This window comes from Bartonella jaculi, from assembly GCF_039543045.1.
GTDB lineage: Bacteria > Pseudomonadota > Alphaproteobacteria > Rhizobiales > Rhizobiaceae > Bartonella > Bartonella jaculi.
In genome coordinates this window covers 1-45712 of the sequence record NZ_BAABIZ010000008.1, presented here as the reverse complement: position 1 = coordinate 45712, position 45712 = coordinate 1, and the positions used below count along the sequence as shown (strand labels likewise).

The window sequence follows — 45712 nt, the reverse complement described above, 5'->3', positions numbered from 1 at the left end:
TGGGGGTATGGTCTTGTGCGGTTGTGTTGCTTTGCTGTCTGTCTTTAGCGCGCGGTGGTCTTTGTGGAGCAGGTGTTGCGTGGGTGGGGGTATGGTCTTGTGCGGTTGTGTTGCTTTGCTGTCTGTCTTCCATATGAGGCGGTTTTGGTGGGGGAACTCTTGTCTCTGCGACTTTTTCTGGGGGGGTGGGGGGAGATGATTTTTGCTCCTTTTGGGTAACTTTTGAGTTAGATGGTATTGTGGTAGGCTGTTCCTGTCCTTGAAATTTTTCCATTATGCTGGCTATAAGAGGGGAGGGGTGTCTTTTTTTCATACATCTTTCCTTTTAAGCTTTTAAAAGATTTGTTTTTGAAAACCTCTCCGGTGCTCTCTCCACCTTTGTGGTTTTGATAGCTTTTATACAAAGGAATATCAATTTGAATGATCTCCAAAGACTTTGCGCTATTTACCGCCCTCGTAATTGACATTTGTGTCTTTTATAAAGTTTTTTTGTGAAATTTTATCAATAAGTTAGGTGAAAATAAGGGGGGGTGATGGATATTCTCCATAACATTGTACAAAAAATCTCGCACAATTTCTCTAAAATGACTTGCGCTAGGATATCCGATAAAAGACAAAAGCTTATATATATATTTACAGTGCAAATTTACTGTGCAATATATTTACAGTGCAAAAGCCATTTTTTTGCCTTCTTCTTTGCGTTGTTGTGCTTCACGCTCTGGAGAATGCTGGCGTTTCTCATCTTGTGTGATGATAACGTTTTTGTGTACTTTCTCCCCTTTCATGGGCTTGTTGTCTTGCCTGTTTACGGGTAAAATCCTTGTGTAGTCTTTTTGCAGTTGTCATATACGCGTCAAGAGCTGCACAAAGGGAAGCAAAAGCGTTTTCAGCTTGTAGGTGTTTTTGGGTTTTTATGCTCATGCTGTTTTACCAGCAAGTTTACAAGGAGCCTCAATATTGGCTGTAATGCCCCATGAGACACCACTTCCTTTCCGAGGACTTTCAAAAAATCCTGGCAAAAAATCCTGGCAAAAAATCCTGGCAAAAAATCCTGGCAAGTCGTTGATCCAAAGCATGCGGGTTATTATAAACAGTGACATACAAGTTTTGGACTTTTCTTACACCCTTTTGGAAGTCTTCCTGTTTTAAAAGCTTTGCAGTAACTTCATCTTTTGGAAATGAAGGAGGAGATGCTGTCCTTCCTAAGCCAACTCCTGTGTAGAGGGATTTGCTTTTTGGGGAAGCCTTTCATTGGGGCCACGTCCATCGGTTCGTCGAGGGGGGGTGCTTTTTGGGGAAGCCTTTCCCCTTATTGGGGTCCACGTCCATTGGCTCGTCGAGGGGTTTTGCTTTTTGGGGGAAGGTTTGCTTCCCATTCGCGTCCACCTCCATTGGCTCGTCGAGGGAATTTGCTTTTTGGGGGAAGGTTTGCTTCCCATTCGCGTCCACCTCCATTGGTTCGTCGAGGGGATTTGCTTTTTGGGGGACGGTTTGCCTCCCATTTGCGTCCACCTCCATTGGTTCGTGTTCTGGTTTAGGGGCTCCTACGTTAGCTGGTTGAAAGAGTTGTTGAAATTTATCCATAAAGCGTTGAGAAGGGGATGATTGATGTTTTTTCATGTCTGTTTCCTTTCAATATTTTTTAGAAGACCTCTTTGGTGCACTTTCCACCTTTATGCTTTGATAGCTTTATAGAAAGGAAGATTCCCATTTGAATTGCCTCCAAATATTGCGCGCTATTCGTGGCTATCGTAGTCGACATTTGTGACTTTTATACAGCTTTTTTTATGAAGTTTTATCAATAAGTTATAGAATATTACGGGGTCTATTTTGATAAAACTTTGCGCAAAAAACTTAGCGCAATTCATATAAAATGATTTGCGCTAGGATATCCGATGAAAGGTAAAAGCTTATTTATGCACGCTTATAACGCAAAAGCCATTCTTTTTTCTTCCCTATGTCTTTGCATATCTTGCTTTGGAGAGTGTTGGTGTTCATGTCTTTCGTGATGATGATGGTGTGCATCTCTTTCATGACCTTGCTGTTTTGTAAGACCACGGGTAAGATCCTTGTGTAGTTTTCGTGTAGCTTCCACATGATCTTCAAGAACTGCACAAAGGACACTAAAACCTTCTTCAGCCGTTTTGCGATCTGGACTTTTCACGCCGAGTATTTTTTGGCCCGCAAGTTTACCAGGACTATTAGGATTTTCCATAAGGTTCTGTAAGATCTCTTCTCCTCTCCTAGGATTGTCAAGAATCTCGGAAAGTTGGGTATTCAAAGCATGCTGATCACCATAAACAATGGTGCACAATCCCTGGAGTCTTTCTACACGCCCTTGAAAGCCTGGATCTTTTAAAATACCTGAAGTAACTTTATCTTTCAGCGTCATGTGAGTAGGTGACGTTGGTCCTCCCTGTTTTACAGTTGCATAGACAGTGTCTGGGGTATGCTGGTGCTGCCCTCTGCCTCTTGGGGTAACATTCTCGTAGTCAGAGTCGCTTGGGTTACGTTGGTGCTGCCCTCTACCTCCTCCTCCTATATTAAGCTCAGCGTAGACAGGGTCGCTTGGGTTATGTTGGTGCTGTCCTTTGCTTCTTGGGTTAACATTCTCGTAGTCAGAGTCGCTTGGGTTACGTTGGTGCTGCCCTCTACCTCCTCCTCCTATATTAAGCTCAGCGTAGACAGGGTCGCTTGGGTTATGTTGGTGCTGCCCTCTGCCTCTTCCTCCTGTGTTAATCTCAGCGTAGACAGTTTCTGGAGCATGTGGGTGCTGTCCTCTGCTGCCTGTGTTAACATTCTCGTAGACAGGGTCGCTTGGGTTATGTTGGTGCTGCCCTCTGCCTCTTCCTCCTGTGTTAATCTCAGCGTAAAGCACTTCCTCTGGTTGTGGTTTGGGAGAAGTCCTGTTCGATTTATTAACTTTTGCATAGACCGGTTCTGGAATAGGGTTTTCCTCGGGAGTTTGTTCAAAGCGTTTTTTTAATCCACTCACATTGCTTAGAGAAGGGGAAGATTGATTTTTTTTCATGGATGTTTCCTTTCAAGAATTGTTTTAGAAAACCTCTTTAGTGTACTCTCCACCTTTATGCTTTGATAGCTTCTCTATAAAGGAGGATGTTCAATTTGAATGGTCTCCAAAGATCCTCCGCTATTCACAGCTACTGTAACCGATGTTTATGTCTTTTATACAGCTTTTTTATGAAATTTTATCAATAAGTTATATAAAATTACGGAAGGCGATTTTTAAGGGTATTTTTCGTAATATTGCGCAAAAAAACCTAGCGCAATTCCTCCAAAATGATTTGCGCTAGGATATCCGATAAAAGACAAAAGTTTATGTATATTTACAGTTGTCTAGTTACAGTGCAAAAGCCATTCTTTTGCCTTCTTCCTTGCGTTGTTGTGCTTCGCGCTCTGGAGAATGCTGGCGTTCCTCTCTTGCGTGATGATGATGATGATGACGTCTTTGTTCACTTCTTTCTGGATGTTCTCCCCTTTCATAGGCTTGTTGTCTTGCCTGTTCACGGGTCAAATCATTCTGTAGTCTTTTTGCAGACTCTGTATATGTTTCAAGAGCTGCACAAAGGGGACCCACAGCCTCTTCAGCTTTTCTGCGATCTGGGCTTTTTATGCCCAATAATTTTTGACCCGCAAGTTTATGAGGACCCTCAGGATTTTCTGCAACCTCCGATGAGATTCTCTCTCCTTTCCCAGGATCGTCAAGAATCTCGGCAAGTTGATTACCCAAAGCATGCTTGTTACCATAAACAACAGTGCACAATTGTTGGACTCTTTTCACACTCTCTTGGAAGGATTGGTTGCTCGAAAGCTGTGTAGTAATTACACTTCCTGGTGGAGTTCTTGGAGGGAGGGGGGGCCTTCCTAAACCAACTGGTTCGTAGAGGGGGGGTGTTTGTTCTTGATAGTTTGCCATCCAATTGTGCGTCTGCAGATCAGTGACTGCATAGGGGGATGTTTGTTCTTCGGGAGATTGTTGAGCACGCGCACCTCCACCATCCAGTGGGTTTGGGGGGGGAGAAAGAGGGTTTGACGTGGGGCGTTGATAGATAGGCTCTGAAGTAGGGTATTGATAGATAGGGGCTGAAGTAGGGTATTGATAGATAGGGGCTGAAGTAGGGTGTTGATAGATAGGGGCTGAAGTAGGGTGTTGATAGATAGGGGCTGAAGTAGGGTGTTGATAGATAGGGGCTGAAGTAGGGTGTTGATAGTTAGGCTCTGTGGGGCGTTGATAGTAGCCTTCTCCCCAATTTTTCTCCTGCAGATCAGTTATGTGATAGGGGTCTACAGAGTCACGTGCAGCCCTACCACCTAGTGGTTGTTGGGGGGCATAGATAGTGTCTGGAGTGGGGCCTTGAGGGGAGTGCATTCCCGTTCCCATGCCCATTTCTTCATAGATAGGATCTTCTGGTTGTTGGGGGGAGTACCCACTTGCGCTCTCACCAATTTCTGCATAGATAGTTTCTGGAGTGGGAGGGGGAGGCGAGTACCCACTTGCGCTCTCACCAATTTCTTCATAGATAGTTTCTGGAGTGGAGGGGTGAGGGGAGTGCCCTCCCTGTACACCCTCACCAATTTCTTCATAGATAGGATCTTCTGGTTGTTGGAGAGAGTGCCCACTTGCGCTCTCACCAATTTCTGCATAGATAGTTTCTGGAGTGGAGGGGTGAGGGGAGTGCCCTCCCTGTGCACCCTCATCAATTTCTTCATAGATATGTGGTTCTGGTTGTTGGGGGGCCTCGCCCTCTGCGCCCGCGTCATTTCCTCTGTAGGAGGGATTATCGAGGTGCCGATGTTGTGTCCTCCCATTTGGGGTCAGCAGATCAGTTACTGCATAGGGGGGGACTTGTTCTTGGGGAGGTTGCCAACCACCCACACCACCAAATGGTTGTTGGGGTGCATAGACAGTTTCTGCTGGGTCTTGGGGGGGCGTCTCTCTGGGTTTATTAACCGTTGCATAGAGCTGTTCTGGATTAGGGGTGGTTACCTTAGCTTGTTCACGGTGTTCTTCTGATTCTTCCGTAGGGTTTGGAGAAGGGGGGGATTGATTTTTTTTCATGCATGTTTCCTTTCAAGAACTGTTGTAGAAAACCTCTTCCTGCACTCTCCACCTTTATGCTTTGATAGCTGTTATATAAAGGAGGATGTTCATTTGAATGGTCTCCAAAGATCCTCCGCTATTCACAGCTACCGTAATCGATATTTATGACTTTTATACAGTTTTTTTATGAAATTTTATCAATCAGTTATATAAAATTACGAAGGGGATTTTGAGCGCTCTTTTTTGTAGTGTTTTGTAACATCTTGTTACACAATCCATACAAAATGATTGACTTCCAAAAAGCAGATGAAAAGCCAAAGCCGCTTTCGTGTTTAGCCCGTAAGAGCCATTGATGAGGAGCGATTGACTGTGAGGGTACGCATCTGACAATATGCTTCTTTGGTGTGTTTCATGACATCAGCAATCTCTTTTGCTTTGCTTTCCGATATACCAAGCATGCAAGAAAGTCTGGTATAATCTTTTTCCTGTATGGCTTTTCGCTCCTCTGTTGATAAACGATCGTGTAATTTACGTAGGTAAACATGCAGTTCTTGTCGCAGAGTAGGAGAATGGCACAAGGCTTCCCTTTGTTGTGCCGGTGATAGGGAAAAAAGATTTTGCAAATTTCTCTCTGGTCTTTCGACAGAATGGCTCAAGCGATTTTGTTCTTTTTCGTGTTGCTCTATGATGTCAGTCATTATCTGATGTGTCATATCGGCATAACTTTGAAGTGCTTCAACCAGCCGTGGAACAGCTTCTTTCGCATGTCGGCGCGCGGGGCTTTTCATACCAAGCATTTTCCTTCCCGCGAGCTTACAAATGGATTGAGGATTTTGAATAATTTGTTCAGAAAACTGTGCGCACAAGCTTGGATCTATAGCGATCGCCTCCATTGTTTCGTTTAGTGCCCGTGCATTGCCATAAATGGTTTTTGATAAACGCTCGACTGCATGGCGATAGGATTCAACACCAGAATTATTTGCCAGCTTTTCAGCAAGCGCCGCATTGGTGAGAGGTGCTAATCTCTCTTTTGGAATCAACATTTCTTTCAGGTTGTGGACTTTACTTTTCTGGAAGGAGAGGGGATCACCATTTTGTAATGTTTTCACTTGTTCTGGGGAGAGGTCATCTTTGTGACCGACGACGAAACCACCTTCCACCTCCATGACAAAACCTTCTGCGCTCATCCCTCTCAAGATGCCCTCGTAGGACGCACCTTCTTTTGCTGCTACGACAACACAATTATTGATCTCATCAAGCCCAGCGCTTTTCATTTGTAAGATAAATTCTTTTAAAATAAGTGATTTTTGGGGATGAGTGATATCCTCAAAAAGATCTTTTATCGGTTGCGGATTACCATGTTGCATTGCTTCAATACTGGCTAGTGTCAGGCGTTCTTTTGTAGTACAAGAAAAGTCAATTGTATGGCCGGCAGCTTGCCCAAGTTTTTCCATAAACATCCGTTGCACGCGCCCATTGCCTTTTCTGAAAGGGTGTGCATGATCGAGAATTATAAACACTTCAGCAGCATTTTCAGCAAACTCTTGGCATGACAAGCCTTGGAGATTATTCTTGGAACTAAGCATTTGCTCTAATGCTTTTAGTTCTTTTTGAATTTGTGGACCGATGGCAAAAGGAACATCATAACCTTTAGGGCGCATAGCAGGCATACGCGCTATGGTGCCATCTGCAAAGGTAAAGGCTTGATCACGCATATGACCCGCCCATTCAAAAGTGTTATAGAAAAGGCTCCAGTGAATTAATTTTAGATAGGCGGTATCAAATTTTTGTGGTAGTGGTTCATGGCGAAAATTCACAGCCGCTCTGGCTGTGTCATGGGCACAACGCTTGTACAGTCGGTGTGGGTCTTTTATGCCGTATTTATTTTTCAATGTTTTGCTCTTTTTATAGAGATAATTTTGCTCTAACATAGGATATCTCCTTGGAGGATAGGGTGGTTCATGAGAGTGTTTAACTCTTTGTGTGAAAAATTCCCCCTTTTGCATATTCTTTTGAGATTTAGAGCATCTTGGGAGGAACTATCCATTCCCTCCAGTGTCATCCCCTTAAGGGCATAAGGTACTAATGGCTGTATCAAATGCCTCGAAGCACTTTTGTAACTCTTCTGCCGAGAGAGATGCAAAACGGTCTGTTTGTATGGTTGTGCTGCAAATTTCTTTTGGAAATGTGTTGTGAGTTCTTTTTGAGTCTGTTTTTGCAAAGCCTCTCTGCTGTACCCTCTCCATTTTTTATTATTTTCATAAATAACAGTGTCTTCTAGGCTTTCTGGCGCTTTGCTTCCCACATAGCTGTCTTCAATAGTCTCTTGCTGGGGGGGTAAAATGTGAATAAGGTAGACAGGCGCCTTATTGATTGTTTGATTGTTTTTGAACTCTTTACAAAGAGCGTTAGAGCGGGTAAGCACACGCATAAAAGCACCCGTCAAGGATTTTTCTCCAGCATGTGTTTGGGAATTGCTCATGCGAAAACTCCTTTCGAACGGGATTTTGTGAAAAAAAATCTATGCTTTTTACCTTTTATGCTGTTGTTAATGTTTTGGTGTGCAATCCCCATAGGAGGATATTTTTTCAGTTCTTCTTTGCTTGTGGAGCAAAACGGTTCTTTTGAGCAGTGGCTAACATCTCTTTTCGTCTAAAATAGATCGCCCGACCACATCGTAAAGGGGGATACCCTTGCATAAGAATAATTTGTTCATCTTGGCGCATCTCTTGAATAATTTCATGAGGTAAAATCAGGGCTCTTTGTTGATAATTAATGTTGTAAGAGCTCTTTCCTAAAGCTAAGCCTCTCGATTTGCTTATTCCAGCTACTTCAACGGTCATTTGACCACAGCGCTCTGAAATATCTTTGGCTGTTTGAAAGTCTTTAATGGCGGCGTAACTTACAAAAGAGCAGCTTTCAAACCATGAACGCGCTCCTGTTTCTCCAAAGTGGTTGACTAACTGTCCAAAGGATTGATAAAAAAGCATCAAGGATGTGCCATATTTACGACCTCGATCACGCGCTTCTTCTAAAATATTCATATAGCCAAGAAGATCAACTTCATCCAAAACAAACAAAACACGCTTTTTGTAGTTCCCGTCAGCTGTAATCATGGCATTTAAAAAGGCGCCAATAATCACGCGTCCAATCGCGGGATAGCTATTCAGAATGCTTGCGGGGAGATTGAGAAAAACATCTGTATTCCCGTTTGTGATATCTGATGATGCAAAATCATTCCCACAGACAAGATCAGCATAATTGGATAAAGAAAGCCACTGGGTATCTTTTGATGCAGTCGTATACACCCCTGAAAAAGTTTGCTCTGCCATTTCCGTGAAAATACCGACCATTTCACGAATAAAAGGAGAAGGTGTTGTTTCTTGAATCATGCGCAATTGATTCACAACAGCCGTTTCTGACTGAGATAAAATTCCGCGCAATGTTTTTAAATTACGCTCATGCTCTTCATATTCATCAGAAAATATGACATGTGCAAGAAGAGCCGTTAAAAGATTATGCGCTTGTGTCGAAAAGTATTCTGCCGAAGAATTATCTGATTTTTTATCCGTAAGGAGTAATTTAGAAAAACCCACAATATTGGCTTCACGTTGTGTACGTGGGACGCTATCATCTAAAAGCCAATCGAGTACATTAAAATTTTTTGTCAATACTGAATTGGGATCAAGAACGATAACATTCCTATTGCCCATTTTTTTACGCGCAAATTTGACCATTGGCGCAACTTCTGTTGAAGGATCAAGACAAATAACAGAGCCTGGATATGTTAAACATGTTGGAACAACTGTACTTGTTGTTTTATATCCACCAGAACCGGCAAAAAAGATCATGTGGGTTGAACCAAAATCAAGATTAAAGGTAAGCAAAGGGGCTTTTCCTCCCTTTCCCCATGTTGTTTTATTGCCAGGTGCAAAGGGAATATTGCGCACACTGTCTTGATCAACACGGTACCTTTCTCCCACAACAATTTGACCATTCGCCGGAAAGATTTTGGCTGCATCTCTTAATTTCATCCATGCGGCATCACCAAAAATTCCTTTTTTGGCACGTTTGACTTTGTTTGTGCGTGGAGAGGTTATGATGACTTGAATGGCTAAAAGAAAAATGCCGGTGATGATGCCAAAGATAACCATGGGATCCATAAACTTTAAAGCGTAGCTCCAAGTTATCCCTTGTTGACCAACATAGGGACTTAAGCGTTTTATTTCACTGCTAATATGGTAAAGAGCAGTGATCCCAAAAAAAATAGCTGAGGTAAGCGTGATCGCTTTGCGCAGATACAGTTTTTGCGATAAGGTGTAAAACAATGATACAGCAGCAACCAAGACCAGCTCCAAGAAAGGTTTTGAGCGAAGATACCAATAAATTTGATTGCCTTGTAGGCCATTGGTGGCAAACCACAACAAATGAGGAACGAGAAATATCGTTAAAGCGCCTAAAGCGATAGGTACTAAAATAATCACCAGTTGCGTTTTGGTATATTTCATTTTTGTCTTACTTTCGATTTTATCAAGGAACCTTGTAAAATGATATCTCTAAAATAGGTGATATGGTGTTAAACATTCCTTTTTCCATGAGCGGTGGAGTATCAAATATCTCTGCCCATGAACGTTTAAATGAAGGCAAAATGCCCCATACTTTTAGCTGGCCATAGCGAGCGCATTTGAGCGATTTAGGGCGTGTGCGTAGGCTTGATTATGTGCTTCTTTGGCCTTTTGAACAGTGTTGCTAATTTCTTTTGCTTTATGTTCTGAGACACCAAGACTTTTCGCGAGTGTTTCATGATCATTGTGTTTGATCGCTCTATATTCGTCTGCTGAGAGGCGATGCTCTAACTTGACTACAAAAGAGCGGAGTTCTCCGTACAAATGAGGATTTTGAGACAAGACTTCTCTTTGTTGTGCCGGTGATAAGCAAAAAAGATTTTGCAAGTCTTTACTCGGCGTCTCTACTGCGCGACGTTCTTGTGTCATTTGATGTTCTTGAATGATTGCATGATGCATATATTTTACAGTATGCGCATAATTCATAATTGCAGCGTGAAGTAACTGAACATGCTCTTCAGCATTTGCACGCGCTTTACTTTTAAAGAAAAAGAGGTTGAAACCTGCAAGATGAGAAACAGAGTAAGGAGCCTTTTTAATCTGTTCGGCGTGCTGTCGGCCTAAGTCTGGATTTTCAAGAATCTCTTCCATTTGTTTGTTTAATGCTTCTGAGCTGTCATAAATAATTTTTGATAAATATTGAATTCGCTCTCGAGCTGTGGAGATATGGTTACTTACCACAAGCTTTCCGTAAAATTCACTTTTTGTTAGAGGTGCTAATGTTTCTTTGGGGATGAGAATTTTTTCAAGGTCTTCGGTTTTTTTTGAGGTAAAAGTAAGTGGATCACCGAGTTTTAATGTTTTTATTTGTTCTGGTGTGAGATCATCTTTTTTGCCGATGATGTAAGTACCTTGTGCACCGAGCACAAAGCCTTCATGACTAGCACCTTCATAGATCCCTGTGTAAGTTTTACCTTCCTTTGCAGCCATAACAAGGTGACTATTAACATCAAGCCCGCTTCCTTTTGCGTTGTTCATGAATTCCTTTAAAACACGAATTTTTTCTGGATTGGAGATATCTTCAAAAAGATCTCTCATCGGTTGTTTGTTGCCATATTCTAATGCTTCGCTATAGGCAGTCATCATGCGTTCTTGTGTTATAAGGGAGAAGTCCAGCTGATGTCCTGCTGCTTTGGCAAGAGTTTCCAAAAAGAAGTGTGCTGTGTATTCATTGCCATCTATGAAGGGGTGTATCTTTTTGAGAGAGATCAATATTTCTACTGCTTCAGAGATAAATTCTTCGCGTGTTAAGCCTTGCAAATTGTCTTTTTCGGCAAGCGTTTTCTCTAATTTTTGTAAGTTTTCAAGGATGTCCTTACCGCTTACAAAATCATGATCCCATTCCGTTCTTTTCATTTCTGGCATGGCGGCAAGACTATCGTCTGCAAATGTGAAGGGAACAGTGCGGAGGCACCCAGCCCATTCAAATGTATTTATAAACAATTGTCGATGGATATGGCATAGATAGGTAGCATCAAAATATTCTGGCAGCTCTTCTTCACGCAGAGCTTCTGTTGCCTGCTCTCTATCATAAGAACATTTTTCCAGAAAAAGTTTTAAATCTTTTTCTCCATATTTATTTTTGAGTATTTGGGTACCAGAATAGAGATAATTGTGGGGTAAGGGGGTTCCTCTTGTTTTTGCTTTTGCTTTTGGCATAACGAGCTCCTTACAATATGGCGTTGTTCATAAGAGTATTAAATTCTTTTAGTGAGGTATCTCCCCTCGCATATCGTTCTAAAATTTCGAGCGTTTTAGGATGGAGTGTGATGCCCTCAAGGGTATGGGTGCTGATGACTGCGTCAACCGCTTCGCGGCGTTTTTTCAATTCTTCTGGCGTAACTGATGAAAGATTTTCTATTGTCTTTGTTTCCATTTATTTTTCCTTTCCTACTTTTCATAAGTTGCCTTAAAAAGCCTTTTGAGTAGGTGTAATCTTCATTTAATTCCCCCCAAAGATGTTTCGTTGTTTGAATGGGTCATAGTAAATTTCTGTGACTTTAAATTTTCCTTCAACCCGTTTGCATTGAATGATGATATCAATCATCGAAATCAACAGACCCCGAATGTCATCTCGCTCTAGATCGCTTCCACCTTCACTTTCTTTGACCAAAAGAGTCATTTGCTCAAAGGCAGCAAGTGCTGTTGACGCGTGAACTGTAGTAATCGAACCTGGATGACCTGAATTAACGTTGCGGATATAATAAAAGGCTGTACCATCTCGAAGCTCTTGTAAAAGAATGCGGTCAGGACGCATCCGTAAAGCAGATTCAAGCAATTCTTTAGGACCAACAGAGGCTAAGCCCTGCCCATCTTTTGAATAGATCATAGAGACATGGTTTGGTTGTGATACAACCAATTCTTGTGTATCTTCAATGGTGATAATACGCTCATCCTGAGGAATTCTAGAGATTAATGCTTTTGACAACGTTGTCTTACCAGAGCCGGTTTTTCCAGAAATCAAAATATTTTTTTGGCATTTTACAGCCTGATTTAAAAAAGAGACAAAGTCCTTATTGCAGTAAGCGGCTGTCAAGCCATGCTCAATGTTTTTGAGTTCGTTAAAACGCGATCGATAATCATTCAATGGCGTGAATGATACTTGTTCACACAGTGAAAAAAGACCTTTATTTGCTAATTCTTCAAGAGAGAAACTGTGCGATGATGGTTTGCGAATTGTCATACTGATCGTATCTTTTTCCACCGCGGGAGGAATGACAATTTGAATACGTTCATTATTCGGTAGGGTCGCCGATAATATTGGATTTTTGTCGGATATATTTTGCTTAGAATAGGAAGCCACAACTTTCGCAATACCCATAAGCTCATTAAATGAGAGGGCTGGTGCTTCTATTGTTTTCCAGCCATCGCTCCCTTCAGTCATTACTTGATAGGGACGATTAATGACAATTTCAAACAGTTTGTCATCTTTCAGAAAAGCACTGATTGGTTCAAGTTTTGTTAAAACAATTGCAACAGTTTCATCATTCAACTTGTATAGGTTTTCTCTCATTTCAAAGTCACTGAAGAATTTTTATAAAAGTTTCTTGAAAGTGCTCGATTGGTAATCTGTTTTTTATTTTCGATGACTTTCAATTTATAAACATTGGAAAAATCTAAATCACGGGCAACAAAAACATTGACCAGTTCGCCTTGGTTTTTGGTCAATGTTGGAGAAATATTGGCGTAATTTTCTACGAGAATATTTGCAATATTTTGTCCCGCAGAGACTGATTCAGAGTCTTTTTTATCTGAGCCTTTTGGTAAAAAACGGTCTTTCGCATAGCTGGTAGCATCTTTGACAATGGATACAAGAAGCGCAGATCCAATCCTCTCAAACCAATGATTATCAACATCGCCGTCAAGACCAGAACGTCCTAAGGAATCTGCCGCTGGTGAAGCTAGTGTTATAATGACACCATTTGGTGTTTTTGCTCTATTCCATAGCACAAAGAGACGCTTTTGTCCTTTTTTCAATCCAGCGCGATATTCGCCAATAATTTGCGTACCTTTATCAAGGAGGACAACGCGACCATTGTCTGATAAAATATCTCTGGAGATGATACAACTGGTGAAGCCTTGTTGGTCACTGTTGATCGCTGTTTCTAAGATACAGGGAATGGAAGTGCCCATTGTGATGATGTAGTTTCGATTGCCAAGTGTTGAAGCACGAACCCCTTCAAGCGTTGTTGGCTTGAGAAGATGATTAAAACGTTGTGCTGTTTCATCAGGCTTGTTGTCGATTTTGTTCAGCAAAACACCATCAGCTTTTTGGACGTTTTTTTGATTTTGTTGTGTATTCGCATAGGCTAATACAGGAGCACGTTGTGCTGCTTCCAAGAGTGTATCATCAGACTGTATCTGATTTGTGGGTGTTGGTAGCTCAACCTTTGGCAACAGAGCGTCATTTTCTTGGGGTTGTTCAAGAGATATAGGCTTAGGCTGTGCAGGGCGGAAAATTTCTGTTTGCTTAATAATGCCTTCTTTTGGCTGTTCAACAGGTTGTTTTTTGTCTGTGGCAAGTGTTGAATATGCTAAATAAATACAGACACCAAAAAGAACAACAAGAGTCGCTCCTTTTCCTACATTGCTATGTTGTTTTCTCCCTTGAGCGTCTTTTATCGTATCGCGATCATTGATGTTTTTTTCATCCATTTCGTCATTCATGGCTGTTTCCTATGTTCACTTTGCGTTGTACAGAAGGTGATGTTGTACCCGTTTCAGGGTTAATTCCTTCCGGCACAAACCTTTTATTGAAGATACACAGCACGTCGTTTCCACGACGCAAAGTAAATCGCGCAGCCGTGGCATGAACAATGACCTTATTGCCTTTAATCGATTTTGGAACCAGAGATTCTTGCCCATCAGATGAGACAAGGTAAATGGCTGGGATTTCGATATTGCCTAAAAATGTAAAGGTTGTTGTTTTGCCATTATCATAGACATAAGCAGGTTCAATGAGGGGCGAACCTTGTGCTTCATAAGCCCAATTGCGTGGTCCAAAATCTTCATGGGTGTTTAAAATATCATTGACAAAGTTTTCTTCGCGCTGTGCGGCTTTTGCTGCTTCAGCTAATTTCTTACGCAAGGCTTCATCTTCTGGATAACGAAACTTCACCAGAAAATATGTCTCATTGCCTGCTGAAACATCGCCTGCACGCACTTGCAGTTCAAACTGATAAGACCGTTGTGTTCCATCTTGACGGTTTGTTACAATTTGTAAATTGGTAATGGGTTGAACTTCACGTGGTTTTAGAAACACAAAGTGACCCGCTGGTGCAACTTGCCAAGCAACGGAATTACCAATTCCTACATAGGCAACTTCTTCATCGTCAGCAAATTCAATTTGAACTGAAGAACGAATAGATCCAATCACTTGTACGACATTATGAGGGTCATAATTAACAAATCTAATGCGGTTGTCTTGGCGTGCACTTACAGGTGCCGTTTCAGCAAATAACGGGACTGTATGGCCGAGCATTGCAACAATGAAAGTGAAAAAGATTGTTTTTGAAATTCTGATCATTTTATCACCTCTGGATCGGATCTATATTCCAAAACTTGAAAGCCAAGAGGATTGATTAAGCGATCCGTTGTTGAAATCTGTGCATTAATGTAGAAAAAGTTTAAAATCGAAACCCAATGCGAAATGTTTTCTTTTCCATTCAATTCTCTGACCGTTTTGTAATAACGCACTTGAATAAGATCTTTGCTTAGAAAGGAGATGGATTTGATCGTGACCATAGCAGTCGCGTTTTGATAGATATTTTGCGGACTTTCTGGATTGTTCCCCGCATACCACTTTGCAAAACGACTTTGTTCTCCTGGAGAAGATAAAAGAGAAATTAAACGAAAATTATTTTCTGCTTCTGATGCCTGATATCCTTCGCGGGCACGAACATATTTGCTGGCAAAATAACGTGTTATCGCTTCATCATAGTCGTTAGGAGATTCTTTTAGGGCACTCACCGTCTCAACTATACCTGTTGAATTATCAACGCGGATTACAAAGGGTTCTACGGTTTTTAAGGGGGTTAATGCTGCCACAGCTAAAGCTAAGGCGATTGTCATTAAGCCAAAAAGTACCGTCAAAGCCATGGCAACTTTCATTCGTATCCGCATACCATGCATGCGATCAATATCGAATGAGCGTGCTTCTTTTACATATTCGTCAAATGCATCACTTTTCACGCGTGGCCTCCACAGAGTTATCAGAGAGCGTTTTATGGTTTAGCGAATTCAATAAAGCTGTATTAAGCCTCACATCGGCTTTTGCTTTTTCACTTTCCAAAGTATTGAGGATGATGGGGGTCGTAATCGGCTTTACGATTTTCTCTTGTAGGATGTAATTTTTATTGTCCCAATCCCATTTATCTCTATTTAAAGCACGGGTCTGTTTGCCATTACATCGTGGTGGTTTTTTGGGGCCACTCAGAGAGGCACAGCCGGTAAGGATAATGGATAGGATCACAAAAAAAGATATTTTTCGTTTCATCTTTTGAGCTCACATTTAGGATATGATGCATGAGGGCTTTTTGCTTTGAAAAACTTCACAAAAGCGCGTGCTGAAAAACTTTGAGTGGTCTTGTGTAATGAGGAATATGAAGTTTTTTACGTGATATCCCCATGGTGCGCGCATCGTTGCGCGCGCACCCCATAAGAACAAGAGCTCTCTTTTCTTTTAGGTGGGACTTGATATTAAAATCGACCACGGCCGCCACCTCCACTTTTCATAAATTTGTCTGCGCCACCTGGAGCACCAGATATTGCCGAAACCGCACTTTTTGCTGCTTGCCCGCTAGTTTTAATGCTATTGTGAACCATAGTGAAGATTTGTCCTCCTGAAGATATTCCAGCGTTAAAGTATGGTCCACCAGAGGCGAGTGCCGTGGCAATACCAGGAAGAGCACGGAAGAGAATGGCGCCCACTATCGCGATAACGACGACGGGTGGAAAAAGCATATAGATTGAATCATATGTACTATTGAGAACATGCAGGATAATTTTACACATAATCGTTCCAAGCATGATCACTAGAACCTGCAAAATGGTAAAATTAACCAATGTCGTAATCCATCCATCGGTAAATTTTCTGGTTGCATTGAATAAATAGAGGCTAATGAAAAGCGGTCCCAAACCTATAATCAAGACAAGTGCAACTTGTGCAAACATCTGGACAATAAAACCACCTATACAAAAAACAATAACAGCTACCAGCATTAAAGAACCAAGAATGCCAACCAAGAGCTTTTCGAGAAACCAAGCTTTCGCTAGGACTTCTTGATAACGTGCACTTGTCTGTAATAAAATATAATCAAAGACATTCGAGTTTGTGGGATTTGCGTTGAGCGCATTTCCAATAGCATTCACTAAATCATTGAGAAAAATATCTTTGACATAGATATTAAATGTATCTGCATTCGTTGCCATTGTTGTCACAACAACGATTTTAACAACATTATTGAGAAGACTGTGCATCGAAAGGGCGACACGACCAGTCATGACATTATAGCCATACAGAAAAATGAAAATAATCGAGGCAAGATTCAGTGGTGCCGAAATAGCAGAAGACAAATTACTCACCATTGCATTCATCACACCGTCAAGTGGAGATAAAATATAACCAGCAACGCTTTCAAAGGGGGCTAAACTAAAGTCTGACATCAGAACCCTCAATTTTTTCTTTTAATGTTTTTATAAGCTCTTCGTGCTTTTGTTGTGCTTTTTCTTCCAGACGTTCCTCTGTTGTTTTCGTGTCTTTTGCTTGAATCAGAGCCAAGGATTGAAGCTTTACACTATCTGCTTGAAGTCTTGCCTGAAGAAGTAACAGTTCTATTTGCAAAGCTTGTTGAGCAGCTTGTTTTTGTTGAACAGCCTGTGGTTCCTCAGGTGTAGATGATGTTTTTGATTGAGTGTCTTGAAGCTTTTGACTTATTTCCTCAATTTTTTTCATATTTTCTTCTGCAGATTGATAAATCGTTTCAGCTGTCTTTGATTTTGCAACGTTTAATTGTTGTGTATTTTCTAATGCCTTTTTATAATAGTCATCTGCCTCGGAGGTGTTTTGTGCTGTTGCATGGGAGATGAAAGATAAAGATAACAGTGCGACTAAGCCATATTTTTTCATTGATTTTCTCTCCTTTGATGAAAGATGGGCAGCCATTTATCGGGATCTGTTCCATATTCGTTGATAATTTGATTCATGAGTTCGATATTTTTTGTTGTGCCACTTAAGACGGCGATCTCATCATCCATGCCGCGTAGATTGAGTTCTGCAACAACGGAACTCTGTCCTTGTTTGATAAGAAAACGGCGAGATTCCCTGCTTAATTCTGACTGTATCAGTTCGAATTCACGCTCAGTCAGTTTGAAATTTTCAACATAATCATTGTAATTTGCTTTTTGATTTGGAAAAAATATTTGGGTGGGGCATTGCTCAATAATCGTATGTGCGATTGTTGAATTCAAAGCATCTTTGGGGCTTTGTGTTGCAAACAGCATCATGCCATTTTGTTTACGGATCGTCTTGAGGCGATCTTGCGTAAAAGCTTTGAAGGAATCATCTTCAAGCGCTTTCCAGAATTCATCAATGACAATGATAATGCGTCGTCCATCAATGAGGTCGAGAATGCGGTTAAAAAGATACATCATCAGGGGGCGACGGATTTCCTCATTGTCTAAGAAATCGGTCATGTCATAGCCAATGAATTGTGCGTCTAAATTGAGATCATCTTGATCATTATCAAAAACCCAACCTAAGTCATTGCCTTTGATCCAGCGTTGTAACCTTATGGCAATTCCCTCTCTTGAGGTGTTATCAAAAAACAATTGAAGAGCGCCAAGAGAGCGTTGTGCGTGGGGCAAACTTTCCAAGGAATCAATGGCTTTAGCGATATCTTGTCGCTCTTCTTCTGTCACTGTTTGGCCTTCAGTGGTGACCAGCTTCAAGACCCAATTACGAAGAAAGATTTTGTTTTTTTCTGTATATTCCACGCCCTTTAAGGGTGCAATCCCAGTGGGTTTCCCATTCTTCAAAGGTTTATATTTTCCACCTCCAGCTCGTACAAAAATCTCTGCACCTTGATCTTTGTCAAAAAAAACCATTGTGGGGTTATGTTTTTGTAATTGAGCAAGAAGGAAATTAACAATTACGGTTTTACCAGATCCTGATGGACCGCAAACAAAGGTGTTGCCAAGGTCACCATAATGAAAATTAAAATAATAAGGTGAACCAGCTTGTGTTTTTAGCAATGCGACAGCAGATCCCCAAACATTGCCTTCGAGTTTGCCAATGGGAAAGGAATGAAAGGGCGATAAAGCCGCAAAGTTTCTGCTGGTAATGGCTCCAGAACGCGCACGATAGCTAAAATTCCCAGGCAATTGCGCCCACCACGCAGCTTCTAATCCTAAATCTTCTCTGGCAATAACTGCTCCACCATTGGTTAAGTGTGAGCGTGCTTTTGAAAGGTTTTCAGCTAATGCTTTTGGGTGATTAGCAAAAACAGTGAGAGAAAGATGATGTTCGCCCAAAACAAAACGATTTGACTCTAAATCATCAAGTGCCTCATAAAGCGCATCAATTTGTGAACTGGCACGATCTGCCGTATTAATCAGTTGATTTTGTTTGCGGCCCATAATGGCGCTGGCAACAGCCTTACTCTTAAAGACAAAGGATTGGGTTAAGATGAATTCAAATGGTGCTGTGAGCAATTCATCCGTCATGCCGGGCCGTGTTTTAGAGGGATATTCTTTCCACCCAAAAATACCAGCAAAGCGTTCATTGCTTTCATGGCGAATTTCAATGATCTCTTTGCCAAAAATAACACGATCTGAGTAAATCGTGGAGGCAATGGTGCCAAAAGTGAGAGGAATACGCTCACGCCTTCCACCTACCAATTGATGGAGAAATTCACTTTGCTCAGAAAACAAAATGCCTTCATGTTCATAGATTGATAAGAGGCGCGCTTCATAGCTTTCTAACCCTTCTATAAGATCTTGACTTAACTCTTCGAGTTTGCGAATGGCTTCCATATCTGGTTCAGATTGTGTTTTCTTCGCTTTTGTTAAGCGCTGGAAAAATGAGGCTAGTTGCTCCGTCTTATCCGCTGCTGGATTCCAAAGGAGTGAAATGAAGAGATCATTTCTATAAAGCTCTTGCGAAACCATTTTCTTTTTGTATTTTTCATCTAATGTTGCTGCAAAAGATGAAAAAAACTGACTCTCTGGATAAACCATTTCGCGCCGTCTGATGATATGAGAGTATAAAGCAACGCGTTCATCGGCAATATTTTTCAAGAGAGTGTTTAATTGGTTATGTAAGGAGTTTAATTGATCGATATCTGCAGTGTCAAAATTTATACCCTCAACCGCTATCACCGTCATTAAGCAACGTGAACTTAATGCAATGACGTGTTGATTGACGTGGCGTATATAGGGAATGTAGTTTTCAGGTAATACTTCCCGTTTTATGACTGACATTTGTTTCACTTACTTAGTTCCTCATAAGTACGAATAAGGCGTAATGGGGACGTAGTGCCACCTCCCCATCTTGCGAGGTTTCTTTGTTTTCCTCGGGTATTAAGCCAAGCAAATAATACGCGAAATTGGTTGTGGTCATGTTTTGTTACTTCACGCAAAACAAAGTGCATACCAACGCCCAAGCCAATCATGGTAAAACCGCTTGTCAGAATAAAGAGAATAGATGTCGCCATGACATTAAGGGCCATGGCTTCCATCGTGACACCAGAAAACATGGCAGGTCTTGTACAGGCAAGGAATAGAGGATCTTCGTTCATTTTATGTCGAGCCCGTGCCTACTAATTTACCAACCAGAGTGGGCGCACCAAAAACAATACCAATACCGATAATACAATAAGCTGCTTTGCGTAAATCAATAAAGCCGTACATCCAGCCAATGCCTACGGCAGCAACACATATGATCGCAATGAGCTTCGCCGTTGAACCCGTCATCATTGCCACAATATTATCTAGAACACTATCAATATTTCCTAGCCCACTTGCAGCAGAAGGAGCGGCATAAGAAGGATCTGATACAATAAGTGCGGTTAAAAGCATCATGATAACGATAAACATGATGTTTTTAGACATATCGTTTGTCATTTTACCTCTCTTTAAAAAAATTGTTATTTGTGAGATTATCTTGTCTCTCATGATCCGAAGAGGGCGCTGTTTCGACTTACAGTTTCCCTTACCCTTCAGTTGTTTTTGTTATAAAAGTTTCGATAGTGGTCTTTGCTCACCCTCAAAATACTTTTCTCAAGAGACAGAAAATTTTCACATTAAGAGTGTGTTACATGAAAATGGCAATTTTAAGTTGTATTTTTCTCTCAAGATGGCAATATCCATCACTGTAAGAAATAATATTTTTTATGAAATGGGATTAAAGCTCAATATAACTTGCTTAGAATTTTCTCTTTAAGAACAGGTAAGTTGTTGATAAATAAGCAAAATGGAAGAGAAGAATGAATTTTTTAAGTGAAATTTTTAAGCGAATGTCATTTAAATGGATCATTATTATTTACATTATGGGTTCTCTATTATGGGGGGTAAGCCAATATAAAGATAAAATAGAGTTGGGGGTTCTTAAGACATTTACGACACGAGATATCCAAGATATTGTTGATATGCGTTTGGAAGAAAAAAAGCCAAGGGAACCAATAGAAAAACAGCGATTAGCAAAAAATGAACCAGCTCTTTATATGCAGAATATGCAGAAGAGTGTTTCATTGAACGATGTTGCTGTTTTTCATGGTATGGCATCTGTTACCAGTGGTGTTACATTTAAATTGCTTACTCCTGTTGCACAATCTTGGCGTAAACATGTGACACACAATATTCATCTCTATGGTGTGGATACTTGTGCACCGCGTCAAAAAGCAAAATTAAACGATCAAGAATGGCCTTGTGGTGCGGTTACAACGGCCTGGTTGGTCACCAAAACACTTGGTCAGAATTTATCTTGTAAGCAGGCTCTTGTGCACAATGGTGTTTCTTATGCACAATGTTTTATTCAAGGGGTTGATTTAGCTGAAGTCGGTCTTGCAGAGGGTATGTTGGTGCTCTCAAAAGAGAGTAAAAATCCTGTTCCAACACAGTATCGTCATGCTGAAGAAACAGCCCGCAACAACAAAGTTGGTCTTTGGTCAAGTGATTTTACTGAACCTTCACAATGGCGGCGAGATAATGGATCTTACAATCCCTTTGCAAGCTTATGATGGGCTTTGCTGATATCTTCATTTGATGTTTATAGCGAAAACCTTGTAAATAAAATTGGAACTGGGAACAGAAATTTTGCGTACGCTTTTTCATAGAGGTTTGCTTATTGTGCTTGTGCACCCATTTCCCAAATATGTGTGCTTGCAAAACAGTCTCTCTGTTTTTATTGGTACGTTTCATGAAAAAAGGGAAAATAATTGGTTTGCTACAAGCGTTGTATCACATGATAATTTGAAGGTATGGTTTTACCTTTTTTATAAAAATTGATGATTATCAATGGCTTTGCGATCTATAATGCTTCATTAAAAGAAGAGAGATAGGGTAAAACGCTACAGAAATGGAATTTCTCTGGTGAAGTTGATAAATAAAGGTCAAAATAAACAAACTAAAAAATGCACCGAGGTTCTCTTAATTCCCCAATGATAAGCCAACAAAATTTTCGTTTTTGCAGATATTTTTTACTCCAAATTGGTGAGGCGCAAAATATAACTTTAAAAATTTATAGCAAATGTCAAGTATTTAGAGCAGATACGTCAGTGTTGTATATCATTTTAAATATGGGATGAAGGCGTTTAAACGAGGTGATGGCGTTTATAAAGAGGGAATGGTGGCTGAGACTCTTGAAGTAGGGAAGGTGAGCCAAGACAAATTGGGGGCGTTGGCTTATTGCTTGTCAACTAGCTGGTTTTATTCAAGAATTCGTTCCATTATGGGGGTGGAAGCCCATCTTTTTATCCTATTGCTAGAATACAGTAAAACTAGCTTTATTTCATGAAAGATAAGATTTTATCGGAGTAAAAAAGTAATCAGCAATTTGCTTTTGAAATGGAACAGTGTGTAGAGCGTGTAACGCAATGTTTTGCTGTTTTCATCATTGGCTGCAGAGTTATATGCAATTCTGGTAATTTTTACTGCGGTCGAATGCTTCATAATGATGAAGATAGCATTAGGGGCTTTTGGTTTTAATGTTGGTATTTTTGTAGCTGAATATCGAGAGTTTAAGCAAAAATTTCAGAGAAATATTGGTAGCTTAAAAAAGATGAAGTGCAGCGTTGTTTTCGGGGCAAATTAAAGCATCTTTTGAAGATGATAATCCGTACCATACGTTTCTCTGTTTTGTCTAAAATGCAAAAAAAATTTTATAAGTGGTGAGCCAATACAAATTTCCTTTGATAAATGCTAAGTTTGAAAACTATCGCTATAAAGTCCCCTAAAAGCATAGGAAAACGCTCAGAGATGTCCATAAACACGATGTAGAGTGTACAAGACAGAATTATCGGAGCAGATAGAGTTGATGAAAGATTTGCAATAGTTTTATCCCGTTATATTTACAAGATAATGGTTTTATCCCGTTATATTTACAAGATATTGAGAAGGGAACACTTTCTATAGCACCTATCTTGGTAAAGATAGGACATTTTCAAATGCTATTCCATGTCTGTTCTCTCAAATTTTTACAAATATAATCACTTCTGATTTATTTTGATTTATTTCCAATAGTTCTTTCATTTTCAGCTCGTCCTCTCGCTTCATTTTCAGCTCGTCGCTTTTTAGGTTCAGCTTTCCGTTTTTCATATTTAGCTTGTTCTTTAGTCTCGCGTGCAGTCATCTTTTTTTAAGTCATCTATTGCTTCATGAGCTCTCTCTGGAGCTTTTTTCCGATATTTCTTCAAGTTTAGCTGCTGCTCATCGTGCATTTTCATAATTTTTTGAACTCCCTGTCCATCTACACTTCACTGCCCATGCGTCGAGTAATTTTTTATCTTTTTTTAATGCTGCTATGCTATAGGTTTTTTCGCAATCAGCAGTGGTAATTCTAGTGTAAAGCAGCAGTATTGTGATAAGGAGTTTCTGGAAAATAAGTTTTGTAAAGCACGAAACTCAGTAAACTGATTGCTTATTTTTGAATATTGTCCTCTAAACATTCATATACATTCATAAAATGGGCATATAGCTGAAAAAAGAATGAGCGCCTCTGCTTCATTGTCATATTTTCTTTCTTTCGCATAAAATAAACAAGAAATAATGCCTCATTTAGAACCATTATACGCGCAATTCTATGAAAAAAAGATAGTTGTCTGTCCAAATGCTCTACAGGAAACACAAGCTCATGCTTGTATAACACATCCTCGTATATTCTTAATCCGTCCGCGCATATTCAAAGGACGATGAAGTGTGTGGGGGCGATTTTTGACATTTTTTTAGTGTGTGTAGTGGAGAGAATATAACTGTGTTTTGTCTCAATTTTCGTCGTTTTTGTTGCCTTTATAAAAACCAAATTATCCGTTGGCTTCCCCCATATTCCTTAATGCAAGACACATATCCTCGTTCATATTTTAGTATATTTAATATTTACAAATAGATAGCAGAAATGAAACAGATAACTCTTATAAAACAACTAAAAATCCATTTTTGCGAGAGCAAAGACGCTTTATCAAAATCCGCTCTTGTGTTGAACAGCTTGATTTTACAATTGGTTACCGCCCAAAAATGCATGTATTGTTTGCTTTCTCATCTCTTTGAGAGCAGCCTCGTTATGAGGCATATCTGAAAGCTTTAAAGGTGATCTAGTACGTAATAATGACAGCCAACAAATGATAATAATAATCATAACATAACGGACAGAACTGCTTACAGCATTGATTTGTGTATTTTGGTGCTTGATATCATGCGCTTAGGTAAAAAGTAAGCAACGTCATAAAAGGACAAAAAAATGCGCGGATAAACATCAAACAGATAAAATCAGATGTAGCAACTCAACTCTTTGCGTAACATAATCGTCTTCTTTTTTCTTTTCGCAAAAAGATATGCCGGTACAATAGCATTAACTTTCACACACATCATCCAACATTTATCTCGTAACCACAATGTCATTGATCTGTTTATTTTAGGATTACAATCCCATACCTAACGTATAGAATTCAGATGTTTGAAAATATGCAAATGTGCAAAGCAAGTTTAGCACAGTGTGTGAAATACGACACAACCAATTACGGTTTCTCTGTATTGCCTTTGTTTCTTCGAAAGATAGATTAAATCTCTAAAATTTTCATCATAGATCAGTTTTTACACTTTTCCGTATTTCTGTGAAAGTAATTCACGCACTTCGTCTGCCATTTTTGTTCCGCGACTGGCGCAACTCATTTTAATCAAGCGATGCAAACTTTCCGGCACATCAATGGTAAGACGCTTCATACATTGATCCATACTGCCTTTGCGGCTTTCTACCCATGCATCAACCGTTACAGGAATTGATTTATTGGTTGGTTTTGTACCAATCTTAATTTTTTTACTCATTTTGCTAACTCCTTAATTTCCGCTGCAACAGCTTCAATCTCTGCTGCTGCTGGTCCTTGCTCGTTGATTTCATAGACTGCTCTTCCTTGTGCTGTTGCTTCTGCAAATATCACACGCTGTGCAACGCTAGCCGAAAGGACATGCACCGGATATACTGCAAGGGCTTCGCCTACATCACGCCCTATCGCTGTATTGACTATTTTACGGTTAATGACAAAAGCAGCTTTCAGATTTTCTTTATAGACGCGTGCTTCGTCAATAAGCTTTACGATTCCATCGGCTGCCCAAATATCATAGGGACTGGGTTGCACGGGAATAAGCACGAAATCCGAAGCCATAAGAGCACTGCGCGCAAGATCCGTCACACGTGGTGGACCATCAATAATGATATAATCGTAATTATGACCAATTTGTCTAATTTCTTTGTGAATTGTTGCGCGTGGCAAACCGACAACTGGAAATAAAGGAGCATTTTCACGCGCAGCCGCCCAATCTAATGCACTCCCTTGCGGATCACCATCAATAAGCAATACCCGTGCTCCAGCGCGTGCAAAGCTGGCTGCAAGATTCACACTCAATGTGGTTTTTCCGACCCCACCTTTTTGATTCAAGAGTCCAATGATCATTAATTACGCCTTTTAGCTTTATCGTTTTTACGATTATACAGAAAATAACAAAGTATACAAGAATCATCTCATAGGCTTAAAGCAATAACCACTCCCATTTCACGATAAAAGTGGCAACATGTACCAACCACATTGAACGCTTGGAGAGCACTCCACCTTCTCAGTTGTTGATACAAGCAATTATAAGCGAAAAAGTTGTTCCATCTCATTGAGAATATACACTTCATTTATGAATGATCGTTTGTTGTTTTACATATGAATGAGGATAGCAAATACAAAAAGTTTTTCTCACTTCGCTCCTTTGATTGAAGATCATAAAAACCTTTTTTGTACGTCATGAGAGAAACAATGTTTGTGTAAAAAACATTTGGGAAAGAACTCTATGGCTTCTTATGAGCCATTTGCATGTAAGAACAAGTGTAACATGAGAAGCCGAGAAAGAGAATGAAAATGCTAGCTTACACACTTCCTAAGTGTAAAGAGGGTAATGGCCAATGATCTTGCGCTATACGTTTCATATGGGCGTTACTAAGGAGAGGAGATTAGCAGCAAGGTGGGATGTCCCTTTTAAAACAACTACCTGAATGTGTAAGCACAATGGTGTGTTGTCTTGCTAATTCACGGGCTTTTTTTAAGAGACATGTCTTAAGGCACCCAAGCCCATTTCACGACACCGCCCTTGAATGGTATAACGATAAAGCCATTGAGCACCTCCATCTTTACGCTTATGAAGAAGCAAGCCGGCACCATCATACTATTTACCAGCCTCCAATGTTGCTACAGCCCTTGCATTAAGACGGTTCATAAGAGGCATTTTTACTCCTTTCTTTAACAATTTTACCCACACGCCAACCCCGCTTATGATGTGCAAGCAAGTGATTTCAATTGATTCAATATGAGATGATTTGTGATAAGAAAATCTTACTCTATTCGGGGTTATGATTCAAGTTGAAAAACGATGATTTATTATTATAAATCAATGTGTTGTCTTTGTGAGGAACGTTTCTTCCATTTAAAAATGCGAAAAGCAAAAAGAAGACACTGCGCAATCTCCATGAGATAGGGTATTCTCTCTAAGAGCTATGAATTAAAAATCATGTTTCTAGATCCCACGAATAACGCCTTTGAGGAAAAACTGAGCAAATACAATCAAAGAAAGTTAAAAGAATTTTTTAGAAATAGATAACCTTTCTTGTTTCAGCAGCATCAACATCTCCTCTTTCGTAAAAACCAACTTTCCATAATCACGCGCACGCAACCTATCAAGCATTGCCAACAGAAGCAGAGAAAAAATAACCTAAGACCAGAACAATAAAACAAGTCTTAGTGGATAAGATGTCTTGCATAACACAATCATATTTTCTCATCTAAGTCTATTTCTCTCGACAGAGGGAGCATTTCTGTTAAAACGTTTGCTTTAAAATTTCACATTCATCATTGATTATCCTTTTGGATAGCAAATAAGAGCAGATCATGAAGAGAGACCTTATCGGAGATGAACAAGGATGAACTTGCAACAAATTGAACCTGACATTTTTATCAGTGCTCAAATCAGTGTGGAAAACATCCCAACATTGGTGCAGGCTGGTTTTAAAACGATCGTTTGTAACCGCCCCGATCAAGAAGAGCCGCATCAACCTGATTTTTCTCTCATAAAAGCGGTAGCACAAAAATATGGAATAAAAGCCCACTATATTCCCATTGCGCCCCCTACCATAGAAAAATCAGATATTGAAACCATGCAAACAATTTTAAAAACAGCAGAAAAACCTCTTCTCGCCTATTGTTACAAAGGGACACGCTCGATGCATCTTTACCGTCTCGCGTGCCTTTAATCACGTGTTTTTAATCAGTTGTCTTAACCAACCAGCAAGAAACAAATGATAAACTTCTGAACTATAAGATTTCAGAAGGTTATGAAAAAGCAAATGGTAAGACAATGATTAAATCAGATCTCCAGACATTTGATTCTCCTACCCAAAAACGGAAAAACCATATAGTGCATGATGTTTTGGAATATATTTTTTTAATCATTGTCAGTTTAAGTGCTCTTTTTTCTGCTCTCATATCTTTTTCAGATCACCTTAAGGCATATTTTTAAAAGTAAGCAACCTATCTAATTCTGACAATGGTTGTGCTGCCATCAAAATTTCTCTTGCTGCTTTTTCATCGCGTTGCATTTGTGCAATCAGAGGCTCAAGTCCATCAAATTTTTCTTGTTTTCGCAAAAACTTTAAGAAAGAAACGGTGCAGCTTTCCCCATAAAGGTCATCGTTAAAATCAAACAAATAGGTTTCCAGCAGCGGTGCCCCATCTTTAACCACCGTTGGACGACAACCAAAACTTGCAACTCCATCATATAAAACACCGTTAGCACGACGCAACCTTACCGCATAAACACCATGTGCCAAACTGGTTTGAGGAGGTAAGATTTGATTAGCAGTAGGAAATCCCAAAAGCCGGCCAAGTTTTTCGCCTTGGATGATATTGGAACGGACCCGATAATGATACCCTAACAAATGGGCTGCTTGTGCCACCTGACCTTGTGAAAGAAGCTGACGAATAAAGCTAGAAGAAATAAGCAGTTGTTGTGGATCTTGTGGGTTACATACGCAGGAAATTTGAACAACCTCAAACCCATATGTTTTTCCCCTTTCACAAAGAAGACGTGAATTTCCACTTTTGTGATGACCAAATTGAAAATTTTCACCCGTTACCACAACTGAAACATCAAAGGCTTGTTTTAAAATGAGGGTGATAAATTTATCTGCTGAAAGAGCAGCAAAATGCGCATCAAAAGGTTGTTCAATCACACCATTAAATCCAAGAATTTTAAAAATTTCAGCTTTTTCAGCAGCCTCTGTCAAACGATCGACAGGAGTTGAGGCACCAAAAAAACTTCTTGGATGCGGTTCAAAGGTTAAAACAACAGCAGGCTTATTTCTTATACGCGCTAAATCAAGCGCTTTTTGGAGCACTACCTGATGTCCACAATGAACACCATCAAAATTTCCAAGTGCTAACACTGCTCCCCGCCAGGCCAAAGGAAGCATATGAATCCCCCGAAGACGCAAAAAATCAGACATTACTGAAGTGCCCACATTATCGCTTGTGGCTTATAGCCATGGCGTTCAATAAAAGAGTGCAAAGCTTGCTTATCTATCACACCGTTTTGCATATAATCATAACGATGAATCCCCCCCATAATATAAAGAACATCAAGACCAAAATGGATTGCACCCTTAACATCGGTCAAAAGGCCATCGCCAATAGCTAAAACCTGACTTTTTTCCACTGTTCCGCGAATTTTTTGAAGTTTTTCAAAGGCACACTCATAAATAGGTGCATAGGGTTTTCCGGCAATGCGCACCTCGCCTCCTAATTGTTGGTAAAGACGCGCTAGTGCTCCAGCACACCAAAATTCCTGATTTCCATAATGTACAATCACATCTGGATTGGCACAAATAAACGGCAAATTGCGCGCCCGCATACGGTGAAACATATCCGCGTAAGCAGACGGTTCTTCAGCAAGATCTTCGAGAAAACCACTACAAACCACAACAGAGGCTTCCCATTCCTCAACCAGTTCACAATCTAACCCTTCAAACAACATTAAATCACGTTGCTGTCCAATGAAAAAAACTTTACGCGGTGCAGAACGAATGAGATCGCGCGTGACATCCCCTGAAGTGATAAGGGCATCATAATAAGCGCTATCAACATTCATGCTTTGTAATTGAGCAACAACATCTTCGCCTGGGCGAGGTGAATTGGTCAAGAAAATGACCTGTTTTCCCAGCTGTCGAATTTTGTGCAACACTTTCAATGCCGGTTCAAAGGCGTGTACACCGTTATGCACAACACCCCAAACATCACAAAAAACAGCATCGTAATGTGCTATAATATTATCAATATGGGTAAGTTCATTCATGTTGCACCTGCTTATATGTTTGCCATTTATCAAACTGTCTTTTACTGTGAAACTACTTATCGAAAGAGTATTCTTCTGTCATCTGCTTTCTCAACACTCTCTTTTTTCTCTCTAACTTCTCAAACTTTAATACAGAAGAGCATTTTTTCTGTATGAACACTTTTGATCAGCAAATACGATCTCAGTGATACATTAGAAAAGCATGAATTATAAAAAATATTGTTTTATAATTTATTGATTTTTTTATATTTTTTCTGATGCCTGCATTGTGAGAAATAATTTTGGGGGGATTCATTTATGAAATACAAATAGAGAGCAATCTTTGCAATCGCTTTTGTCTTTTCTTGTTGTTTAAATTTCAATTTTTATGCTGGAAAGAAAGCTTCTGCTTATATTCAACAACATAAGATACAACCAAGAGGAGAAGCATATCGTTCAAAAAATATGATATTCCTCAACAAGCTTGATGTTTCTGTACAGTGAATTAACAAAAGTCTTGATGACGGACAATGGGCTTATTATCCTCAATCTTATATTCCTTTAGGGATATTAATCTTTTCTATAGCATCTCAAGCTCGGCTTTAGGAAACCGACGGTTGTGTAACATATCGCGTAAAGAATGATAACATTCTTATAAAATTTTAATGGTACAATCTATTTTGGAGAGCAACTGCATCCAACCAAGATTATTATTTTTCAAAATCAGGTGGTGTGGGGGATAATATATTAATGACTTGGACTCTAGACAGAAAGGTTCCCATAAAAAATTATATTGCTCTTATAATGGCTGATCTGCAAGCATGGCGTTTAGACTATAGGCGACCCCTTATGCATTGAAGAACAGAGAAGCATGGCTAATAATAAAGAAAATATACTCTTTTTGTACCATAATGTAAAAGCATCATTCTCTGATGAATATTTTTTTTGCAAAATAAAAGATTGGATTTTTGAAATTACTCCACACGAGTGCATTGCTTTTAAAGCCTTAAAGCATGCCATAGATTGCACAAGATCGTTTAATATTTTAGACTGTCTTTTCAAATACTCTTTTATTATGGAAGCGTATTATGAAACAAAAAAAGCCATTCAATGATAGGTTTTTAATGTTTTTTTAACAAAAGTCTTTCTCTATGCTTCAAAGAGTTGGCAATTCACTTTCTTTCTTCAGTGTTTCACGCTCTTTGGGGGCAATGGGATTATAAATGCCATGCTCTCTTCTCCATTTTTCTTGCTGGTAGAATTTGGCTAGACCACAGTCCATTTGGTGCTTTTTAAGCAGAAGATTGTAAGCTTTTATAATTTGCTGGTGAGAAAAAATGATGCTGATCTTTTGTTATGGTTTCTGCAAGCTTCAAGCCGTGCAAGGTCAACCCCAACAACAAAACACTGCGCATAACCAACCTGTTGAATGACACGCGTTTGCCGATAAGTAGTGTTTTTATCGATTGTTTTTGACTTAAAGCAAAACCGTGACAAAAGCAAAACCGTGACAAAAGCACCGCATGGGCACTTAATCCCATTGCGTGAGGCAAATTGCCGTGTTTTATAGGTTTTAATGTCTATAATCGGATATTGCCGAACAATTCTTTTTCTCCACCTCTCGTTTATGCGGCTTTATCTGCTGGTATGATCATTTTAAAAGGAATACAGCTTGTTACCTGTACCGTATGAATAGAACCGGTACATTTTCTTCAGAGAATTGCACTCATAATGATTTTGAATGCGCTATTATTTCTTGTTTATTTCATATTAAAGAACGAAAATATTACAATTAAACAGTAGCGCTCCTTCTTTTTTTCAGCTATACGCCCATTTTATTAATTTATATTAATGTTTAGAGGGGGGGATGCTCAAAAATAAGCAATCAGTTTACTGAGATTCGTGCTTTACAAAATTATTTTTCCAGAAAATCCTTATCACAACGCTATTTCTTTGCGCTGGGCTTATCACTACTGGGTGCGAAAAAAACTATAGCGTAACAGAATTTAAAAAATTGTGCTCAAACTTTGTAAATCTGAAAGACAGAAGGGGAATTAAATCATGAATAAAATCATTATCACAACACTGCTGCTTTGCACGGGTCTTTTCGTTGTTGGTTGTGAAAAGACCTACAGCGTCGAAGAGTTTAAGAAAGACGAAAAATTATATGAGGAATGGGCAAAAAAATGTGAAAAAGAAGATTCACCTCTAAAATCATCTCAAAATTGTAAAAACCTCCGACAAGCGTATCTGGAACTTTTTATGGGACGCTAATTGTGCCCAAACTTTGTAAATCTGAAAGACAGAAGGGGAATTAAGTTATGAATAAAGTTATTATCACAACACTGCTGCTTTGTACTGGACTTGGTGTTGCTGGTTGCGAAAAGACCTACAGCGTAGAAGAGTTTAAGAAAGATCCCAAATTACTCCAGCAGTGGAAAGAGAAATGTTTTATTTCAGGGGAGTTTGATTCAAAAAATTGTAAAAACGCAGAGCAAGCTGAACGTGAAACCCGTAAAAACGGTTGGCCTGGGTAGAGCTTTATAAATGACGATAAGCAAAAAACTGAAAAGAAAAGGAGGGGAATTCAATTATGAAAAAAGTTATTATCACAACATTGCTGCTTTGCACAGGTCTTTTGGTTGTTGGTTGTGAAAAAACTACAGCGTAGAAGACTTTAAGAAAGATCCCAAATTACTCGAAGAGTGGATAAAAAAATGTGACAAGGAAAAATTACCTATTTCACCTCTAAAATCATCTCAAAATTGTAAAAACCTCCGACAAGCGTATCTGGAACTTTTTATGGGACGCTAAATTGTGCCCAAACTTTGTAAATCTGAAAGACAGAAGGGGAATTAAATCATGAATAAAGTCATTATTACAACACTGCTGCTTTGCACGGGTCTTTTCATTGCTGGTTGTGAAAAAAACTACAGCATAGAAGATTTTAAGAAAGATCCAAAATTACGCCTCGAATGGGAAAAAAAGTGTTTCTTAGGTGGCCCATCTTTACAGGCATCTAAAAATTGTGAGAATGTAGCAAAAGCGGGTATGCAACTTTTTTTTGGAGGTTAAAAGTTGTGTTCAGTCTTCGTAAATTTGGAAGACAGAAGGGGAGTTTATTCATGAACAAAGTCATTATCACAACACTGCTGCTTTGTACGGGTCTTTTCATTGCCGGTTGTGAAAAAACTACAGCGTAGAAGATTTTAAGAAAGATCCAAAATTACTCAAAGAGTGGATAAAAAATGTGACAAGGAAAAATTACCTATTTTACCTATGAAGTCATCTCAAAATTGTCAAAACTTGCTAACAGCTGCCCGTGAAATTGTGTTAGAGGGTTTTGAAAAGGCATTAAAGGAATAGAGTTTAAAGTCTTATGAATTTGAGAGATAGCAGGACAGCAGTGAAGTTATAAACAAAAGTAATTGTGACAATATTGTTTTTTACTCTCTTGCAAGGGAGAGTGAATTTTATCTTGAACATCAAAGATGCTTCTTTCAGTAAATGGAAACCTCCTCTTTGATGAGGTTTTCTCTTTTCATGGAACAGAGCATATCACGTCACATGCAACAGGCTGGATTGGGGGTATGTCCCTATGGTTTTCATTCGAGTTTAGCAAGTTGGTTCGCAGAAATAACCAATACCCCTTATGAGGATGCTGAAATTGAGGATGAGAGAACAGCAGAACAGGTTTTTATCATACAGTTTCTTTAAAGAGTATTGTGTTTTTATTGACGCAAAGATTTCACAGCGTTTACGCGTGAAGATAGGCTTGTATTTAAAATATGTGTACAAGGTGCATGACACTTATACACCTTATGAAAAGCTAACAAAGTTTGGGGTTTGTTGTGTTCTGCTTGTCAATAGAAAGTGGGAGAGGGTAAGGTTATTTTAAAAAGGATCATGACGATTTAAAAGGGCATGAAAACATTGCGTGTGATAAAAATAAAGATTAACACAAGAATAGTTAGACGCGACAGCTGGAATTGGTGCATGAGTGATCTGCTGTGTTAAAGTTCTTTTTGGGTCTTATGAGAATTTGAGGTGCTTATTTGGGCAGCTCACCAAAAAGCCGAGAGAGTATGCCTCGTGCATCTCTATTACGAGTGCTAAGACAACAAAAGCATTGATGCTGACAATCAACGTTGAATAAAGCATAGCAGTTTTGATAAGATCAGCCATAAGAACTTCTTTTTTGTTCTTTGTGGTATCAGTTTTATGAATAACATAATGGTACAGTATGTAATATATGCTGATACAATACATTCGGCAAGTTTAAAATCCTTCTTTAATCTTATGAGAAATTAAGACACTTTGGCACTGTGGGGCATGAAACAGGTGAAAGATTTATTGTGTTTATTTATTTTTTTCAGTGTGTAGGCATCGTATACAAAAACGCTTTTTATACAAGTCTTCTGATTGATTTTATGCAGTAACAAAATTAGCTAAAGCTGCTTATGAAGGCGTACCTAAAAAATCATTTATGATTATTGCAAGAGAAGAGCAACAGTATAGTGCGGTCCTGAGTGTTGGGAGTTAAGTTCGTTTTTTCGACAAAAGCTTTGTTTTGTAGAGGAAATTATCATTCCTATGATTTCTTTTTCCTGTGGGGAGCTAGTATGAAGGAGTGATTGAAAGAGGTATGGATTAAAAATTATGGGGCTTTACATTTTTATAAACTCTTGAAAGAGTTTAAAAAATCCTATACTATGAATAGTTAATGCAAAGAAAAGCGAATGATAATTGAAAAAAGGAAATCTGTGGCTGTTTAGCTGTTTTTAGGTGTCTTTTTTGATGTTGTCGTGTGGTCAATCTATTCAGAGGAGTATTCTTCTTGGGGTTTGTGCACAATACTGTATCTATGCAGAATAGAGCACGTGAGGAAGAGTAAATCTTTCTGGATTGGTGCAAACTGATCCTATGGTATGCCAAATGGCATGCAGGATCAGGAGGCATGTGAAATCAAAAGTTATGGAGGGTAAAATGCCGAAATCTTTAAAAAAATTAGATCTTTAGATACCACAAACTTTTGTTAAGCTTATGTGGGAGCAAGCGGATTGTTGTTTTTTGTCGAAGATTGAAAATTCGTGATATCCGCTGCGGATTGGTTTGAGGATTTGTGGCGTTTTATGGAATTGGTATCGCGCCAAGGGCGGTTTTGAGCAAAAATAAAAATATGCTTTCATACAATCTGTCGAAAGCTAAACAGATATACGCTTTTAAGGATCGTCGTGCTGTTGTCGGTACAATAATTGCACAATGAACTCAATCGAGTGTATCAGCATGAAGAAAGGCTGTTTAATCTCTCTCATTTGAGATCAGGATTAGGCAATACTGTTGAAGAGGGGAATAAAAATGTCTGTAGTGCAATATGGTGATGATAGCTTTGCATCAAAAGCAAAAGTTCTTGATAATGACCTTATTGATCGTGAGTGGGCGATGACAAAATTTGTAGCTGCCGTTAAAGGGTTGGCACAAGTGATTGATTATGAAAGCAATATGCTAGAAAGCAGTGGTCTTCCAGATTATGAAGAAATAAATTTATGTAAAACACGTGGCTTACGTGATCTTAATAAATCTATGAGCGATATAAAACGCTACATGAATGAAGATATTGAGAGTGAGATCGAAAGCTTGTTATCAGATTTACAAGAAAAATTACGTCGTAATAGTGAATTGCTTCAAATTCATTTGGGTGCAGTGAACGATCTTTCAAAAGCTATGCAAGTCGCTACCTGCGCAAGAGAAACAGATATAAAGCTGTGATCCAATTTCAGTCAATATCGGGGATCCTATTAAAAAATTACCTAGAGTTGTGAATTTATTGAGCAGCTTCGGTTCTATACTCTTTGGTGTCACAATTTATGCGGTTTCGCGTTTCGCATTGCAAAAAAATCTGCTCCTTTATTGTGAGAGAGGCTGGTTTTTAATGAGAAAGCAATTCTTCTCTCCTTTTGGTTGATTGCGAGGACTTTGCCTTACAGAGAAAGGGCACCTTGCTTTTGTTTTCGAGTAGAGAGCTGGCTTCCTTCCTTCTTATGGAGAGCTTATCTTTTTTATGGGATATTTACTATAAAAAGTTGTTCCTTTGAAGGGGGGGAGTATTTTTCGTATTATTATAAATAAAATTTATAAGTGAATCATCGGTAGAGTGGAGAGCGATACTGCCCATGTTATACATTGGTAACAAATTGATTTATAATGACAATTCACTGTTTTGTATATTAAATGAGAGCCCCGAATATCGTAAGATTCTCTCATTTCAAATCTGCTTATCTTGAATCAATCAAAATCATTCCCTTGCATGTCAAAAGCGGTGCTGGCGTGTGGGTAAAAACTATACAAGACGTGTGGGTAAAAACTATACAAGAAAGGAGTAAAAACGGCTCTTATGAATCGTCTTAATGCAAGGGCTGTCGCAACATTGGAGGCTGGCAAATAGTATGATGGTGCCGGCTTGTTACTTCATAAGCGTAAAGATGGTGGTGCTCAATGGCTTTATCGTTATACCATTCACGGGCGCCGTCGCGAAATGGGCTTGGGTGGTTTGAGAGATGTCTCTTTAAAACAAGCGCGTGAATTGGCAACTGGGTAGCGCTCTGTTTTACGTAAAGGGTGTGACCCCATTCAAGAACGTGAAAAACAAAAGCGTGAGGCAATAAGCAATCTCCATTATTTAAAAGACATTGCTCTAGACACTTTTGAAAGTCGTAAAGCGGAATTAAAGAATGATGGGAAAGATGGAATCTGGTTTGCACCTTTACGACTTCATATTCTTCCCAAATTAGGCTGTCTGCCTGTTTCAGAGATTACACAAACAGAGATACACAATACCCTTGCTCCTATCTGGCATACAAAAGCTGGAGCTGCTCGGACAGCATTGATACGTTTTAATCTTTGTCTCAAACATGCGGCTGTCTTGGGTTTGGATGTTGATTTACAAGCAACAGAAAAAGCATGCGCGCTCTTAGGAAAACAACTCCATAAAACCACTAATAAACCAGCAATGGATTGGAGGGATGTGCCGGTTTTTTATAAAACACTTTGCAAAACAACAACCATAACACAATTGGCTTTGCGTCTACTTATCCTTACAGAGGTTCTGTACATATCCTTTGTGTCATATTCATAAAGATCAAATTGAAGGTGATATATGGACAATTCCTGCTGAGAATATGAAAGGAAGGCGTGATGCTACAACAGAATTTCGTGTCCCCTTATCCACAGAAGTATTAGAAATTTTGAAACAAGCGCGTCTGCTTTCTCGCAATGATTTCTTTTTTCTGCAAGAGGTTGTGGTCCCCTTGCTGATGGCTGTATGCCACATTACATTAGATGGATATTTTTTAAATATTATCAGCAAAGTATTAATTTATAATGATAGTTTACCTTTGGCATTTTGAATAAGAACTCTGAATGTCGTAAGATTTTTTTATTTCAAAGCTGTTTTATATTGAATCAATAAAGACTATTCATTCACACGTCACAAGTGGGATTGGTTTGCGGATAAAAATATTGAAGAAAACAGTAAAGGTGCTTCTCATAAACTGTGTCATGCAGGATTCTCATAAGGGGTGTTCGGTTATTTCTACTTGCCAATTCCCTAAACGAGAGAAAAAACATGGGGGTCTTATCAAAGCATGTGATGTAAAATTATCACTTGGAATAAATTATAAAATATTTTCATTTTACTTTGTTTTTCCAAATTGGAGAGAGATCTCTTTTGTGACTAAATTTGATGAGGTCACTAAACTTTGTGGGGTGCTAAATTTTTTACGGAAATGTGCATCGGCTTGTGAAGCTTGAGAGGAACTTGGCTATGGTCATTGCTATATCAGATTATTTTTAACATTTTTGTATCAAAATTTTTGTTGAGAGATGGAGATTTCATAAAAAAGGCAGCGCGTTGCACTGCCTGTTAGCAAAATTGTATATTGGTTTTGTTTAAAAACGATAGCGTACTCCACCGGAAAAACTGGTTCCAGATACACCGGCTTTTTGGAGTTTCTTCCGATGGCTAATATCACCATGGAGTGCGATATTGTGAGAGAGGTATGCATTGACACCAATGCCACCCTCAATTGAAGATCCGCTAGGATCAAGATGAAAAGTATCCCCTATTTGTATTGTCTTACCGTCACCAAAAGTTCTGAGTAGATTCAGTTTTCCATAGAAGGAAACAGCCTTATCTTCTTCAGTGGAGGAGAGATTTTTTGTCAAACGTCCACCAATACGTACCAACCATTGATGTGGATTGTTCATATCCACTTCAAAACCATCGGCATCTGAGATCATATTAAACATAAGATTTTGATAAACAAGTTGCGCTTGTGGTTCAAACATCAGCCCCGTAGAACCGGTTGCTAATTTTTGACCAATGGTAGCAGATACACTTAGTGTTTCAGTACCGTCCAATTTTGCGGCATTTCCAATAAGAGCCGTGGTAATATCCCCCTTCAGTTTCCCATAGGAAAGGAGTGTGTTCACATATAGACCATTGCTATGTTGAATGCCGCTATAAGCAGTGAGTAACCATTTATCAAGCGTAGTCTTTTCAGAATCTTCCATTTCATTTGGAGTAAAAGAAAGTTTTCCATATGTTCCTAAAAGACCAAAATGTGTACTGATATCTTTACCTTCCAGCGCAGCCAATATGACACCTAGTTGTAAAGCATTGTAGTTTACATCAGCACCGTAGCCATAGTGCAGTGGATCACGGTTGGAAAATAAGGTGACTTTTTCACCATAGGTGGATAAGAAGACGCCGCTCTTTTTATTATCCTCTGCTCCAAACACTGTTGTGCGCATATTGTCTAACAACATGTTTTGATTGTTTACATCCGCAAAGCCAGCAGAAAACAAAGCATTGGGCATAACCAAATAGTTTGCGACCTGTGGCAAAAGCGCTCTAACCTTCTTATCATCATCAACATAGGCATTCTGCAAACGAAAATCCCAAAAATGACTATCCTTCTGACCAAAGAGATTCTGGCTTGCATGAGAAGTCCCTGGCGCATAGGCAGTGAGTACGTACTTATAAGGAGAACCACCCATTGTCATATAATCTCCCGCTAATTTGAAAGAATTTTCGTTCGCTGTTCCAGAAACTTGAATAAGCGAAATCCCACGTGTTGATGCAGGAGCAGAGGCCATATGTTCTTCCCAAACAATAGCTCTGCCGGTTCTTTTTTTATCCTTTTCCTGTTCGTGAAGATTGATGTGAACTAGGGTGGTCCCTGATACATCACCACCAATCACAAGGCGATCGGTTTCTTGTTCCATTACCGGAGAATGATCATTCCACTTAGTGTTTAAATAAATCTCTGCATTTCCTGTTGCACTATAAACTGTTGTGGTATTTTGCGCTCTGTCTCCTTGCTGCGATTTAGAGCCTACAAATAAGGTTTGATAATGTTTATCTGTGGGCTTGGCAAACACAATACTGCTATCTTGGAGATTAAGCATAGAAAGATGAGAGTATGATTTCTCATTCGCACCAAACTGTTCATAATCAGATGGATTTCTATCGTTATTCTCTGCTTTTTTATTAGATGTTAAAAGCCATGTTGCGTTGTTGCTGAGATTAAAAATGGTTACGTTATTTCCTTCTGTACTTACACGACCTCTTAAAATAGAGTGATCTGCATTTAAAGTAAGAGTATGCGGGGAAGTTTTAACATTTTCTTGTTCTTGATTTTTTACCAGCATAGCGGCATGAATTTCTGAATCTTTGAGATCAACTTCACCGGTTGCAGACGTTCCATAAATGCCAATACCAACACCATTTTCAACGAAAAGTTTCGTATTTGTAAGCATCACCTTACTGATAAGGTCTTTTTCTTGGTGCGCATCTTGCTCTTCGGGAGTAGCGTATATGCCGCGAAAAACGATACCAGAAGTTCCCCGGTCACCTGTAACATTCACTGTCGAATTTTTTAGGCTTATCGTACCGTTCATGTTTAACAAGCCAACCAATGGTGTTATCACAGTAATATCCGTTGCATGAATATTTCCATTCTCTGACGCACTCAATGCGATAAAGTCTGATGAAACTGCCCCTCCTATTAGCTTTATTATTGCATTTTCTCCTTGTGCATCTACGGCAACAAATTTATCGTAAATTTTAGTATTATGCTGCGTTACAGTTTCACCCCCGCGCGCTTCAAGTGCCGAATTGACATCCTCAATTTTAATCGGTTTTTCAGGCAGTTGAGGCACTGCCTCAGCTATTGCTGGTTTCGCCGGTGCTGGCGGCATCGGTGCTGGTGGTATTGGTGCTGGTAGCATCAGTGGTGGTGCGGGCTCTGCAGATGTTGGCCCTGTGGAGAGAGGAGGAGGAGATGATACTTCTTCGGTTGTGGAATTGGGAGAAGGGGAGACTACAGTTGGGCGTCTTCTCGATTTAGCTTTTGTTGTGTCTGTTGTAGGGTTTTCAAGTGAAGAATCTCCCGAGAGAGGCTGCAATGTATTCGCATTAAGGGGATAAGAGAAAAAGAGAATTCCAGAAACGGTGTATAGTAAGAGGCTTTTTTTCATATAGCTATATTCCTCGGTATTCATTTCCCCTCTTTGATAAAAATGAAACCTTTAACTCGTTTTGTTGTTTTTTTAGGTGACAAAACAAAACATATAAGGCGCTCCTTACATTTCAAGATATCGATCAAAGTATTTTTAAAAACGATAACGCATTCCAACGGAGACATATATTCCAGAGACGCCGACTTTTTTGAGTTTATGCTGATAACTGACATCAGTATGAAACCCGATATTTTGCGATAAGTGCGCGTTAATACCCAAACCACCCTCAAGAGAAGTTCCTATAGAAGCAAGCTGAAAACCCTCACCAATCTGCATAGTTTTCTCGTTATCAAAGGCTTTAATAAAATTCAGTTTACCATAAAAAGAAACGGCGTGACCTTTGTTTTGTGTTAAACGTCCGCCAATACGGAGCAACCATTGATAAAAATTACCCATGTTCACTTTAAAGCTCTCATCATCTGGGAGAGTGCTAAATATAAGATGCTGGTAAACAAGTTGTGCTTGCGGTTCAAGCGTTATTCTTTCAACACTGGTTGGCAATTTTTGACCAATGGTGATAGAGGCCCCCAATGTTCTTAGGTCATTTGCTTTTTTTGTATTTTTCGTGAGAGCGGTGGGGATATTGCTTTTAAAAATTCCGTAAGAGAGGAATGTATTTGCATAGATACCACTGTCATGCTGGATGTTTCCGTATGCGGTGAGTAACCATTTATCAAGCATATTCTTTTGAGAACCCTCTTTGTTTTTGGCAATGAAAACTAGTTTTCCGTATGTCCCCAAAAGACCAAAATCCATGCTGGTATTTTGATCTCCAAGCGTCAGTAGTGTAAAAGCTGCTTGTAATGCAACATAGCGAATATCTGCACCAGCGCTATCTTGTGGGGGATGAGGGTTAGAAGATAATGTGATCCTATTGCCATAAGTAGATAAGAAAATCCCTCGCTCTTTATTATCCTTTGGTTCAAACATTGTTATTCGCATATTGTCTAACAGCGTGTTTTGATTGTTCACATCAGCAAATCTGACGCAAACATCGCGTTACGCATCACCAAAGAGCTCGCCACTTGTGGTGTGAGAGCTTTTGCTTTATGATCAAGAGAGGCAGGCGATAAAGTTATGATTTCCTTATCGTCTACAAGCTTAGACGGTTTTTTTGGTATCCGCAGCAGTCTCAATCTTTGGGGACAAATTCATATGCGTTTCTGGTGATGCGTTAAAAGCAGTTTTCGTTGTTGAGGAAGTGATGTTAGTATTTGGATCAGCACTAACACTAAGTTGCAAATCTTTATTGATTTTACGTTGTTAAATAATTTCATCATCTGTTATCGGGAATGAATTTTCCTTATCCTCACGTTGTGGCACACTATGAGCAGAGTGGAATTCATTAACGGTACGTCCTTCTTCTGCCTTAGAGTGAATGGGAGACGGTTTATAGTCTTTGGGTGGAAGAGGAGACACAGGAGTTTCTCCTTCTCTCTCCACTTTTGTTATCGTACCGGTGTTCCAAGCATTCCTTAATTCTGCCCGTATGGTATCGGAAAGCGCCTTGTTTTGTCTTTGTAGGGCATTATCTACTGCTATTGCTTTGTGCAGCATGTTCGCTTTATTTTGCAGCTCACTCCAGCCGCGATTGTCTTGTGTTTCCCATTGTTTGCGCTTTGCATCAAGACGCTGTTGGTTATCAGCAGCAAGATTCAATGCGCTTTGTAAAAATAAGTAGCTGCATTGCTTTGTTGTTGTAAGAAGTCCTTTTCTGCTTTTAATTGGTTCTGATTGCGTTGGTCAAGCATTGCGTTGGCTAGCAGCATGTGTTCTACATTATGATTGTGTTGGGCAGCCATGGCACGAGCATGTATATCATCGCGTTCTTCACGTGACACGTTATTATGCTTATCAGAATTATAGCGACCGACACCTTGGAATTGTTTGTTCGTGCTATCTGCTATCTTCTGTAACCCCTCTCGAAGTTTCTTACTAAAGTATGAATTTTCTCTCATCATGCCACCAGAAGCCATGTTTTCAAGCTCTTCCGTTGTTGCTATTGGAATGCTCTTCAAAACCTCAAAATTGTATTGATTAGCTAAGGCGTTTGCATAGATGATATGGCCGAGTTTTTCTATCAGTTCGTTTTTATGTGCACCAGAGCCGTAGCGACCCGCACCACTGTAAAAGCTGCTAATGCGATTTCTCATCTCATTTAAATCATTTTGAATTGCTTCATTGAAATATGGATTCATTCCAACGATACCAAAAGAACTCGCCGTTCTATGGTGGTTTGTTTCGGCTTTGGGATTATTGATTAACTTCTTTGGGGGTTGTTGTGATTAAGCCTCTCAAGCGTATAGCGTGTTTGAGCATTTAAACCAGAGGCATTACTTGTATTCGTGAAGTTAAAATAAGAAAAAAACAAAGCACAAACGACCGTGCATAATAAATGCTTCTTATGCATAAAAGTTTTTCTGATATCTTTTTCTGATAAATTTAGTAACTTTTCGATGCATTGCGCTTTTTCATGATGCATAAACCATAAACAGCGCTGCTTACACCGCCGCGCTGCTTATAATTTCAAAAAGAGAGATCAAAGATCTCTAAAAACGGTACTGTATTCCACCAGAAAAATTAATTCCAGATGCGCCAGCTTTTTGAAGCTTGTGTTGGTAATTAACATTAGCATGGAGTACAGCATTTTGAGTGAGGTGCGCATTAACACCTAAACCACCTTCAATTGAAGTCCCCATAGAATCAAGGTGGAAAGTATCACCAATTTGTATTGTGCCATTATCACCAAAAGTTTTTATAATGTTCAGTTTACCATAGAAAGAGAGAGGGCAGCCTTCTTTAGAAGGAAGTATCGTTTGCGTTAAACGCCCGCCAACACGCACCAACCACTGATGAGGGGTGCCCATATTCACTTTGAAACCATCAACATCTGAGAAAGTACCAAGTCTGAGGCGTTGATAAACGAGTTGTGCCTGTGGTTCAAAAAACAATCCTTCGGCATCGGTTGCTAGTTTTTGTCCAATGGTAGCTGAAGCACTTAATGTATTCGCGTTATCCAATTTTGCGGTGTTTCCAATAAGAGCTGTGGTGATGTTTCCCTTAAGGACTCCGTAAGATAAGAGCGCATTAACATACAAGCCATTGTCATGCTGGACGCTGCTGTATGCGGTAATTGATCCTTTATCAAGCGTACTCTTCCCAGCACCATCCATATCCTTTGGGGTGAAAGCTAATTTCCCATATGTGCCCAAAAGACCAAAAGTTGTGGTGATGTCTTGTTCCTCTAACGCTACTAATGTAACACCTGCTTGAAGTGCAGCATGCTGAACATCAGCACCATAGCCATATTGTAATGGATCACGATTGGAAGATAAGGTAACCTTATTGCCGTAAGTAGATAAGAAGATTCCTCTCCTGTTATTATCCTTTGTTCCAAAGTCTGTTGTCCGCATATTGTCTAACAATATGTTTTGATTATTTATGTCAGCAAATCCAGCGGTGAATACAGCGTTAGATAATACCAAATAGCTCGCCACTTGTGGTACAAGAGCTTTGATTTTTCCCTCAGGATCAAGAGTGGTACTTTGCAGACGGAAATCCCAAGAGCTCTTATTTTCTCTCAAGAGGTTTTGTGCAGCACTGGCTTTTCCATGGCTTGATGTTGGTCCATAAGCATTCAGCACATATTTATAAGGTAAGCCACCTATTGTGGTATAGCCATTTGCAAGTTTGAAGGAATTTTCATCTGCTTGTCCAGAAACTTGAACAAGTGAGAGACCATGCATATTCGAGGGAATAGAATCCTTTGCTTCTGCATTTTCATCTTTTGAAATGCTCTTGAAACGGATTGTCGTGGTGCCTGATACATCGCCATATACGAGAAGACGGTCAGTTTTTTGTTGTTCTTTTGCTAGACCATCACTCCACTTGGTATTAAAATAAATATCTGCATTCCCTGTTGCATTGTAGACTGCTTTTACATTGGAAAGCCTATTTGGGGAAAGCCTATTTGGCTCCAGTTTAGATTTATCAAAATTCTCAGATTCTTCGTAATCCTCAGAGTTTGGCGGTAGTTGCCCTACATTCAAGGTTTGATAATGGTAATGCGTTAGCTGATTTGGCTCTTTAAATATGATAGAGCTATCGTTAAGGTTCAGTATTGAAACAATAGACTGTGCCCGTTTATTAACGTCAACAAGCGCATAGCTAGATCCAGCTCTATTTGTTTCGTTTTGACTAATCTTTAAGTACCATTCGCTATTATTATTCAGAGTAAAAATTGTTGCGTGTTTTTGCGTTGTTCTTGCCCTTCCTTCCAAAATTGAATTATCAGCGGTTAATGTAAGAGTGGAAGGCTTAATTTCTGGTGATTGATCATTTCTCAATAACATATCAGAAATTATTTCTGAATTTTTAAGTTTAACCTCAGCATCGTCGAATGGTCCTAAAATACCGATACCATCTTTTACAAGAATTTTTGTGTTGGTGAGAGTTGCTTTATTTAAGATAAATTCGTTTTCCTTTGCAAGAAACTTTGAGGCCTTAGCAATAACAAAGCCATAGCTCTTATGATTTCCTTTGACGGTTATAGTTGAATCTTCAAGATTGATTACACCACTACTAAGATCTAAACCCGTTATTAGCGTTGTTGCATCAATTTCTTTAGCATCGATGCGTCCGGCTCTTGATGCAGAAAGAGCTGTCATCTCAGAGGCTACTACTGCTTTTTTTATTGTGGCGACTGACTCCGCTCCACCAACAGCTACTGCAGTGTATTTACCGCGAACAAGGACATTACTAAAAGTCTGTTTTTCGCCGTCTTTAACCTGAATTGCAGGAATTTCATTAGGTGGCGTATTTGCATGCGTTAAACCGAAATGAGAGAAAACGAAGGATCCAGCAATTGTACACAATAAAAAATTTTTCTTATACATAGAGATATGCCCTTAAATATTGATATGCTTTTGATGCTTACTTCATTCCCCTAATGGTGCAAGTAACGGTACGTCTTTTATAGCATTATGTTTTTTTTGTAAACAACAAAACGAAGTATTGAGTGCAATGCTTTTTCTTTTAAAAATCTACTTCAGAAAATCTTTTAAAATGGTAATGCAAACGAGTGGAAAAATGGATTTTAAAAAATATCATTTGATAAATCTATGTCCATTGATTGAATGAACATAAAGATGATATTTTGAAACATTGGGGCTGACCAAAGCTTGTTGTCATTAAAGATTTGCAGGAGTGAGGCAGAAGATATTGCTTTATGAGCCTCCACAAAAAATGAGCACGAGCAAAAATTTTGAGAAGATCATTTAAGTGTGAAAGCAGCAAGGAGGGGAAGTATGAAGAAACAAGGAGGGAAAAGTTGTGCTTTATTCAATGTAAAACAAAGGGATTCAAATAGTTTACATTTTTTATTGCTAAAAAAGAAAGAGAGCTGCTGGCGTAAGAAGTTGTTTTGCTTTGGATTTAAAATCTATTTTCTATCTGGTTAAAGCACATGCATTGGAGCGTGATAAAGCTTTAGTTTTTTCTTACTCCTTTTCTGAGTGCTCTGCATAAAATCTGCATAACAGAGGAGCGAAACACTTTAATTGTGTTTGTTGCATCTGGTTGAATCAACTGTGCAAAGAGAAGCTTCGTGCGATGTCTTTTGTATAAAGAAAGGGAAGGGCGCTTGCTTTATAAGGAAAAAAGATGACTTTAAAATATATAAAAAGGCAGCACAATGTGCTGCCTTTTTTGTTCATGTAAACAGAATAAAAGAGGCTTGCTTTTATAGCCTTGTTTTAAAACTGATAGCGTATGCCACCTGAAAAACTGGCGCCGGAGATACCGGTTTTTTGCAGCTTTTGTTGATAGCTCACATCACCATGAAGCGAGAGATTGTGAGACAGTTGCGCATTGATGC

42 protein-coding genes and 4 pseudogenes are annotated in these 45712 nt (G+C 39.4%); 13 read left to right on the top strand and 33 right to left on the bottom strand.

Annotation, left to right across the window (positions count from 1 at the left end):
* Positions 1-313: pseudogene (locus ABD915_RS04900) on the bottom strand (BID domain-containing T4SS effector); the annotation flags it as partial.
* Between the two features lie 349 nt (positions 314-662).
* Complete coding sequence (locus ABD915_RS04895; protein ID WP_345115962.1) at positions 663-785, bottom strand: hypothetical protein; 123 nt, start codon at positions 783-785, stop codon at positions 663-665.
* Between the two features lie 172 nt (positions 786-957).
* On the opposite strand from ABD915_RS04895, the gene ABD915_RS04890 reads away from it, so the two are divergent.
* Complete coding sequence (locus tag ABD915_RS04890) at positions 958-1149, top strand: hypothetical protein (RefSeq protein WP_345115957.1); 192 nt, start codon at positions 958-960, stop codon at positions 1147-1149.
* Positions 1150-1235: 86 nt separating this feature from the next.
* Entirely contained in the window at positions 1236-1538 is a 303-nt protein-coding gene (locus ABD915_RS04885) for a hypothetical protein (RefSeq protein WP_345115955.1), read from the top strand.
* Between the two features lie 386 nt (positions 1539-1924).
* Here the strand turns inward: ABD915_RS04885 and ABD915_RS04880 are convergent, their stop codons facing one another.
* From ABD915_RS04880 to ABD915_RS04800, 17 genes are all read right to left on the bottom strand, one after another.
* On the bottom strand, positions 1925-3031 hold the full coding sequence (locus ABD915_RS04880; RefSeq protein WP_345115952.1) for a BID domain-containing T4SS effector: 1107 nt from the start codon (positions 3029-3031) through the stop codon (positions 1925-1927).
* A 330-nt stretch (positions 3032-3361) separates the two neighbouring features.
* Positions 3362-5080 carry a BID domain-containing T4SS effector gene (locus ABD915_RS04875; RefSeq protein WP_345115949.1) on the bottom strand — a complete coding sequence of 573 codons (1719 nt, stop codon included), beginning with the start codon at positions 5078-5080 and terminating at the stop codon, positions 3362-3364.
* A gap of 314 nt (positions 5081-5394) precedes the next feature.
* A complete protein-coding gene (locus ABD915_RS04870) occupies positions 5395-6993 on the bottom strand; it encodes a BID domain-containing T4SS effector (RefSeq protein WP_345115946.1) in 1599 nt (532 codons plus the stop codon).
* Complete coding sequence (locus ABD915_RS04865) at positions 6987-7544, bottom strand: hypothetical protein (protein WP_345115943.1); 558 nt, start codon at positions 7542-7544, stop codon at positions 6987-6989. Before ABD915_RS04865 ends, ABD915_RS04870 begins: the two co-directional genes overlap by 7 nt.
* A gap of 106 nt (positions 7545-7650) precedes the next feature.
* Entirely contained in the window at positions 7651-9570 is a 1920-nt protein-coding gene (traG, locus tag ABD915_RS04860) for a Ti-type conjugative transfer system protein TraG (RefSeq protein ID WP_345115941.1), read from the bottom strand.
* A 153-nt stretch (positions 9571-9723) separates the two neighbouring features.
* Complete coding sequence (locus ABD915_RS04855) at positions 9724-11346, bottom strand: BID domain-containing T4SS effector (protein WP_345115938.1); 1623 nt, start codon at positions 11344-11346, stop codon at positions 9724-9726.
* A gap of 10 nt (positions 11347-11356) precedes the next feature.
* Positions 11357-11563: an antitoxin VbhA family protein gene (locus tag ABD915_RS04850; RefSeq protein WP_345115936.1), complete on the bottom strand. Its 207-nt coding sequence runs from the start codon at positions 11561-11563 to the stop codon at positions 11357-11359.
* A gap of 66 nt (positions 11564-11629) precedes the next feature.
* Complete coding sequence (virB11, locus tag ABD915_RS04845; RefSeq protein ID WP_345115934.1) at positions 11630-12700, bottom strand: P-type DNA transfer ATPase VirB11; 1071 nt, start codon at positions 12698-12700, stop codon at positions 11630-11632.
* A complete protein-coding gene (gene virB10, locus ABD915_RS04840) occupies positions 12697-13854 on the bottom strand; it encodes a type IV secretion system protein VirB10 (RefSeq protein ID WP_345115931.1) in 1158 nt (385 codons plus the stop codon). Before virB10 ends, virB11 begins: the two co-directional genes overlap by 4 nt.
* On the bottom strand, positions 13847-14713 hold the full coding sequence (gene virB9, locus ABD915_RS04835) for a P-type conjugative transfer protein VirB9 (RefSeq protein ID WP_345115928.1): 867 nt from the start codon (positions 14711-14713) through the stop codon (positions 13847-13849). Before virB9 ends, virB10 begins: the two co-directional genes overlap by 8 nt.
* Positions 14710-15414: a VirB8 family type IV secretion system protein gene (locus ABD915_RS04830; protein ID WP_345116015.1), complete on the bottom strand. Its 705-nt coding sequence runs from the start codon at positions 15412-15414 to the stop codon at positions 14710-14712. The genes virB9 and ABD915_RS04830 overlap by 4 nt, the downstream gene beginning before the upstream one ends.
* A complete protein-coding gene (locus ABD915_RS04825) occupies positions 15368-15682 on the bottom strand; it encodes a type IV secretion system protein VirB7 (protein ID WP_345115925.1) in 315 nt (104 codons plus the stop codon). The genes ABD915_RS04830 and ABD915_RS04825 overlap by 47 nt, the downstream gene beginning before the upstream one ends.
* Before the next feature lie 203 nt (positions 15683-15885).
* Positions 15886-16851 (bottom strand): TrbL/VirB6 family protein, encoded by a 966-nt coding sequence (locus ABD915_RS04820; protein ID WP_345115922.1) that lies wholly within the window; start codon positions 16849-16851, stop codon positions 15886-15888.
* On the bottom strand, positions 16838-17314 hold the full coding sequence (locus ABD915_RS04815) for a type IV secretion system protein VirB5 (protein WP_345115919.1): 477 nt from the start codon (positions 17312-17314) through the stop codon (positions 16838-16840). Before ABD915_RS04815 ends, ABD915_RS04820 begins: the two co-directional genes overlap by 14 nt.
* A complete protein-coding gene (locus tag ABD915_RS04810) occupies positions 17311-19665 on the bottom strand; it encodes a VirB4 family type IV secretion/conjugal transfer ATPase (RefSeq protein ID WP_345116012.1) in 2355 nt (784 codons plus the stop codon). The genes ABD915_RS04815 and ABD915_RS04810 overlap by 4 nt, the downstream gene beginning before the upstream one ends.
* 5 nt (positions 19666-19670) lie before the next feature.
* Positions 19671-19982 (bottom strand): VirB3 family type IV secretion system protein, encoded by a 312-nt coding sequence (locus ABD915_RS04805; RefSeq protein WP_345115916.1) that lies wholly within the window; start codon positions 19980-19982, stop codon positions 19671-19673.
* A gap of 1 nt (position 19983) precedes the next feature.
* Positions 19984-20307: a TrbC/VirB2 family protein gene (locus ABD915_RS04800; protein WP_345115913.1), complete on the bottom strand. Its 324-nt coding sequence runs from the start codon at positions 20305-20307 to the stop codon at positions 19984-19986.
* 362 nt (positions 20308-20669) lie between these two features.
* On the opposite strand from ABD915_RS04800, the gene ABD915_RS04795 reads away from it, so the two are divergent.
* Positions 20670-21422 (top strand): hypothetical protein, encoded by a 753-nt coding sequence (locus ABD915_RS04795; protein WP_345115910.1) that lies wholly within the window; start codon positions 20670-20672, stop codon positions 21420-21422.
* A gap of 563 nt (positions 21423-21985) precedes the next feature.
* Positions 21986-22198, top strand: coding sequence for a hypothetical protein (locus ABD915_RS04790; RefSeq protein WP_345115908.1), 213 nt, complete (start codon positions 21986-21988; stop codon positions 22196-22198).
* A gap of 702 nt (positions 22199-22900) precedes the next feature.
* On the opposite strand, the gene ABD915_RS04785 is transcribed toward ABD915_RS04790, so the two are convergent.
* The 5 genes and pseudogenes from ABD915_RS04785 to ABD915_RS04765 all read right to left on the bottom strand — a co-directional run.
* Positions 22901-23032, bottom strand: coding sequence for a hypothetical protein (locus ABD915_RS04785; RefSeq protein WP_345115904.1), 132 nt, complete (start codon positions 23030-23032; stop codon positions 22901-22903).
* A gap of 77 nt (positions 23033-23109) precedes the next feature.
* Positions 23110-23238 (bottom strand): EexN family lipoprotein, encoded by a 129-nt coding sequence (locus ABD915_RS04780; protein WP_345116009.1) that lies wholly within the window; start codon positions 23236-23238, stop codon positions 23110-23112.
* Positions 23239-24489: 1251 nt separating this feature from the next.
* Positions 24490-24720 carry a hypothetical protein gene (locus ABD915_RS04775; RefSeq protein ID WP_345115901.1) on the bottom strand — a complete coding sequence of 77 codons (231 nt, stop codon included), beginning with the start codon at positions 24718-24720 and terminating at the stop codon, positions 24490-24492.
* Entirely contained in the window at positions 24717-25346 is a 630-nt protein-coding gene (parA, locus tag ABD915_RS04770; protein WP_345115898.1) for a ParA family partition ATPase, read from the bottom strand. The genes ABD915_RS04775 and parA overlap by 4 nt, the downstream gene beginning before the upstream one ends.
* Before the next feature lie 578 nt (positions 25347-25924).
* Positions 25925-26160, bottom strand: a pseudogene (locus ABD915_RS04765) (Arm DNA-binding domain-containing protein); the annotation flags it as partial.
* A 691-nt stretch (positions 26161-26851) separates the two neighbouring features.
* Here ABD915_RS04765 and ABD915_RS04760 point away from each other — a divergent pair.
* A complete protein-coding gene (locus ABD915_RS04760) occupies positions 26852-27181 on the top strand; it encodes a protein tyrosine phosphatase family protein (RefSeq protein ID WP_345115895.1) in 330 nt (109 codons plus the stop codon).
* A gap of 249 nt (positions 27182-27430) precedes the next feature.
* Here ABD915_RS04760 and ABD915_RS04755 read toward each other — a convergent pair whose 3' ends face one another.
* Both ABD915_RS04755 and ABD915_RS04750 read right to left on the bottom strand, forming a co-directional pair.
* Positions 27431-28432, bottom strand: a complete 1002-nt coding sequence (locus ABD915_RS04755; RefSeq protein WP_345115892.1) for a bifunctional riboflavin kinase/FAD synthetase — start codon at positions 28430-28432, stop codon at positions 27431-27433.
* Positions 28432-29277 carry a TIGR01459 family HAD-type hydrolase gene (locus ABD915_RS04750; protein ID WP_345115890.1) on the bottom strand — a complete coding sequence of 282 codons (846 nt, stop codon included), beginning with the start codon at positions 29275-29277 and terminating at the stop codon, positions 28432-28434. The genes ABD915_RS04755 and ABD915_RS04750 overlap by 1 nt, the downstream gene beginning before the upstream one ends.
* Before the next feature lie 850 nt (positions 29278-30127).
* Between ABD915_RS04750 and ABD915_RS04745 the strand changes: the two genes are divergently transcribed.
* On the top strand, positions 30128-30370 hold the full coding sequence (locus tag ABD915_RS04745; protein ID WP_345115888.1) for a hypothetical protein: 243 nt from the start codon (positions 30128-30130) through the stop codon (positions 30368-30370).
* 42 nt (positions 30371-30412) lie between these two features.
* Here the strand turns inward: ABD915_RS04745 and ABD915_RS04740 are convergent, their stop codons facing one another.
* Together ABD915_RS04740 and ABD915_RS04735 are read right to left on the bottom strand one after the other, a co-directional pair.
* Positions 30413-30538: a hypothetical protein gene (locus ABD915_RS04740; protein ID WP_345115885.1), complete on the bottom strand. Its 126-nt coding sequence runs from the start codon at positions 30536-30538 to the stop codon at positions 30413-30415.
* A gap of 10 nt (positions 30539-30548) precedes the next feature.
* A complete protein-coding gene (locus ABD915_RS04735; protein WP_345115882.1) occupies positions 30549-30797 on the bottom strand; it encodes a hypothetical protein in 249 nt (82 codons plus the stop codon).
* Positions 30798-31317: 520 nt separating this feature from the next.
* Here ABD915_RS04735 and ABD915_RS04730 point away from each other — a divergent pair.
* The 7 genes and pseudogenes from ABD915_RS04730 to ABD915_RS04695 form a co-directional block, all read left to right on the top strand.
* A complete protein-coding gene (locus ABD915_RS04730; protein ID WP_345115879.1) occupies positions 31318-31530 on the top strand; it encodes an EexN family lipoprotein in 213 nt (70 codons plus the stop codon).
* A gap of 47 nt (positions 31531-31577) precedes the next feature.
* On the top strand, positions 31578-31793 hold the full coding sequence (locus tag ABD915_RS04725) for an EexN family lipoprotein (RefSeq protein WP_345115876.1): 216 nt from the start codon (positions 31578-31580) through the stop codon (positions 31791-31793).
* 56 nt (positions 31794-31849) lie between these two features.
* Positions 31850-32055, top strand: a pseudogene (locus ABD915_RS04720) (EexN family lipoprotein); the annotation flags it as partial.
* Between the two features lie 63 nt (positions 32056-32118).
* Positions 32119-32331, top strand: coding sequence for an EexN family lipoprotein (locus ABD915_RS04715; protein ID WP_345115873.1), 213 nt, complete (start codon positions 32119-32121; stop codon positions 32329-32331).
* A gap of 468 nt (positions 32332-32799) precedes the next feature.
* A complete protein-coding gene (locus tag ABD915_RS04705; RefSeq protein WP_345115870.1) occupies positions 32800-32973 on the top strand; it encodes a hypothetical protein in 174 nt (57 codons plus the stop codon).
* A 1641-nt stretch (positions 32974-34614) separates the two neighbouring features.
* Positions 34615-35025 carry a flagellar protein FlgN gene (locus ABD915_RS04700; RefSeq protein WP_345115867.1) on the top strand — a complete coding sequence of 137 codons (411 nt, stop codon included), beginning with the start codon at positions 34615-34617 and terminating at the stop codon, positions 35023-35025.
* A 691-nt stretch (positions 35026-35716) separates the two neighbouring features.
* Positions 35717-36595, top strand: a pseudogene (locus tag ABD915_RS04695) (tyrosine-type recombinase/integrase); the annotation flags it as partial.
* Between the two features lie 608 nt (positions 36596-37203).
* On the opposite strand, the gene ABD915_RS04690 reads toward ABD915_RS04695, so the two are convergent.
* From ABD915_RS04690 to ABD915_RS04670, 5 genes are all read right to left on the bottom strand, one after another.
* Positions 37204-39819, bottom strand: a complete 2616-nt coding sequence (locus tag ABD915_RS04690; protein ID WP_345115864.1) for an autotransporter outer membrane beta-barrel domain-containing protein — start codon at positions 39817-39819, stop codon at positions 37204-37206.
* Between the two features lie 111 nt (positions 39820-39930).
* On the bottom strand, positions 39931-40779 hold the full coding sequence (locus ABD915_RS04685) for an autotransporter outer membrane beta-barrel domain-containing protein (RefSeq protein WP_345115859.1): 849 nt from the start codon (positions 40777-40779) through the stop codon (positions 39931-39933).
* A gap of 321 nt (positions 40780-41100) precedes the next feature.
* A complete protein-coding gene (locus ABD915_RS04680; protein ID WP_345115856.1) occupies positions 41101-41496 on the bottom strand; it encodes a hypothetical protein in 396 nt (131 codons plus the stop codon).
* Positions 41493-42035 carry a hypothetical protein gene (locus tag ABD915_RS04675; protein WP_345115853.1) on the bottom strand — a complete coding sequence of 181 codons (543 nt, stop codon included), beginning with the start codon at positions 42033-42035 and terminating at the stop codon, positions 41493-41495. Before ABD915_RS04675 ends, ABD915_RS04680 begins: the two co-directional genes overlap by 4 nt.
* A gap of 351 nt (positions 42036-42386) precedes the next feature.
* Complete coding sequence (locus ABD915_RS04670) at positions 42387-44732, bottom strand: autotransporter family protein (RefSeq protein ID WP_345115851.1); 2346 nt, start codon at positions 44730-44732, stop codon at positions 42387-42389.
* Between the last annotated feature and the right edge of the window lie 980 nt (positions 44733-45712).

Bases quoted from the DNA above. Each gene is read 5' to 3' on its own strand.
- ABD915_RS04895 (WP_345115962.1), bottom strand. From the start codon at position 785: ATGAAAGGGGAGAAAGTACACAAAAACGTTATCATCACACAAGATGAG.
- ABD915_RS04880 (WP_345115952.1), bottom strand. From the start codon at position 3,031: ATGAAAAAAAATCAATCTTCCCCTTCTCTAAGCAATGTGAGTGGATTA.
- ABD915_RS04875 (WP_345115949.1), bottom strand. From the start codon at position 5,080: ATGAAAAAAAATCAATCCCCCCCTTCTCCAAACCCTACGGAAGAATCA.
- ABD915_RS04870 (WP_345115946.1), bottom strand. From the start codon at position 6,993: ATGTTAGAGCAAAATTATCTCTATAAAAAGAGCAAAACATTGAAAAAT.
- ABD915_RS04865 (WP_345115943.1), bottom strand. From the start codon at position 7,544: ATGAGCAATTCCCAAACACATGCTGGAGAAAAATCCTTGACGGGTGCT.
- traG (WP_345115941.1), bottom strand. From the start codon at position 9,570: ATGAAATATACCAAAACGCAACTGGTGATTATTTTAGTACCTATCGCT.
- ABD915_RS04855 (WP_345115938.1), bottom strand. From the start codon at position 11,346: ATGCCAAAAGCAAAAGCAAAAACAAGAGGAACCCCCTTACCCCACAAT.
- ABD915_RS04850 (WP_345115936.1), bottom strand. From the start codon at position 11,563: ATGGAAACAAAGACAATAGAAAATCTTTCATCAGTTACGCCAGAAGAA.
- virB11 (WP_345115934.1), bottom strand. From the start codon at position 12,700: ATGAGAGAAAACCTATACAAGTTGAATGATGAAACTGTTGCAATTGTT.
- virB10 (WP_345115931.1), bottom strand. From the start codon at position 13,854: ATGAATGACGAAATGGATGAAAAAAACATCAATGATCGCGATACGATA.
- virB9 (WP_345115928.1), bottom strand. From the start codon at position 14,713: ATGATCAGAATTTCAAAAACAATCTTTTTCACTTTCATTGTTGCAATG.
- ABD915_RS04825 (WP_345115925.1), bottom strand. From the start codon at position 15,682: ATGAAACGAAAAATATCTTTTTTTGTGATCCTATCCATTATCCTTACC.
- ABD915_RS04820 (WP_345115922.1), bottom strand. From the start codon at position 16,851: ATGTCAGACTTTAGTTTAGCCCCCTTTGAAAGCGTTGCTGGTTATATT.
- ABD915_RS04815 (WP_345115919.1), bottom strand. From the start codon at position 17,314: ATGAAAAAATATGGCTTAGTCGCACTGTTATCTTTATCTTTCATCTCC.
- ABD915_RS04810 (WP_345116012.1), bottom strand. From the start codon at position 19,665: ATGTCAGTCATAAAACGGGAAGTATTACCTGAAAACTACATTCCCTAT.
- ABD915_RS04805 (WP_345115916.1), bottom strand. From the start codon at position 19,982: ATGAACGAAGATCCTCTATTCCTTGCCTGTACAAGACCTGCCATGTTT.
- ABD915_RS04800 (WP_345115913.1), bottom strand. From the start codon at position 20,307: ATGACAAACGATATGTCTAAAAACATCATGTTTATCGTTATCATGATG.
- ABD915_RS04795 (WP_345115910.1), top strand. From the start codon at position 20,670: ATGAATTTTTTAAGTGAAATTTTTAAGCGAATGTCATTTAAATGGATC.
- ABD915_RS04790 (WP_345115908.1), top strand. From the start codon at position 21,986: ATGAAGGCGTTTAAACGAGGTGATGGCGTTTATAAAGAGGGAATGGTG.
- ABD915_RS04785 (WP_345115904.1), bottom strand. From the start codon at position 23,032: ATGACTGCACGCGAGACTAAAGAACAAGCTAAATATGAAAAACGGAAA.
- ABD915_RS04775 (WP_345115901.1), bottom strand. From the start codon at position 24,720: ATGAGTAAAAAAATTAAGATTGGTACAAAACCAACCAATAAATCAATT.
- parA (WP_345115898.1), bottom strand. From the start codon at position 25,346: ATGATCATTGGACTCTTGAATCAAAAAGGTGGGGTCGGAAAAACCACA.
- ABD915_RS04760 (WP_345115895.1), top strand. From the start codon at position 26,852: ATGAACTTGCAACAAATTGAACCTGACATTTTTATCAGTGCTCAAATC.
- ABD915_RS04755 (WP_345115892.1), bottom strand. From the start codon at position 28,432: ATGTCTGATTTTTTGCGTCTTCGGGGGATTCATATGCTTCCTTTGGCC.
- ABD915_RS04750 (WP_345115890.1), bottom strand. From the start codon at position 29,277: ATGAATGAACTTACCCATATTGATAATATTATAGCACATTACGATGCT.
- ABD915_RS04745 (WP_345115888.1), top strand. From the start codon at position 30,128: ATGGCTAATAATAAAGAAAATATACTCTTTTTGTACCATAATGTAAAA.
- ABD915_RS04740 (WP_345115885.1), bottom strand. From the start codon at position 30,538: ATGGACTGTGGTCTAGCCAAATTCTACCAGCAAGAAAAATGGAGAAGA.
- ABD915_RS04735 (WP_345115882.1), bottom strand. From the start codon at position 30,797: ATGGGATTAAGTGCCCATGCGGTGCTTTTGTCACGGTTTTGCTTTTGT.
- ABD915_RS04730 (WP_345115879.1), top strand. From the start codon at position 31,318: ATGAATAAAATCATTATCACAACACTGCTGCTTTGCACGGGTCTTTTC.
- ABD915_RS04725 (WP_345115876.1), top strand. From the start codon at position 31,578: ATGAATAAAGTTATTATCACAACACTGCTGCTTTGTACTGGACTTGGT.
- ABD915_RS04715 (WP_345115873.1), top strand. From the start codon at position 32,119: ATGAATAAAGTCATTATTACAACACTGCTGCTTTGCACGGGTCTTTTC.
- ABD915_RS04705 (WP_345115870.1), top strand. From the start codon at position 32,800: ATGGAACAGAGCATATCACGTCACATGCAACAGGCTGGATTGGGGGTA.
- ABD915_RS04700 (WP_345115867.1), top strand. From the start codon at position 34,615: ATGTCTGTAGTGCAATATGGTGATGATAGCTTTGCATCAAAAGCAAAA.
- ABD915_RS04690 (WP_345115864.1), bottom strand. From the start codon at position 39,819: ATGAATACCGAGGAATATAGCTATATGAAAAAAAGCCTCTTACTATAC.
- ABD915_RS04685 (WP_345115859.1), bottom strand. From the start codon at position 40,779: ATGCGAATAACAATGTTTGAACCAAAGGATAATAAAGAGCGAGGGATT.
- ABD915_RS04675 (WP_345115853.1), bottom strand. From the start codon at position 42,035: ATGAATCCATATTTCAATGAAGCAATTCAAAATGATTTAAATGAGATG.
- ABD915_RS04670 (WP_345115851.1), bottom strand. From the start codon at position 44,732: ATGTATAAGAAAAATTTTTTATTGTGTACAATTGCTGGATCCTTCGTT.